Here is a 57671-nt window from a genome sequence, read left to right as displayed (position 1 = left end):
AACCCAATGCCCCGAGAAACAGGAACACAGAACCCAACAGTACGATAATAGCTCCGGCTAATTCCATAATTTATAATCCCTTTTCAAGATATCTTGCTATAATTATTACTCCCAGAAAACTCAATAACCCATAAACAATGGCGATATCGAGGTAAATTGAACGTTGTGCGAACCACGCCAGCATAGCAATGAGCGACAATAACGAAATGGTCATCACATCGAATGCAATGATGCGGTCGGTTGTGCGGGGGCCGGCAAAAAACCGGATGGCAGCCATGATGATGGCAGCAATCATAAACCCGAGTGCAATGGTAAGAATTGTATTAACCATAGATTTTCTCTAAATATTTTTCAAACTTGCGTACAATCTGCTCTGTGGCTTGCTGTTGGTCCGCTGTTTTGACCTCAATCCAGTGAATAAACAGATGATCATCCTGAATATCCACGGTAAGTGTGCCCGGTGTAAGGGTGATGGAGTTGGCCAGTATCATGCGGGCCATGGGCGAACGCAACGATGTTTTAACCTCCACAATGCCCGGTTTAATGGGCAGCGATGGTGCAATTACCCGCCATGCAACGTCCAGATTCGACTTTATTAGTTCACCCAGAAACACAAACAGATAAATGAATGTGTAAATGAATGCAGCCGGGGTGAGTTTCACGTCGCCGAAGACATTGCAGCTTCGACAAAAAAGCAAACTCAACATTACAGCCAATCCTGCTCCGATCAATAAATTCAGGGCGTCAAAACTATTGTTGAGTAAAACCCAGAATATAAACAGAATAACGGCCGATATTACAATATTTTTGGCGTTCATATTAACCAGTTATTAATTTATCAACAAATGTAGATACCTTGAAATTAAAGGCAAAGTTTTTGCAGAAACGGCAGATATATTTTAGAAATAAAACACGTCTACTTTTTTATTGCGCTGGATATATCGTAAATTTGAGCCCGCCTCTAAGAAGGGATATAAGATTCAAATAATGAGTAAAATAGATCAGAGCGAAAAATATATTAATGAAAAGCAACTTTGCTTTAGCTGCAAAAACAAAGCAGTGAGTTTTGAAAAACTAATGTATAAAGAACTGCAGGAAATTAGTGAACACAAGGTTCATTTGCAGTTCAGAAAAGGTGAAACCATTGCCAAACAGGGTGCTTTTATTACTCATGTGCTTTATCTAAAAAAAGGACAGGTGAAGGTTTACAACGAAGTAGATTACCGGAGCAACCTGATTTTCAGTATACATCAATCTGGAAAATTACTGGGGTTAGCCTCACTTTACGGCAACGACCATTTCCAGTATTCCATTGCCGCCCTTGAAGATTCGTTGATATGCGCCATTGACCGGAAGGTAGTGGAAAAACTCATTGCCCGCAACGGTTCATTTGCTGCCAAAGTGCTGGAATCTGTCAATATGGATTTACAATTATGCCGCGACAAAATGGTTTCGCTAACCATGAAACAACTCAACGGCCGCCTGGCCGATACGCTGCTTTACCTTTCTTATGATGTGTACGACAAAGATGAATTTGAACTCACCCTTTCACGCAAAGATTTGGCAGAGATGAGCGGCATGTCGACCATGAGCGTGGTACGCACCCTGCAGGAATTCCAAAAAGAAGGTTACATTGAGAACGAGAACCACACCGTTAAAATAAAAAATAAAAAAGCATTGCACGACTTGAGTCAGACAGGGTAGGAAGCGCGTGAGTTGTGATTCCTTCTAGAAAAAAATACAAATTATTAAGAATAGCACATTTCGAATCTGTAAAGGAAGGCGTGAAACAGAAAGCGGGTAGTTGGAAAACACCATGCGATAAAACCTAAAATCCGTAAGTTTGCTAAGCAAAAGACTGAAAGTCACCAGGAGAATACAATTTAACTGATCGGGAAAGGTGGCTTTGTAAATTTGGTAATGAACAATTCACCCGGTGACTTGCCAATGCCTCGCGCCGTGACTATACGAAGGTTGAAGAAAACGGAATAGTCGGAGATCGGTTTCCGCCAATGGGCTACCGCCCGATTAAAAGACTACCCTTAGGAGGGGAAGTTATCAACCTGATTAAATGAGAAATTAGCAATTTCTGTTTGATGCTGAGCATGTTCAATGGTCATACTCACAATACTGCCGTTTTTGTCCATTTCTACCAGAACATTTTCATTGATGTCTTTTGTCTCAACTATCTGGTTGTTGTTAAAATTAACCAGTAATGTATCTGTATCTTTGAAATAAGTTATCTTCATATTTTTCATCAATAAAACTCCAACGACGTATACGTAAATCTAACTACACTTGTTCATAAATAGGATTTTTTATTGTGTTTTCTATCCATTCAAGCTTAATATCTTCTCTGTCTGATCTTTTCCTTGTATGCAAAAAATAATTTGTAAATTTCATCATGAAATACTTTTGAGAATGATACGCTCAATTAATAAACAAAATAAATATTTTTTGCTATTAAAACCTAATCTAACAGCGTTGTCAAAAATAAAGGCTAAATAGGAACAATATTACTGACACTTTAAATTCCGGCAAGTCACGGTGCGAGTTCACGGTTCAATTCCCGAAAGAGAGAAATAATTCCGAAAACTAAACCAATGCCTCGCGCCGTGACTAAACGAAGGTTGACAAAAACGGAATAATCGGAGGTCGAGTCCAAATCGGCCATCGATTGGTAGCAAAGAACTGTGAGGGCTTCGCCTGAAGCGAAACCCTCACTTGCAATAAGACTGAAAGGACTGAGTATTTCGTACCCTGAATGTAAAACCCAGGTAAAAATAAAAAAGCACGAAATCAATCCTGAAATCGTGCTTTATTAGTTTTTAATTCCGTTCTATTTCTTCCAAACCCATGCATTGGGTGTAATCTGACGTGCCTTGTTCAAATCATTATACGCTTCGTTAAGCGATTTGTATGATTTATAAGTAATGGCATCCAGCCTTCCAATGGGCAGGCTGCGGGCCTGTTGGCTATGATTTTGTTTGATACGCTCCAGGTAATTAACCGCGTTGCGATCAACCTCAAAGGCACCTACCACGATATGATAAGGATAATTTTTCATGGCTTCTGCTTCGGCCATCATCTTATTGATTTCTGCAATGCGCTGCTTTGGATGTTTTTCATTGGGTTTTATATTCAGCGCTTGCTGGTATTGCCCCTTAGCCTTCCCATACTGCTCGCTAGCGTATAGTTCATCAGCCTTTTCAATCAATGCATTAAATTTTTTCTCATCTTCAATAGCTTTTTTGCGCGCTATTTCTTCCAGCACCTTATTAACTTTGTCAAGCTGCTTTTGCGGATACTCCTTATCCGGCAAAATCTTAAGTGCTTTGGTGTAATAAGCTTTGGCAGATTTGTATTCCTTTTTCTCCATGGCTGCATCGGCTTGTTCTATAGCTTTATCATACTCAGGATTCCCACATGAGTAAAAAGCAATAGTAGAAACCATCATTATCAATACTGTAAAAAGTAGTGTCCGTTTCATTGTAATTTAGTTTTAATATTTAATCAGCAGTTTATTCTAATAAGCAAATATCTGAAAAATTCTCTGGTTATGAGCAATACTGCGTGTTTTTTCCATGTTTTTTCATCATTTTTGAGTCAACCTCCCCTAACAACACATAAAACAAAACCCTGCAGTATATGTATTTGTAACAAAGACAACTAAATTATGTTTTAGCTTCGCTTGCAATAAACTCAAAGAAAACCAACATATAATGAAGTTATCCCATAAATAACTAAGCGCTTTACTAAACGATAAACAACCTCGCAAAATAGAAATGGTCTGTGCACTGGTGAAACAATGATTATCCGAAATATTCTTGTGGAACTTTGCAAAAATATTGTAATTTGGAACCAAAAGTTCAAAAAAGTCAATTTCATGAAATTGTTCCGCAACTTAATCTTCACATTATTACTTGTTAATTTCTTTTATCAGCCGGTCTTTAGTCAGGACACTGTAAGGTATTTAAATCGGGAATACCGCGATACAAATAAAGTAGCAGCCCAATATGTAGTATCTCTGTTTTTTACAGATTCTATTCCTGATTCGAAATGGGTTTACCCCAACAGTAAAAGATGGGAAAAAGGCCCGTTTAGTTTCAAAGATACCGCCAAATATGGTTATTGGCAATACTATTCCGATTCTTCAACAATAACAAAAGAGGGCAGGTACGTAAAAGATTCCCTGGAAGGGCCCTGGAAATATTACCACCCCACGGGAGAAATTTGCGGAAAAGTTATGTTTGATGACAATGATGTGGTGGAAGCCCAATATTTCGACCTGGAAGGAAACCCTGTAAGCGACGATGAAGCAAATCATTTTGCCATGTTTCCCGGAGGCCAGAATGCTTTGTTTAATTTTATTTCTCAAAACATTCATTATCCCAACAGAGCCAGAAACCGTGGTTGGCAAGGAAAGGTATATGTTCAATTTATTGTAAATGATACGGGCAAAATAAGCAATGTTAAGATTTTTAAATCTTCAGGACACAAAATAATTGACAAGGAAGCCTTGCGCGTAATTCTTGCCATGCCCTTCTGGAAGCCCGCAAAAATGCACAACCAAAAAGTCAATATGAGATACCAGGTGCCTATCAACTTCAAATTGACTGGCAGAAGGCCGAAAAAGAATAACGCTAACCGATGGGAACCCCCACGATGATAAACCACATATCATGAAAAATACAACAATTACACTCCTGCTTCTGACAATTGTAACAAATTGTTTCGCCCAAAACGATCCCGCTCAATATGTTAATCCGTTTACGGGCACTCAGGACATGGGGCACACCTTTCCCGGAGCCGCAGTACCTTTTGGCATGGTTCAACTCAGCCCTGATACCGATACGGTAATGTTTTTTCACGAGGGCGAATACAATAAGGATGTATACCGCTATTGCGCCGGCTATCAATACAACGATTCTACCATTGTTGGTTTTAGCCACACGCATTTCAATGGCACCGGGCACTCCGATTTGGGAGATTTTCTCATTATGCCGTTTAAAGGTCAACCCAAACTAAATCCGGGTACTTCCACAAAACCCGACAAAGGCTATCGCAGCCGTTACAGCAAAGCAACCGAGTTGGCTTCTCCCGGCTATTACACCGTTGAATTAGATGATTATAAAGTTAAAGCTGAGCTAACTGCTACCACGCATGTGGGCATCCACCAATACACATTCGAATCGAAGAGCAAACGTAAAATATTACTGGATTTATTTCATGGCATTTACAATTACGATGGCAAAGTCATCTGGTCATCCATTCGGGTAGAGAATGATACACTCATCACCGGTTACCGGCAAACACAAGGTTGGGCGCGCGAACGAAAAGTGTTTTTTGCCATCACATTCTCCGAAAAAATTATGGATTACCGTTTAGTAAACCAGAAACCGGAAAAATACAATGGTTTTTGGCGAAAATTCGACAACATTGAACGTTTCCCCGAGTGTTCGGGCAAGAAAATCAAAGCCTGGTTTCAATTTAAAGAGTCCTTGAAACCGGTTTACCTCAGTCCAAAAGATTTACGAACCGGAACAGAACCGCCACCGAAAATTGGTCAACCACTAAAAGTCAAACTTGCCATTTCTGCCGTAAGCATTGCAGGCGCCATCAAAAACCTGCAACAGGAAGCACCGCACTGGAACTTTGAACAATATAAATCAGAAGCAAGAAAAAAATGGAACAAAGCATTTAAAAAAATTGAGATTGATGCCGGACGCGAAGTAAAGGAAAACTTATACACTGCCATGTATCACGCTTTCATGAGTCCGATAGTTTATGAAGATGTAGATGGCCGGTACCGTGGTCTGGACCAGCAAATTCATGAATCAACAGATTTCACAAACTATACCATATTTTCGCTTTGGGACACGTTCCGGGCGCTGCACCCGCTGCTTACCATTTTGCAACCCGAACGCACATCCGATATGGTCAACTCCATGCTGGCGCATCAGCAGGAAAGCGCTCACGGCATGTTGCCCATTTGGTCGCACTACAACAATGAAAACTGGTGCATGACCGGCTACCATGCAGCATCGGTAATTTCCGACGCCATTGTGAAAGGAATTCAGGGCATCAACATTGACACTGCACTGCATGCCATGAAACGCACTGCGTGGTATCCAAAATACGATCAAAACCAGATCTACCGTATCCGAGGCTATGTGCCGTTCGACGATGGCCCTTACTCCGTGACCAAATCACTGGAATACAGTTACGATGACTGGGCTGTTTTTCAGGTGGCTAAAATGGCCAATCAGGAGAAACTGGTACGGGCACTTCGCGTCAGAGCAGAAAACTATAAAAATGTATTCGACCGGAAAACCGGACTCATGCGTCCCAAAATGCACGATAAAACATGGCTCAATGATTTTGATCCGCTAGCTACTCATGGCATGGGTTTTATCGAAGGCAATGCCTATACCTACACCCTCTTCGTGCCACATGACATAATGGGCCTTGCCTTCCTGAAAGGCAGCGACGAAGCGCTGGCACAACACCTCGACACTTTATTTAGCATGCCATTGCCCGAAGAAAAGTATGCAAACACCGAAGATATTGAGTCGGTTGGCATCATCGGAAATTACATCCATGGCAATGAACCCGGCCACCATGTGCCGTACATGTACAACTACGTGGGTCAACCCTGGAAAACAGAGCGCATGGTTCGGCGCATCAACAAAGAGATGTACAAAGCCACTCCCGATGGCTTATGTGGCAATGATGACTGCGGACAAATGTCGGCCTGGTACATATTTTCTGCCCTGGGATTTTATCCGGTCACACCCGGCACAAATCAATACGTATTGGGATCACCAAACATTAAAAACGCTAAAATCAATTTAGACAATGGAAAAACCTTCGAAATTGAGGTAAAAAACCAATCGCCCGAAAACAGGTATGTGCAAAAAGTATATTTAAACGGTAAGCACTGGCCAAAGCTGTACATCACACACAACATGATAACTGATGGAGGCAAGCTAACCTTTGAAATGGGGGCCAGTCCGAATAAAGAGCGCGGGCAACAATATGGAGACAGACCATATTCCCTGTCGGGAGAACATTAAAATACACGTAATGCTTTTTACCATAAGAACCTTTTCAATCTTCCTGCTTTTTTTACTTGCAACCACAAATGCCACATGGGGACAAACCGTTTTTGAAGGGAAAATATTTGATAAAGCAACCCATCAACCTATTCCCTATTCTACTGTTGAAATTCCCGGAATAAAAACGGGCACCGTTGCAGACTCAGCTGGTAAATTCTCCATAAGAATTAATACCGAGGTAGATAGCTTTTCCGTCATCATATCCTCGCTTGGATACGAAACAATTCATCAAACATTTAAGCTCGGGAACAATTACAAGAAGATTTACCTTCAAAAAAAAATTTTTAATCTTGAAGAAGTCACCGTAGTTCCAAAAAACTATATCGAAAAAGAATTGGGAATCATAACAAAAAAAGCCCCTTACGAATTATTTGGAGTAATCGGCATTCAACATGGCATTCAAATCAAAAATACAACAGAAAAAAGTGGTTATGTAAAAAATGTGAGCTTTTACATAAAGAAAAACGGATTCCCCAACTGCCCTTTTAGGATCAGAATTTACCAAATGAATACTGCAACCAATTTGCCTGGAAAAGATTTGGCTAATAAAAACATTATAGTTTCCTATTCAGGGAAAGGGAATAAATGGTTTTCCGTTGACCTGGCTAAATATCAGATTCCATTTCCAAAAAAAGGAGTTTTTGTTGCCATGCAATGGATAAACCAGGGTGAAGCATTTTATTACCCGGTCAACTTTGGCAAACACAAACGAAAAGAAAAGTACGCTACCAGGTATGGCCTTATTCTGGGATTCAGCAAACCCGATTACGAACCATTATCGTGGTACAAATATTTGGGCAATCCATGGACGCATTTCAAAGGGCGCAGCCAGCCCATGATAAAAGCTGAAGTACAGGTAACATCAGATATTTGAACAATTAATAAAAGTAACCGAGAATTTTAAAATATTAAAAAAACGGAGTGTTTCTTAAAACTTCGGATATTTTTATCCCAAAATTCATAAAAATACCAAACAAGGTTATATTTTTGTTGGCAGATGGGCAGAAACAGAATCATAGAACGTTTCATGATATGGCGCAGTACCAATGTGAGTGACCGCCAGTATGTCAATTTTTTGAGTTTAATAATTGGTATTATGGTAGGCTTTGCAGCCGTAATCATCAAAAACTCTGTACACCTCATTCAGGAACTGCTTACTTCCGAATTTACGGTAGATTTACACAATTTCATGTATTTTGCCTATCCCGCCATTGGCATATTATTGGCAATAATATTTGTACGCTACATAATAAGACGAAATGTGGGACATGGTATTCCAACCATTTTGTACGCTATTTCGAGAGACAACGGTTACATAGCACGCCATAATACATTTTCTTCCATAGTCACCAGTGCTTTAACCGTAGGTTTTGGTGGTAGCGTTGGATTGGAGGGTCCTACCGTAGCTACAGGAGCGGCCTGGGGTTCAGCGATTGGACGTGCCTCCCGGCTCAACCGCCGGCAAACCCTTCTGTTACTCGCCTGTGCAGGAGCCGGAGCCATGTCGGCCATTTTCAAAGCTCCCATTGCAGCCACGATATTTGTGCTTGAAGTGCTTATGATTGACCTTACCATGGCATCAATTGTTCCGCTGCTTTTTGCCTCCAGCGCTGCAGCACTTACCTCATACTTTTTTCTGGGTCAGGATGTGCTATATCCATTCGAGGTGGTTCACAAATTTGTCATGAGTCAAACACCATATTATGTGGGTATAGGAATCGTTGCCGGCTTTTCATCAGTATATTTTGCCCGCATGTACAAATACCTTCAGGGCCAATTTGACCGGGTAGAAAGCTCTTTTAAACGGTGGATAGCCGGAGCCTCAATGCTCGGAGTGCTTATTTTCCTGTTCCCTTCGCTATACGGTGAAGGATATGAGGCCATTAACCAGGCCCTTCAGGGAAATCACGAGTATTTGTTTAACAACAGCGTATTTTATGACCTACGCACAGAAACATGGGCCATTATTGGGCTTTTTCTGCTGGTCATGTTTTTCAAAGCTATTGCCACATCGGCTACTTTTGGTGCCGGAGGTATTGGAGGTATTTTTGCCCCAACGCTTTTCATGGGAGCCAACACCGGATTATTATATGCTAAAATTATCAACCTTACCGGAATTGAAAATATCCCTGAGTCGAACTTTGCACTGGTAGGTATGGCGGGCCTTATTGCAGGTGTTTTACATGCTCCGCTCACAGCCATTTTCCTCATTGCTGAAACTACCGGCGGATATGGTCTCATCATGCCACTTATGATTGTGGCAGCTACTTCCTACGCGGTGGTGCGCATCTTTGAGCGTTACTCTGTTTACACCTATCTTTTGGCACGCCGTGGTGACCTTTTCACCCACAACAAGGACCAGGTGGTGTTGTCAATGATGAGTGTACGCAACCTCATTGAAACTGATTTCCGTACTATCGACCCCGATGCAACGCTCGGTGATTTGGTTAAAGAAATTGCCCTGAGTAAAAGAAACATCATTCCTGTGATTGAAGAGGATGGGCAGCTTCAGGGTATAGTTTTTATTAATGATATCAGGCACATCATGTTTCGGCGCGAACTTTACAAGAAAATTTATGTAAGAGAACTTATGTTTATGCCTGCGCCAATTGTGGACCCGAATGAATCTATGGACGAAGTAGCCAAAAAATTCAACCAATCATCTCATTACAACCTGCCCGTGGTGCGCAATGGAAAATACTACGGGTTTGTATCACGTGCCAATGTTTTCTCCAGCTATCGCAAAATGTTGAGGGATTTTTCGGAAGAATAAAGCCTGATACTTGCCAAATTTTGATAAATACGACAACTAAACCCTCCAAATTCATATAATTTTGACAAGGTCACTTGCTAAATTCACACAAATTTGTTAAGTTTACATAAAAACATCCCGATGAAATGGATTGAAAGACATATTGAAAAAGAGTTTAGCCGAAATCTTAAGCCCGGTAAAGTGCTGACTATTTTGGGAGCACGACGGGTTGGCAAAACATCTGTTATTAAAAAATACCTTGAAAAGTCAGAATCAAGAATTTATTTGGGAACAGGTGACGATTTGGATTTACAAGACATACTGTCATCACAGCGCTTAAGTACAATAAATGCAGCTTTCAGGGGTTACGACATTGTATTTATTGACGAAGCACAGCGCATTCCCAACATTGGAATGGGTTTAAAGCTTATGGTAGATTCCAACCCGGATATGAAAATCATTGCCAGCGGGTCATCATCGTTTGAATTATCAAACCAATTAGGAGAGCCTTTAACCGGCCGCCAAATTCCTTATAAAATGTTCCCTCTGTCCATGCTTGAACTATCGAACAATTACGGTGGAATGCACATATTTCAAAATATCAACAACTACCTAATTCATGGCGCTTATCCGGAAGTGCTTACCGCCAGCAATGATGAGCAAAAACAGTTTTATCTAATTAACCTTCGCAACAGCTATCTTTTCAAAGATATCCTTGAACTGGAAAAAATCCGTAATGCTTCAAAACTTTCGGATTTATTAAAACTTTTGGCTTTTCAAATTGGGAATGAAGTTTCGCTGAACGAATTATCCAATAGTTTGGGGTTAGCCAAACAGACCATAGAACGTTACCTCGACTTACTTGAAAAGGCTTTCATTATTATAAAAATAAACGGTTACTCATCAAACCTGAGAAAAGAAGTTACAAAAACATCCCGGTACTATTTCTGGGACAATGGTGTACGCAATTCGCTCATTAACAATTTCAACAATCCGGACACACGCATGGACATGGGCATGTTGTGGGAAAATTTTTGCGTGATAGAAAGAATTAAAAAACAGCACTACCATCAAATTTTCGCAAACAATTATTTCTGGCGCACTTACGACAAACAAGAGGTTGATTTTGTGGAAGAGCGCGATGGTAAATTGTTTGGCTATGAATTCAAATGGAATCCAAAAAAAAGAACAAAGAATCCGAAAGCTTTTCTTTCAACTTATAAAAACGCAGAGCTGGAAACCATTCATCCGGAGAACTGTCTGCCATTTTTGACTTAAGACTATAAACCCCAATTAAAATCTTTCGCATAAGGGGTAATATTAATTTCAATACTAAAAGAAACAAAAAAATCCGCATATATTGTCACAAAACGTAATCTTGCTTGTCTGAGAAAGTACAAAACACAAAAAATGGATTTTGAAAGCATATACACATCAAATTACACGCTCATTTACAAATACTTATTGCGTTTAACCCGATGCCACGAGTCCAGCAGAGACCTTACACAGGAGGTTTTTGAAAAAATGTATATGCAAATTAACACAGAAAAAAACAAACTCAAAAATCCCAAATCGTGGCTGTATAAAGTTGCTTACAACCTGTTTGTCAATCACCACAAAAAAAAGCAACTCGAAGATATTTATCAACAGGAAAAAAAGCATTTGAACAACAAGAATACTCCAGTTTTATCTACTGAAGAACAAGAAAAACTGGAAGAACTTGAAAAAGGCCTGGCAAAACTCAGCAAAGAAGAATATCATTTACTGATGCTTTACCAGGAAGGATTAAAATACCGCGAAATGGCTGAGGTACTAAACATGAACCCGGCATCAGTAGGTAAAACATTGTCAAGAACCATTGAGAAACTACAAATACTAATTAAGGAGGAGTGCCATGAACTGTTTGAAAAATGAAACCATACAAGCTTTTCTGGATCATGAATTAACTCCGGAACAAACAAAACAGGTTGAAAATCATCTGAAATTCTGCATCCAATGCAGAGAAAAGCTACATTCTTACAAAAACGAGTTGCAAGCTATTGGGCAAATGCTGGAAAATGAACGACCTACAACCGGTCAAATCACAATTCCCAAATTCAGCAAGCCAACATTGAAAACAAAAAAGTTATGGCCAAAAGTGAAAATATATGCATCGGCAGCAGCGATTGTAACGCTGATAACCATATCTGTTTTATTCCGGCAACAACGGATTGAGCAACAAAAACTGTACGACCTGAGAATGCAGGAATGGGAAATGATGCAACAAGCCAGCATGAATGAACAATGGCAACAACGCATGGTAACCATTACCATCACAGATAAAAACGGAAAAATAATAGAGCAGTTCAATACCGAGAATTAGATAATACTTTGAAGGCGCCATTCAAAGCAACAAATAAATAATTAAAAACTTAAGCAAAATGAAAAAGCATATTCTAATATTATTTGCAGGCATCATAAGCCTTTCAATTTCAGGGCAAAATACCACACATTACAATGATGGCATTACAAAGTTTGAAGCAGTTGACGCTTATGGTGCACAAACAGATTGGCACCAGGTGTTCTCCGATTATCACCAAAAAATACATAAACGTCCTGTAGGTAAATACAGAAAGATAGTCACTGATAATGAAGGCAATACATACATGACCCAAAAAACAAAACACACTATCTACAAATTCTCTGCAGATGGGAAAAAAACAGCAAATATTGGATCACACGGATCAGGAGAAGGACAGTTCCCAATGCTACCTGAGGTGCAAGGTGTTTTGGATGGGAAATACATTTACACCACTGATGTTCAGGGAAGGATTAGACTGTTCAACCTGGATGGTGCATTTTACAAAAATGCGCAAATAGATTATATGCCATTAAATTCAGTACCATTAAAAAACAATAAAATAGCAATTTTAGGACATGTGCCCATGGGAGGAGGGGATGTCCGCAATATTATTAGCATTAAAAACATCATTACCGGGAAAGAGCAAGTGATCTGGAAAAAAGACAGAACCCGTGAACAAGACGAAGAGAAAACTATTGTTGTAAACCTGGAAGGCAAAGGCATGATTTCATTTAATCAAATCTTTTCAAACCCAGGCTTTTTCAACCCACAAATTGCTTCCACAAAGGATGGAAACCTGATTATTGCATTTCCAAAATCAGGCAAAATTGAAGTCTATAGCCCCGATGGCAATAAAATTAATTCATTTAAAATAGATATTGAGCCGCTAAAGATAACCGAAGCGGACCGAAGAGATTATTATGATGCAGCAATGCAGAAAGCAAAAGTAGTGGAAAAAAGCATTAAAGAAAGTACACATTATAATAAAAAAGAAAAGCAACAACTGATAGATGGATACTACAGGGGTGTAGAGATGTTAAAAGATCCCAATTACTACCCCTCTAACCTACCCTATTTTGCAGAATTACTTATTGATGACTCAAATAACCTTTGGGCAGTAAAATACTCCACCAAAGAGGCTGCAGAATCATTTCAACTCTACTCTTTCTCTGAAGATGGCGAATACCTGGGTACATCAAAGGTTGAATCTGAAGATTTTAAAATTGTATTGAATCCCGATCAGATTCAATTTCATAACGGAAAAGTAATAGCAGTCGTGCTGGATAAAAACGATAAAAACATACCATTGCGTCTTAAAAAATTCAGCCTGAAATAGGCCAGAAAAGAATTAGGTGTTTGGAATATTTAAAAAGAAAATCAAGCTGCCTGCAAGATAAAGGCAAAGCTTGATTTTCAATTTATATACAGGCCTCCTAAAGTCTTCAAACAGTTTTTTCTCCCTGCCAGCACATCTTTAGTTCTCATAACAAACAATATTTCCATTTCCCAACTACAAAAATGGTTCGATTGTACATATAAATACGAAACTAGTAATTATTACTTCCTGGAACCATTAAAAAAATCTGTTTGCCTTAAATTTTAAAACAAAACCAAGGGTTATTTGTATAAACTTTACGCAACATAAAATACTACTAAATAGATAATTAAAGATTTTTTTATATTTTTTTCAAACTTTTTAAAACAATTCCTACATTAGAACTGTTCTAATTAACGAAAGATGAAAAACAATAATAAAAATATAAGGAAAATTATAAGTGACCACGATCTCAGGGTCACCCCTCAGCGAATAGCTGTTTTGGATGCATTAAAACATCTGAAAAGCCACCCAACAGCAGATGAAATCATTCAATACATTCGAACCGAGTATCCCAACCTGGCCGTGGGAACTGTTTACAATGCGCTTGAAACTTTTACTGAAAAAGGCATAATTAAAAAAGTTAAAACCGATAAAGATGTAATGCGCTACGATGCATACACAGATAAACACTACCATCTTTATTGTGAAGAAAGTGGCCGCATAGAAGATTATTACGATAATGAATTAAAAGAACTTATTGAAAACTATTTCGAGAAGAAAAAAATAAGTCATTTTAACATAGAAGATATTCAAATTCAAATCAACGGTAGATTTAAAGACTACCATAGAAAACATTAATTTTTTAACACCTAAAAAACAGAATTATGAATTATTTAGAAATAATAGGACAGAAAGAAGAAAACGCGAAAAAAATTGCATTAAAACTCAACGATTTACTTGCAGACTATCACATATTTTACATGAACCTGCGTGGACTGCACTGGAATATTAAAGGTCCGCAATTCTTTGCCCTGCACAATAAGTTCGAAGAACTTTATGACGACGCAGCAGAGAAAATTGATGAAATTGCAGAGCGCATATTGTCCATAGGCCAAACACCAGTGCACTCATTGAGCGAATACACCAAAAAAGCCGGTCTAAAAGAAGCGTTGAACGTAAGTGAAGCAAAACCAGCCATCGAGGTAGTGCTTTCAGGATTCAAATACCTGTTAGCAAAAGAAAGAGAGTTGTTGGCATTATCTGATGAACTCAATGATGAAGCTACCAATGCTATGATGAGCGATTACATTTCCGAGCAGGAAAAACTTGTATGGATGTTTCATTCAACCACACGCTAATAAAAATCGATTTCATTGATTGGTGCTTTAGGTACCAACCACTATAAATATTAAATAATTATTTACAAACCATAAAAATTAATCACACATGGAACCTAAAGAAAATTCTTTTCCATTAATTGGGGACAAACTTCCCGAAATGACCGTACAAACTACTCACGGTGAAAAAAAATTACCGAAAGATTACAAAGGCAAGTGGCTTGTTTTATTCAGCCATCCGGCAGACTTCACACCGGTATGTACTACTGAATTTATGGCTTTTGCCAAACGCAAAGAAAAATTTGACGCGTTGAATGCAGAATTGCTGGGACTTTCGATCGACCAGATATTCTCACACATTAAGTGGGATGAATGGATCAAAGAAAACATGGACGTTCAGATTCCTTTTCCAATAATAGCGGACATGAACGGGTCTGTTGCCGGAAAATTAGGTATGGTACACCCTGGCAAAGGAAGCCAGACTGTGCGCGCAGTATTCCTAATAGATCCGGAAAGTACAATACGTATAATTCTTTACTACCCGCAGGAGATTGGTCGTAATATGGAAGAAATCCTTCGTGCACTTGAAGCGCTGCAGGTTTCGGATAAACAAAAAGTTGCTATGCCTGCAAACTGGCCAAATAATGACTTTATGAAAGACCGGGTAATTATTCCTCCGGCCAATAATATTCAGGATGCCAAAAAGCGTAAAGACCAATATGATTGCTATGACTGGTGGTTCTGCCACAAAGAATACAAAAAATAATTATCACAGAACACATATAAAAGCGGGCGTTTGTCCGCTTTTGTTTTTATTGCCTCTTTTTAAATTATCGTCGCAACTACATCAATTACATAAATGCTTGTTGTTAGAATGCGCCAATTATATAAAATCTTATAAATATAAAAAATTGCAAAATGAGCTATATAACAGTCAAATAGCCACTTTAACATTTCGTTAATAAAAGCTACAAAATCTTTTTCCGTTATAAAATCAAATATTACTATATTGCAGCTTTAATTGCTAATGGAAAAAAAGCAGGAAAATATTATCATTTCGTACAACGGCAAACTCAACTACGAAATTATAAATGAGTTATTGGAAGATTTGAACAAAAAAATGACCCGTTCAGATCTATCCACTTTATGTCGTAAACGTGTTTATTCAACAGCAGTAGAATCGCTGGAAAATATCCTGCGGCATGCCAAACAATCTTCAGATGAACATTTACCCCGTTTTACTGTAAAAGAATTACAGAACAGCATCATGATAGAGACCTGCAATCTCGTTTCAAAGGCACAACGAAATGAACTGGAAGAAAAAATTGAATATATCAACGCCAACAATAACAGGTTGAAACAACTTTTTGCAGAAAAGTTACGCAACAGCCACATTAGCAGTGAAGGAGGTGCAGGACTCGGTGTTTACATAATCGGCAAGAATGCAAGTCGAAAAATTGCTTATTCATTCAACAGGGTAAGCGAAAAAGAATCATATTTTTGTATAAAAATAAAGATATTGCAGCATGGATAAAATCAAAATACAAGAAACAAAAGCAACACCCGCAATTACACTGGACGCTGAAAACCTGAAATTTGAAATTGCAGGTTGCTCAAGGCCCGAAAATGTAAGGGAATTTTACATGCCGGTAATCAATTGGTTTGAAAAAGCCCTCGAAGATACAGACGTTATTCATAAAAATATCAAAGACGGAGAAACGATCAATTTCGACTTCAAACTTTCCTATTTCAATTCTGCTTCAGCCAAATTTATCCTCGATATATTGCTATACATCAACCAACTACACAACAACGGTATTGATATTAAAATCAACTGGTACTACGAAGAAGGAGACGAAGACATGAGAGATGTCGGAGAAGAACTCGCCGAAATGGTTGATTTTGAATTCAAGTACATTATGATGAATGAGTAGGATCCTGCTCATCATTTTCATGCTTCTTTATATGCTCAATATCTACCAAATCCGGAAAATATTTATCTATCGTATCGCCATTCTTTTTTAGCTGAAGATCCTTCCATTTTTTTATCCGCTCTCTGTTAATCTCCTGCTTTGCGTCTATTAATGCCTCATAAGCATCTGTTTGGACCTTGTCATTCTGTGCTACCTGCAATTTCGATTGCCGCTCAAGATCTGATTTAAACAAATGTTTTTTATAAGCATATTTCCAAACCTGTTTGCGGGCCTTATGACTCAGGGCCGTTTGCTCGGCCTCAAGTAATTCATCATATGGTCCTCTTGAACTAATTAGCTTAACTAAAACAGGAGATATTTCAATTACCACAAAAAGCAAAAGAATAAAAACTGAAGCCCAATGAACCGTTGGCTCCTGGTCCTGCAATTGACTCAATGCCCGCAAACGAGATAAAAAACCATTGGCTCGTGTAATAACTATTTGATTTGCTGCAGCCAGCTCATCCTTTTTTCGGTTCAAACGGGCAATACGTTCATTATTGGAATTAATTTGTGGCACCAGCCGTGCCCTTAAACCTTCAAGTTCATTCACAGCATAAGTATACTCCTGCTGTTTTTCTTTGTATACAGGCCCCTTCCCCATAATACCAACAGGGCTTCTGCCTTCAGCTTCAGCAATCATTAAATTATAGAGCTCATTGCGCCTTTCAGCCTTTTCAGTAATTAATTGCTGTAAAGAATCATTCTCTTGTTTAAGCTCTCGAATTTCACCAAACTGACTCGATACACTTTGCATTTGATCCTGGCGCTTGTCCAGCTGTGCTTTTTGCACCTGTAAATCAATTTCCTTTTCAAACAATTTCATCTCTATAGGCCGGGCCACTACCACTGCAATAAAAAGAGCCAGAATTATACGCGGTAAAGCCATTCCAAATTCTTTGCTCCATTTGCGCTCTTTTTTTAGACTTGCCACCAGATACCAATCCAGGAAAAATATCAATGTTCCCCAGAAAAGACCAAATATAACAGCAAGCCACATTGAATTAAAAACCAGGTTAAATGCATATCCACCTGAAATAGATGCCATAATTCCCGTTAAAAAAACCACTGTCCCAATTCCTAAAAACATATTAATCTCTGTGGGACATTTTTTCAATAGGTATATTCTGGCACCTGAGCACCACAGAAAAAAACGCGCAATTGCATTTCCCCGCCAGCTTTTCGAATCTTTGTCGGTCTTCATATTTAATTGTTTACTCAAAATTACGAATCTTTTCAGAAATGATTGTCCGAATCTGTAAAGATAATAATGCTATCCATTGAAATCAGATTAAGTTGCATCAACAAGGCCGTAAAAAACTGTGTGTGGCAATAATGCCAAATCATAGCTTGTAATAGTCAAATAAATTATAACCCTTATTGGGTTCAACGACGGCCCAATATTTGTATCTTTGCACGCAAAATCAGCAATTTCAAACACCACAACAATTATGGGAAGACTCCTGGCCATCGATTACGGACTTAAAAGAACCGGCATAGCTGTTACAGACCCTGACAGAATCATTGCAAGTGGCTTAACCACAGTGCCAACACACACACTACTAAATTTTTTATCAGATTACATGGGTAAAGAACAAGTAGACGAAATAATTGTTGGATTACCCATGCAAATGAATAACCAGCCATCGGAAACTGAACCACATATTAAAGGTTTTTTGCGAAAACTGAGTAAAAAGTATCCCGACATACCGTTACAAAGAGTAGATGAGCGGTTTACCTCAAAAATGGCCCATCAGACAATGCTTGATGGAGGGTTAAAGAAAATGCAACGACAAAATAAAGCATTGGTAGATGAAATCAGTGCTACAATTATATTACAAACCTATTTAAATAAGCCTTTTTAAAATGATATATCCTGTTACCGTTATTGGTCACCCGACACTCAGAAAAAAAGCAGAAGCGATTGATCAAAACTACCCCGAGCTCGAAAAAATTATTGACAACATGTTTGAAACCATGTACCAGTCTGATGGCGTTGGGCTTGCAGCCCCACAAATAAATAAATCAATCAGACTCATTGTAATTGACGCCAATCCCATGGCAGAAGATGATCCGGAGTTAGAAGGTTTCAAAAAAGTATTTATTAACCCGGAAATGGTTGAAGAATGGGGCGAAGAAAAACTTTTCAACGAAGGTTGCCTGAGTATTCCGAATATAAGAGAAGATGTGAGCCGCCAAGGCGAGATAAAACTCAAATATTATGACCGGGATTTCAATCTGAAAGAAGAAACTTTTGCCGGAACAAAAGCCCGAATTATACAGCATGAGTATGATCACCTGGAAGGCATACTCTTTACTGATCTTATCTCACCTTTGCGAAAAAAAATCCTTAAAAGTAAATTATTAGGTATCTCAAAAGGAAAATTTAAAGTTACCTACAGAACAATTTTAGGTAAAAAGTAGCAAATGAAAATCTCAAAATTTTTATTTTTGTTGATGAATATCAGCCTATTCATGGTTTTTAGTTGTCAGGTGAATAAAAAACAACAGCTCATTCAAAAAATTGAACAAATAGAGCAAACCCTGAACGAAACAACTAAAAAAAGACCTCTGAACAAAAAGGAGGTAAAGGGCCTGCTTACATTATATAAAAACTTATACCGAGAAAACCCAAAAGACACGGTTGTTGCAGGTTATATAATGAATGCCGCTCAATACACAATGCATAGCCAGATGTATCAAAAAGCTGCTCACTATTACAATATTGTAGCAACAGACTTCACGAACACATCTCATTACCCAATGGCCTTATTCATGCAAGCCTTTGTTTATGATCAAGCTAATGATACAGCCAACGCCAAAATTTATTACAAAAAATTTATAAAAGAATTCCCCAATCATAAACTGACCGATGATGCACAACTTTCCTTGCAAAATCTTGGTAAAAATCTAAAAGAAATTGTAGATAGCTTTGACAAAAAAGCCCGAACAAATTAACCAAAACAGGAAAAACAAACTACCTGGAAACTTCAATGTTGTGCAGCTTAAAGGCGAGCGTGCCATCAGAGATGCCAAAAAGCTTGATGACAAAGCATTTGAAGGACATCAGAAAATCAGCATTCATGAGCTCAGTACCATTGCTGAACAAGTGGGCCTGTACGGTATTTTTCAGGATGAAAATATTGTTGCTGAAGCACAGCTCATGTTCGAGGATACTGACTTTTACAACCTTGAGTTCCAAAATTCGGCATATTGCTATGGCATAGCTGTAGATGCTGACTTTAGAGGCAAGGGGCTTGCCACCTCACTCATCAACATGATGGAAGAACAAGTCAGGCTGAATAGCAAAAATATATTATACCTCGCATCAAGACCAGAAAACTATGCAAGCCTGCAATTATGGTATAAACATGGATATAAAGTTTTTGATTATAAAGAGCGCTATTTTGGGCCTGATACCCGTGAGGACAGCAGGTTATTGCTATACAAATCACTTACGGAAAAATTAAACTTACAAAAAACACACATTGCCACGCTACAGTTAAAAAACACAATTTGGGATAATGATTTGAGATCGAGCCTCGTCGATCTTTTGTCGAAACATGGCGAAGTTACCGTTGAAATTATAACAGACAACAGGTTCATAAACTACCAGATTTATATAGACTAACCCTACACGTCATTTAGAAACGGTGTGCCGGCCATCATTAAGAAAACGAATAACTGGTAATTGCTTGCTCTTGTTAAAGATATCGAAGCCTCTTTTTAGATCAGCCCATAGTCCCAGTTTATCATTATCGCCCCGGTATTTATTTACAAGTGCTTCGTAATTATCCTTGTTTAAGCGCTTGGGGAAAATTGTAACCGGGATGTCTGCCTGACCTGAATTTTTAGCTTCTAAACACAACAGGTAAAGCTCTTTAATATAATAATCCGTAATTGGTATGCAGCCAATGGTAACGCAGGCACCATGAATGAATATATCCCCTCCGGGATTACGGTCACATCCAAATACACGATCAGAGTAGTTTGGATAATTTATACCTAATGATAGGTAAAAATTACTGTAAGGATTAAACCGGTCTATATGATAAAAACCCTCTGGTATCTGCCGGTCTCCCTGGCACCTCTTGGGCCCTATCTTTCCCGAGGTTCTGCAAATCTCATATTCCCTGATCAATGAATAAACAGTATCTGTTGCATTTTTGGCCCATAACTCAACTTTTTTCTCGGTTTTGAATGCTCTGATATATAGTCGAAGTTTTCCGGAATCCAGTCCTTTTTGCGAAAGCAAATTATTAATTCCCGGGCCCTTTTCAGCGTAAGCCTCCCTTACTCTTGGATAACGCTTCTGCTGTTGCTTAAAAGACTGGCCGGCAAGCTGAAACACAAGCAAAGACAGTATGACAACTAAAATATGTTTCGCCATAAATTTTGTTGCTTTTTCGGGAGAAAATCGGCTATTTTTCCTTAATCTCACTCAATTCCAGTACCAGTTTGGTAGTATCAATATTGGTGTATTCAAGTTTCACGAAACCATATTCTTCATGAAAATAAGATACCAGTTTTGTTTGACCGATACGGCTCGATGCCACAGCAGAAATCTCAATGCACTCTAAAGTTCCTAATGCTGTTTCAATTTCTTTGATATTGGTTATCTCATATTGATAGTTATTTTCAATCTGGCCTTCCCATTTTTTCCAACGCTCATCTCCCCAGGCATCGCCAATTTTCAATGACCATTCCCATTTATTTTCCACCTCATAAGGTGCCTGTACAAATGGAAAAGGATTTAACTCCAACATTCTAAACATTTTTGAACGGGGTGGATGTAACCAAATGTTTTTCTCATTTTCAATTACTCCTGTAGCCTCATTATACTGACTTTTGCCGTTGCGCTGCATGTAATGATACTCAATTATTGTTTGGTCATAATCAGGGAAATGCTCAATGAAAGGCTGAAGCCCTGGCCTGACTTTTAATATGACTTTTTCTACCGACATATCTGTTAGTCTGTCAGAATGCACAAGCTGCCAGGCATTAAATCGCTGCCTCGCTGGGAGTTGGGTAGCATCTTTTGTGGACTGAAAGAAATATTTATCGCCGTTTTTGGCCTGTAGATAATACTTGTAAACAAATTCGCTGCCCGGCGTAAAAACAATATTATTTGAAGTGTATCTATTTTCATCTTGAACCAATGTATCAAACTTTTCTACAAAAATGCCATTGTCATTCTCAAGGGCGTAATCGTATTCAATGGGTTTTTGTTTACAGCCAGGCAATAAAAACAGGGGCAATACGCACAATAATAAATTCTTCATTTGACAAAACATTAATTTAAATATCAGATAACTATCAATCAAAAATAGTAAAATGCATCTGTTTGCCAATAATATTCTTAAATGTTAATGCATCAGTCAATATATCCTTTTAAACTAAAATCCTTTTTGCCCGCCGGGTGTAATTACCTTTGTATCGTCGGGTTCAAACACGCATGATTTGCACGCGAGCTCTTCTGGTCGGGCCATCACTACAAGAATATCGTCTTTTAGCAGTTCGATGTTTTCCGATGGATTTGTAACCACCTCATCTCCGCGCTGAATGGCCAGAATAGGCTCATCAAAAACCTTCTCTTTTCGCAATTGCTCTATGGACTTATTACAAACAACAGAATCGGAATCTACCCGCACAGCACTAATTGTAAAGTTTGGTGAGAACGGCTTTGATGTTTCATATTCTCTATGGCGGAATAAGCCATATCCATTCTCGCGCATGTGAGCAGCCATTTGCCGCACATCCTCTTCGGGTACCAGGTTATGCTTGAGTACCCGCCTGAATATTTCCACTGCTGTTTCGAACTCCCCGGGTATTACATCACTTGCTCCTGCCTTGTATAAATGTTCGAGTTCCTCCACATGTTTGGTTCGAACAATGATATAGGCATTTTCTGTTAGTCTGCGAATATTTTGCAAAGCGGTATAAATAGATGAAGCGCTGCGAATTGTGATAACTACGGTGCCGGCCCGGTCCACACCAGCCTGTTTAAGTACAGCTATGTTTTCTGCATTACCAAAAATAATTGGCTCTCCATTCTTTTTCTCCTGTTGCACCAAATCAGCATCATTGTCGATTATCACATGGTCGATTTTTGCATATTCCGCAGCATGTGAAATATTGTGACCATTTTGCCCCATACCAATAACTACAAGATGATTTTCAAGTTTTTTAAAACTAATTACGCTACGTTCATCGCTATGTGTAATTAACCGTTTATGGTATAACCTTGAAGGAAGCCATTTTAACAACCACTGAGGTCCGGATTTTATTAGAAACGGAGATATCACCATGGTCATCAGTGCGACACTTAAAAACATCTGGTGGTAGTAAACCGATAGTAAATCGTACTGCCTGCCTGTTTGAGCCAGCAGGATACTAAATTCTCCTATCTGACTCAACGCCAACCCCATTATTAAGGCTACACCTGCCCTGTAACCTGAAGCATAAGCAGAAAATGTAACAATTGCCGTTTTAAGTACAAGTACAATCCCGGTTAAACCTATTATAACCCAGACATGATTTGCAATAAATTCCAGGTTCAGAAACATACCTATCAGCACAAAAAAGAAACTGGTAAAAATATCTCTGAAAGGGACAATATTACCAAAAGCTTCGTGATTGTAGTCTGTTTCTGATATAATTAAGCCAGCCAAAAAAGCTCCAAGGGCTAATGATAGCCCCAACATGGCTGTAAGCACAGCAACCCCAAATCCTAAGATTAGGATGGTGAGTATAAAAAAATCCTGCTTGTGTGTTCTTGCTACAATATGCAGCAATGGTGGTACAATATATCGTGAGCCTAATATTGTGAAAAGTATCAGCCCTGCTACCTTAACCAGCATCCATAAAAGCTCCGTGCCCGGCTGCTCCATACCACCTGTCAGAAAAGGTACAAGCAAAATCATTGGTACTACTATCAAATCCTGAAAAATCAGCAATCCCAGGCTACCCCTGCCGTATGGTTGAGCCATCAGGCTTTGTTCCTGCAAAACTTTCAGCACAATTGCTGTACTACTCAAAGCTGCCAGAAAACCAAAAAAAACGGATAACTGCCAGGCATATCCAGCCCAAAAAGTCAGCAAAAAGGTAATTGATGTGGTAAGAAATACCTGCAAACCACCACCTAAGAAAACGGTTTTACGTATTTGCATTAAATCTTTTATGGAAAACTCTATACCTATAGTAAAAAGCAAAAGCATGATACCTATCTCTGAAAGCAATTCCAGGTCATCGGGGTTGGTCTCAAGACCAAAAACATGCGGGCCCGCCAACACACCCGCCACAATAAAACCTAAAATAGAAGGGACATTGAACCGTTGAAATATAATATTCACCAACAGTGCCAATGAAAAAATAATTAATAAATCTATGAGTACCGGGAAATGCATAATTCTTTACATTAAATACAAATTTTATTAAATTGGTTCATTTGATGTGCATCATAATCTGGGCAACTATACAATTTACTCAAATGAAGTATGTAATTTCACGCCTTGTAAAAGCATAAAAATAAGCATAATTTTAGATTATCTTGAAAAACTCAATACACATAAAAGCTTTTGAGAAGCTAAGCAGGAAAATGAAGCAAACACTGGATGCCTCAGATATCAATATGCCACTTAACAGGGCTATTCAGAAATCATATGAACACAACCCGTGGTTCACACCTGAATTTACAAAAACAGCTTTGGGGAACATACTTCCCTGGCTTACGCACAAAAAACTTTCAAACTGGATTAATAAATACAACGCTCCTGATGAAAATCGAAAGGTTGGTATTATTATGGCCGGCAATATACCACTCGTTGGATTTCACGATTTCCTTTGCACACTTATGTCAGGGCATACTGCAATTATTAAACTTTCAGGGAAAGACAAATATTTGTTTCCTGTATTGGCAAACGAATTAATACAAATAGAACCCCATTACCAACAAAAAATAAAGTTTGTAGAAGAAATACCAAAAGACATTGATGCGCTCATTGCAACCGGAAGCGACAACACAGCAAGGTATTTTGATTATTATTACAAAAAAATCCCACGAATTATAAGAAAAAACAGAACCAGTGTAGCCGTACTTTCCGGTAAAGAATCCATAACGGAACTGACCTCCCTTGCAGATGATATCTGCACATTTTTCGGATTGGGATGTCGCAATATTTCTAAAATATACATACCAAACAACACTATTTTAGAGCGTCTGATTAAAGCACTCAGAAAATTCAACTGGATGCTCAATCATGAGCAATATGCCAGCAATATCAGGTACCAGAAAGCCCGGCTTAATGCACTCGATATACCCTGCATCGACGCGGGACCCGTGCTCTTAAGTAATGAAAAACACCTCAATAGTCAGGTCGGAATTGTGCACTTCGAGTATTATGATTCCATGAAAAATATGGAAAAAATATTACAACTAAATGCTGAAAAAATTCAATGTATAGTTGGAAATGAATCAATTAATTCCGTAAATTTAGGTAGTGCTCAAGAACCAGATATAGATGATTATGCAGACAATGTAGATACAATGAAATTCCTTACAGAACTGCCATGAGCGTAAATTTAAACCAGGCAAACGATGAAAAGGATTCTGCGATTTTCAATATTATCCAATGAAAAAAAGAGCTTTGTAAGAGAGCTTGAAATGTATCATTCGCATACATTGCTCGATTTACATAAAGCTATTCAAACGGCTTGTGACTATGACCAGGCACACCTGGCTTCATTTTTCCTGGTGAACGATAAATGGGAGAAACAGAAAGAATTCACCCTCATGCCAATGGATGTTAATTCAGGGCTTTATATCACAGAATATATGGGTGATGTACAGCTTAAAGATGTTTTCAGGCAACCCGGAGAAAAAATGCTTTACCTTTTCGACTACTTTTCAGAACGGGGATTTATGATTCTATTACGTGAAAAAATCAAAGCCAAACCTGCAGACCTTATTCCGAGATTATTGCATGCTGAAGGCACTCCGCCCCGGCAAATAAAAATGGGTGAAGCCTACATCGACAACCTACTCGATTCATTTTCAGAGAATTAAAAATCCGCATCTCTATTTTAATCTGAACACAACCTTTTCATAGAATCATTACCTTTGCAGCATGCAAAAAACATTGGTAGTAATTGCAGGCCCAACGGCTATTGGAAAAACCAACCTTACAATTAAGCTCGCAAAGAGCTACAACAGTGAAATAATTTCTGCTGATAGCCGTCAAATATTTAAAGAAATGACCATAGGTACAGCCGTTCCTGAACCTGAAGAGCTTGCGGCTGTTCCACATCACTTCATTCAGAATATCAGTATTCATGACCATTACAATGCCTCCACCTATGAGCACGAAGCATTGGCAAAACTGCAAGCTTTATTCGAACACCACGATATCATTTTTATGACCGGAGGAAGCGGTATGTATATCGAAGCTGTATGTACCGGCATTGACGATATGCCTGATATCGATTCTAAAATACGCAAGGAAGCCAAGAAGCTGCTTGAAAACGAAGGTATAGAAGCCTTGCAGAAAATCCTTAAAACAGTCGACCCCGATTATTTTACTGAAACTGACATTAGTAACCCCGCAAGGCTTATACGGGGCGTAGAAATATATTGGCAAACCGGTAAACCTTTTTCCTCTTTCAGAAAAAAACAAATCCGCCAAAGAGATTTCAATATCGTTAGAATTTCTCTGGATACAGACCGCCAGGAGTTGCATAACCGAATTAATCAGCGGGTCGATGAAATGATAAAAAAAGGACTTATCAATGAAGTAAAAAGCCTGTCCCAGTGGCAAGAGCTTGTGCCACTAAAAACGGTTGGTTACCAGGAAATATTCAAATACCTTAATGGAGAAATCTCACTTACTGAGGCCAAAGCATTAGTCAAACGTAACACACGAAGATATGCCCGCAAACAATTGTCGTGGTTCAGACGCAATAAGTCCACAGCATGGTTTGCACCAACCGAATTTGATACCATAAAAAAACATATAAACCATGCCCTCAAGTAAAAAAAAGCTATCTGAATTCAATATCAGAGTTTATGGCCTGATAATTAATGCTGAAAATAAGCTGCTACTTACCGATGAATACCGGTTAGGCCAATATATGACAAAATTTCCGGGTGGAGGACTTGAAAAAGGCGAAGGCACAATTGATTGCCTGCGCAGGGAGTTTATGGAAGAAACCGGACTGGAAATCAATAATATCTCGCACTATTACACCACCGACTTTTATCAAAAAGGATGGTTTTACGAAAACATGCAACTCATTTCAATTTACTATAAAGCTCAAATAATACAACCAGAAAGGCTGGTAGTAACTGATAAAAAAAACGATTTTAATCCAGCAAATAAAAACCCCCAAAGTTTCAGGTGGGTGCCCATTGCGGAATTGAATGAAGATGATTTAACTTTCCCGGTTGATAAGGTTGTTTTAAAAATGCTCCAACAGGAGCTCAACATTAGTGTCAAGTCAAGCTTAATCTGACGGGCCAAGTATTGTTCTTTTCATTTTTATCTGCGTTAAAAAATGTTTACAGAACGCTGCTATGCGCACATTTTTTGCCTTGCTAAAAATGAAAACTTCTTCAACTTACCCGTCATTTCAAGCATGAGATGACACTAGCCATTAATCATCAATAATGCGGTTATGGTTTTCATCCAGCCTTTTTTTCCAAATCTCACGGGCAAGTTTCTGATAATCAACATGGGTGTCTTTCTCATCCACTATCTCTATCCCGGTTAAGGTTTCAATAATGTCTTCCATAGTAACAATACCTTCTGTGCCGCCATATTCATCAATAACCAGCGCAATAAGGTCGTTTTTCTTCATCATAAGCTGAAAAAGTCTGGGAACCGGAATGCGCTCATACACCTTGGTAATTTCACGTTTCAATGTGTTGATTTTTACGTTGTGCTGGTCCTTCGCAACCTTTTCCAATATATCACTCTTAAGCACATAGCCGGTTATATTTTCTTTGTTTCCCTCATAAACCGGGATTCGCGAAAAATAAAGCTCATCGATTTGTTTAAAAAAATCTGCTGCTGTGTACGTGTCCGGCACACTTATCATTACTGGACGGGGTGTCATAATATCTTCTACTGAAACATCTCTGAGTTTCATGAGGTTATAAATAAAAGACGACTCATCTTTGCCTATAACGCCTTCTTTGTAACCAATAGAAGCCATTGTGGACAAGTCCTGCCTGCTAAAAGAATATGCCTGGCCTTTTCTGGCAATGATGCGGGTAATACGTTCAGACATTATTACAAACGGATAAGCTATGTACATAAAAACCTTGATGACAGGAACGGATACGAGGGCCAGATTTCGCCAATAAGTAGCGCCAATGGTTTTGGGGATTATTTCACTCAGCACTAAAATCAGCAATGTAAGAACGGCCGAAACAAGACCGAAATAAACCTCACCAAAAACTTTTGTCGCTTGAGCCCCTACTCCGGCTGCACCAATGGTATGAGCTATGGTGTTTATTGATAATATTGCTGATAATGGCCGGTCGATTGAATTTTTCAGATTTTTCAGGCTTTCTGCACCTTTCTTTTTCTCGGTCATTAAAATCTCAATATAGGATTCAGGAGTCGATAACAATACTGCTTCCAATATTGAGCAAAGGAAGGAAATACCTATTGCAATAAATAAATAAACAATTAATAAACCCATGCTACAAATATACCTTTCAATCGATTAAAACATAAAAAAAGAGCAGAAATTAACAGGTTATCTGATTTTTCGCCGCCCAAAACCCTTTTTTTCAATATGGTTGCCCACTTCAAATTGATCATCAGGCTCCAGCGGTGGGCCTGCCGGATCTATTAATTCACGCCCGTTTGCCCCTGGATGGCTAATTTTACTGTCAATTGGATATGCATTCATTAAATCTGCCGGAAATGGCCTGAGCATTTGTGTAATATAGCTTAGCGGTGTATCGGGGTTTAGCCAGCGTAATTCATCAGACTGATTTAAAATTACCGGACTTCTGTGGTGTGGTAATTTTTGCAGTAACTTATTTGCAGTTGTGGTAATAATGCTAAATGACAAAATTGTTTTATTTTCTTGCTTATCTTCCCACTGATCCCAAATCCCCGCAAATGCAAATGGTCTTACTTTATTTTTCAAATAAACTACATAGGGTTGCTTCAAACCTTCGTTGGTAGTACCTTCGATAAAAGCATCTGCTGGCACCAGGCATCGTTGTGTGCGAATGGGTTTCCTGAAAGCTGGTTTATTAATAATATCCTTACTTCCATTAAATTGCGGATCATTGGTTTTATTTCGGTCGCCTTCTGACCTTGCATTAAATAAATACATGGGTTTTTTGGCCCAAAATGGTGTAAGACCAAACCTGAAAAATTGTATCTGTTCGGGAGCATTGCTTGCTATTACGGGCGTCCAATCGCCGGGTGCGATATTGTAAGCAGACTCAAAAACGATGTCGTCAGTGATATTAACATTGAACCGTTCACCTAACTTTTCAATTCTTTGAGCTAAAATAAATCTGCCACACATGAGTTTGCCCCTGTATTTTACGGTTAAAAACCTTTTTCTATCACTCCCAGGTCAAGTAAGGTGTTGATTAATGATTGCCGATAGTTCTTTGATAATGGAACCTTTTCATTATTAATTAACGTAACCCTGCTTGGTTCCAGTGCATCAACCTGACTTATTGCAACAACATAATTTCGGTGGATTTGAATGAACAACCGAACAGGCAAATCATAGAGTAATACCCTGAGCGGAGTATTACTTATAACTTTTTCACGGAAAGTGTGCAATATTACATAATTTTTCCTGGCTTCGATATACATTATAGCCTCGTATGGAATACGCAGGCGTTCGTAATCGCTGCTTATTGTAATATATCCCGGTTCAGTTGCTTTTATCATGCAAATAAGGTATTGATCAAGTACAAATTACGAATATTTTTATAAACATTAAAAAAAAACAAACATTAAAACTCAAATACAGGTATTTTCACCTGCCTTTCGATTTATTTATAACAAATTATAAAGCATTTGTTGCATGTTCGCAATTGAACATTTCTTATGCACAATATATTCTTGCCACATAATTTCTTAAATTTGAGAAAATGTTAATCGCTCAAAATTAAAAGACCATGAAGTACATAAAAATTTTCACCCTTACTTTAGCCGTCCTTGTTTCGGGCTGCACACAAGGATCGGACTTTCAAAATTATTTTCTTGATAAAACCATGCGCTTCGATTACTTCCATACCGGAAATTCCAATGAAGAGCATTTTGCTTTTGATCAAATTGTGTCTGATGGCATCTGGGCAGGTAGTACAACTCAGCTAACAGATGAGCTTAAGCTGGGAAAATATTTTTTCAAAGTTATAGACAAACCCAGTGGCAAAACCATTTACTCAAAAGGCTTTGCAAGCATATATGGCGAATGGGAAACCACACCTGAAGCAAAAAAAGGCTGGGGTGCCTATCATGAATCAGTACGTTTTCCATGGCCCAAAAACGCTGCAAAATTGGTCATGATGAAACGCAATAAAAATTACAAATTTGAAAAAGTTTGGGAACACGATATAAAATCTGAACATTGGAGAACCAACCAGGCCGAGCCCGGTCAGTATTTAAAAACCAAGGATGTACACATTAGTGGTGATCCCAAACAGAAAGTTGATATTGTGTTGCTTAGTGAGGGTTACACAGCCAGTGAAATGGATAAATTTAACAAAGATGCGCAGGCATTTGCCAATGCCCTGCTGGGGACAGAACCATTTGCTTCGAGAAAGAACGATATTAATATTCGGCTTGTAGAAGTTCCTTCGCCACAATCTGGCTTAGCTCACCCACATCAGGATATTTACCGTCGCTCGGCCCTGAGTGTTTCATACGGAGCCTTCGATTCGGAACGATACGCCCTGGGGTTCGATAATAAAACCATTCGCGATGCAGCAGCAAATGCACCTTACGAGTATACTGCAATTATCATGAATGACAGCATTTACGGCGGTGGCGGAATCTACAACCTGTACATTACCGCAGCAGCTGATAATGCATTCAAAGACTATCTTTATGTCCACGAATTTGGGCACCACTTTGCCGACCTGGCCGATGAATATTATGCATCATCCACAGCCTACGAAATGGGTTCATCTATTCAGGAGCCCTGGGAACTGAATGTAACTACATACACCGAAAAAGATAAAATTAAGTGGGGTGATATGATTGATGAAGATATTCCGCTTCCTACACCATGGGGAAAAGAGGAATTTGATGCGCACAGCATTAAAACACAAAAAGAAAGAGAAAAACTACGGGCAGCAAAAACTCCCGAATCTGAAATGAACGAATTTTTTATAGCCCAAAGGGAATGGGAAGAAGAATACCTGAATAACATTAAATATGCCGGCAAAACCGGTTTGTATGAAGGAGCCCAGTACCACAGTCATGGTATTTACCGCTCAGCTCCTAACTGTATAATGTTTACCAGAACAGGGCATTTCTGTCCTGCTTGTCAGCGAGCCATTAATCTTGTAATCGATCAGAATACAAAATAAAGAATCAATAGCAGAAGCCGGAATCATTCCGGCTTCTACTTTTTCTCAAGCTCACGAAAAATCACTTCTTTCATCTTATCAAATTCCTCACGCTTAAACAAGCGGGTAAGGAAGATAATCTTACCTTTTCGGTCAATAATCACGTTCCGGGTAACACCGGCCTTCTTTAGTGCATATAGTCCAAAAATGTCAGCACCGGGATCCAGCGCCATCGGATAAGTTATTCCTGTACTTTTTATAAGCTCCTTCGCTTTTTCTGCAGGTTCATCCCGGTCAATACCGATAACTTTAAGTCCTTTATCTTTTCCGCGTTGCCAGATTTCCTTTTCAATAAATGGCATCTCACGACGACACACTCCACACCATGAAGCCGTAAATTGCAGCATAACCACATGGCCCCGTAAATCTGATAATTTATATGTTTTTCCTTCAACCTCATTAATGGTAAAATCCGGAGCCTTATCGCCCACTTTTACTTTATAGCCGTGCTCGTAAACCTGCTGTGCGCAAACACTACCTGTTAAAGTAAAAATAGCTAAGCAAATTGAAGTAATTAGTTTCATAATATTGTAGTTTTGGATACAAATATATCAATTAAGAGACCGAATGATATAATTCAGCTCGAAAAACAAACTAACCCGGCAAGTAATAAATAAGGCTGCCTTTTCAGACAGCCTCATTTTATATTACTCGCGTGTATTAACTTTCCACCCAGTTTTTAACATCTTCAGGCTTAGGGTTTTGCAGACCCATCTTGTGCTTTTTATTCATTCCACAAAGCTGCTGGTGTAATTTGTTGGGATTGGCTTCTTTAAGTTCAGCAACTGTAGTGAAACCGACTTTTTGCACCACTTCCACCCATTCTTCGGGTATGCCGATTTCAATAAACATTTCTGCCGGATCAACCTGGACTCTTTTCTCTGGGCGCATTTGTGGGAAAAACAATACGTCCTGAATGGAATTGGAGTTCGTCATAATCATAGACAAACGGTCAATGCCAATACCCAGGCCGGCTGTAGGTGGCATACCATATTCAATTGATTTCAGGAAATCTTCATCCAGCATCATGGCTTCATCATCGCCACGCTTAGCCAACATTAACTGTTCTTCGAAGCGTTTACGCTGATCAACCGGATCGTTAAGCTCAGAGTAAGCGTTGCATATTTCTTTACCATTCACTATGCCTTCAAAGCGCTCTACAAGACCTTCTTCAGAACGGTGCTTTTTGGCCAGGGGCGACATTTCTATCGGGTAATCAGTAATAAATGTAGGTTGTATTAGTTTGGCTTCACAGGTTTCGCCGAAAATCTCATCTATCAGTTTGCCTTTACCCATTGAATCGTCTATCTCCACATCAAGCTTTTTAGCTGTATCATTCAGTTGCTTTTCGTCCATTTTACTGATGTCGATACCCGTAAAATGCTCAATGGCTTCAAACATGGTAAATCGTTTCCATGGACGCTTAAAGTCTATTTCATGCGCTCCGACCTGTACTTTTGTAGAGCCGTGCAATTCAATGGCTATCTTTTCAACCATTTCCTCCACAAGTTCCATCATCCACTTGTAATCTTTATAAGCCACATACAACTCCATTTGAGTGAATTCGGGGTTGTGAAAACGACTCATACCCTCATTTCTGAAGTCTTTAGCAAATTCAAAAACGCCATCGTAACCACCTACGATTAATTTTTTCAAATATAATTCGTTGGCAATTCGGAGGTATAGTGTTTGGTCAAGTTTGTTGTGATGTGTTTTAAAAGGCTTTGCTGCAGCACCACCGTAAATGGGCTGCAATATTGGGGTTTCTACCTCAAGATAATCTTTGTCATTCAGAAAATTGCGCATGGTTTGCATTAACCTGGCACGTTTCTTAAAAGTGTCTCTTACCGGGGCATTTACAATTAAATCCAGGTAACGCTGACGATAGCGTTGTTCAGGATCAGCAAATGCATCATAAGTTTTCCCATCTTTTTCTTTTACCACTGGCAATGGACGTAAGGATTTGCTTAAAACAGTGAGATCGTTCACATTAACAGAAATTTCACCCATCCTTGTTTTAAATACTTTACCTTTCACGCCAATAATATCGCCGATATCGAGCAACTTCTTAAACACATTATTATAAAGAGTCTTGTCTTCATCCGGACATAACTCATCACGGTTAAAATAAAGTTGTATGCGGCCTTTCTCATCCTGCAGTTCTGCAAAAGAAGCTTTACCCATAATTCTGCGGCTCATTAACCGACCGGCAAGGGTAACCTCCTGCATATTTTCTTCTCCCTCCTTGTAACCATCCTTAACGTCCTGTGAATAGTGGGTTACATCATATTTAGCCGCCGGATAGGGATCTATTCCCATATTCTGAAGCTCTTCCAAAGCTTTTCGACGTATTACTTCCTGTTCGCTCAATTCTAAAAATCCCATATCAAAAAAATTTTCGGCAAAGATAGCTAAGTTTTCAATGGGTCGAAAATTTCAAAACCAAAATTCACAGGCAATTACTAAAATTCTTCTCCATTTAGCTTTTTTGCATTTTAATACCAGCGATTTTATGCCTATCTTTACGTTCTGTTTTGGGGTGCCGTACTGTTTCTCTTTTTATGCCAGGCCGGAACACCTTCGTGTCAGAAAAGTGCAGCATTATGGAAGAAAAAAAATGGGTTATTAAGGAAAAAGGCGATCCCGAAGTCATATCAAAACTAGCAAACGAACTTAATATAGATGAAATTTTAGCGCAATTATTAGTACAGCGCAATATTACTAATTATGACCAAGCCAAATCGTTTTTCCGTCCCGAACTAAAAGACCTCCACGACCCATTCCTGATGGTCGATATGGAAAAAGCCGTAGAACGGATTAATAAGGCGCTGAAAAACAATGAAAGAATATTAATTTATGGTGATTACGATGTTGATGGAACTACTTCGGTGGCCATAATGTATTCATTTCTTCACCAGTTTCATAAAAACATCGATTACTACATACCCGACAGATACAGTGAGGGTTACGGTATATCTGAAAAGAGCATCAATTACGCTGAAAAAGATAACGTATCCTTAATCATTGCACTCGATTGTGGTATTAAGGCCATTGACAAAATTGAATTAGCCAATCAAAAAAACATCGATTACGTTATTTGCGACCATCATACACCAGATGATACGCTACCCAATGCTCATGCAATTCTGGATCCTAAAAGAAAAGACAGCCCATACCCGTTCAAGGAACTATCCGGATGCGGTGTAGGCTTTAAACTCATACAGGCCTTTTTGTCGGCCAACAACATGGATATGAGCAAAGCGTATGAGTATCTGGATATTCTGGTAGTGAGTATCGCCTCAGATATTGTTCCGCTCATTGGCGAAAACCGTATAATGGCACATTATGGCCTAAAAAAAATCAACGAAAACCCATCAATGGCACTAATGGCTATTATGGAAGTATCAGAGCTCGACAAACACATTGTTATTTCAGACATTGTATTTAAAATTGGACCAAGGCTTAATGCAGCAGGCCGCATGGACAGCGGGCAAATGGCTGTAGACTTGCTGGTGTCGAAAGATTTGGAAGAAGCCAGAGCCATTAGTCAAAAAATAAACAATGAAAACAAGAGCCGTAAAGATGTAGACCGCCAGATAACCAAAGAAGCCCTTGATCTTGTGATGCAGGAAGGATTGGATTCCAAAAAATCCATCGTTTTGTTTAATCCCAATTGGTTAAAGGGCGTAATTGGAATTGTAGCCTCCCGATTGGTGGAGCACTATTACAAACCCACTATCATTTTTACACGGTCCAACGGACTTATAACAGGCTCAGCAAGGTCTGTTTTTGGCTTCAATATTTACGAAGCCATTACAGAATGTGGTGATTTGCTGGAAAACTATGGCGGTCACATGTATGCAGCAGGTCTGTCAATTAAAGAAGAAAATTTCAATATATTTAAATCGAGGTTCGAAGAAGTTGTGAACAAACGCATTAAGCCCGACCAAACAGTGCAAAAATTACATGCCGATGCGGTGATTTCACTGGACCAGATTACGCCTAAATTTTTCCGTATTCTCAAGCAATTTGAGCCCTTTGGCCCTGAAAACATGGCTCCGGTTTTTATTACTGAAAACCTGTGCGATTCGGGCTTCAGCCGTTGTGTGGGAAAAGACGGCAAACACCTTAAACTTATGTTGGCAGATAAAAAGGGCGGAGAAACGCTGTTCCCCAGCATTGCATTTAACCAGGCTGAGCACTGGCACAAAGTTGCTGATAAAACAAACTTCCATATATGTTACAACATCGACGAAAATACGTATCGGAATAAAACAACGCTTCAACTTCGCATCAAAGACATTCATTTTAATAAATATCATGGCCCAAAAGCGGTCAGCAATATTTCAAACACCAACACAAACAAATCCTCATGACTACCGAACAATTGAAATCACAGATAGACTACCTGTGGAACAACAGAGCTGAGATTAAAAAAACAGAAAATAAAAACACAATTGCCCGCGTAATAAAAATGTTGGATGAGGGCGAGATCAGAGTGGCAGAACCCACAGAAAATGGATGGATCATCAATGAATGGGTAAAAAAAGCTGTTGTACTCTATTTCCCAACAAGAGAAATGGAAACAATTAATGTAGCCCCATTTGAATTTCATGATAAGATTCCACTTAAAACCGGATACAAAGAAAAACAAGTGCGCGTAGTACCACATGCCATTGCCCGCCACGGGAGCTATGTGGCTCCGGGTGTAATAATGATGCCTTCCTACGTAAACATTGGTGCTTATGTAGACAGTGGTACTATGGTGGATACCTGGGCTACGGTGGGCTCTTGTGCTCAAATTGGACGCGATGTTCACCTAAGCGGTGGTGTAGGTATTGGGGGCGTTTTAGAACCCTTACAAGCCAGTCCGGTAATTGTTGAAGATGGCGCTTTCATTGGAAGCAGGTGCATTGTAGTAGAAGGTATACACATCAAAAAAGAAGCCGTTTTGGGAGCCAATGTGGTTTTGACCAAATCAACAAAAATTATTGATGTTACAGGTTCTGAACCCAAAGAATATACAGGTATGATTCCGGAACGCTCAGTGGTAATACCTGGAAGTTATCCCAAAAAGTTCAATGCAGGAACTTACAATGTACCCTGTGCACTGATTATCGGACAACGAAAACCCAGTACCGATAAAAAGACATCTTTAAATGATGCGCTTAGAGATTATGAAGTAGCCGTGTAACTTTTAACGCTTTCACTATGAACGAAGACATAAAAAAAGCTAAAGAAGCATTGATAAATGGCGGGATCATTTGTTATCCGACAGATACAATCTGGGGGCTTGGTTGTGATGCCACAAACCCCAAAGCTGTAGAAAACCTATTCAAAATTAAAAAGCGAGATACCAGCAAAAGCATGCTCATTCTGCTTAATGATATTGGCCGTGTAGCTTCTTACATTGAAGAAATGCCTGATGTGGCCTACGACCTCTATGAAGCAGCCACATCTCCACTCACATTAATTTTGCCAAAAGCCAAAAATCTGGCACCCAACCTCATTGCCGATGATGGTACAATTGGTATACGTATAGTTAATCACCCATGGTGTAATAAGTTGCTTCAACAATTTAAAAAGCCCATTGTATCTACTTCGGCTAACTTTACTGGTGAAGCACCTGCCAAAATTTTCGATGAAATCAATGAACAAATCCTCGATCAATGTAATTATGTGGCGGAATATGACCGGGAAAACACCATGGCACAAAAAGCCTCTTCTATTATTAAACTTGGTGCAGGTGGTGAAATTGAGATTATTCGCGAATAATACGCTTTGCTACTTCGGGCGAGGGCAGCTGGCAGGTCTTTGGATCAGGGAACCACTTTTTGCGATTACGTGCAATCCATCGATAAACCCCATTGGTAATACTTTTTGGGAAAAATTTAAAAACCAATAAAAATCGCCAAACTGTTTTCAGGTGCCTTAATATGTTAAATGCTGCTTCTGATTCGGTATAGACCTGACCATCCTCCAGTAGTACAACGCTCTCTGCATTAAGCAAATCACCATCTAAATAGCGATCAGCAGTTTTAGATTGCAGTGGGCAAAATAAAAAATGCTTATAACGATCACGTTTGATGATAAATTTCACACTGCGACTACATAAACCACAGTTACCATCAAAAAAAACAATAGGTTTATTTATCAATTTCTGTTTCAATAAGTTTTACAAGTCTTTTAAACTCTTCTTTATTGAAACCGATATGGGTATAAATAAGTTTTCCAGTGGGACCAATTAAATAATTGCGGGGGATATATTTTTCAGCATACAGACTATAAATACTGCGTTTGGGATCGGCGGCTATATGGAAAGAAAATTTCTTTTGCTCGTTAAAAAGCTCCAGCTCATTAATGTTGTGCTCGCGTCCAATGGCTATTACAACCAAATCGTCTCCTGCAAGATGCTGTTGAATATACTTTTCCATAAGTGGCATTTCTTCCATGCAAGGCTTGCACCAGGTAGCGAAAAAATTCACCAAAACATATTTACCTTCAAGATCATCAAGGCAGATTGTTTTATCATTAATGGTTTTCACAGTGAAACCGGGAGCTTCATCTCCCTTGGTAACTACATCATAGGACTCCTGCCCGTAAGCATGAAAAGATAGTAACGTTAAAAATAATACGTATGAATAAAATTTCACTGTGTTGATTTTGATTTACCTTTTGCTGAAAAACATAAGGCAAACTACATGCCAAGCTCCTGTGTGAAAACATACAAAACTCAAAAGCAACCATTTAAGCAAAACAGTACTTTTTCAAAAAACTAACAATATGCTGCATAACGGAGTCAAAAAGCTGTTGGTGATGACACAGAAATTGCTTTAACGAATGCGGGTGGCAAATCGTGATACATCCTACAATTGACAAAACGCCCGTAGAACTTTGTATACGAAAAGTGAGGGCCTCGCTCGAAGCAAGACCCTAACTAAAAAAAGTTTAAAATTTTCTGAGGCTATCTTATTATATCTCTTTAAAAAAACTCCTGCGGAAATAGAAATGTGGTGACATCAGGCTTTTGAAACATCATCCGTAACAAAAAAATAGTTTTTTTCCTGGTACTATATAGTGTTTCTTAAAAAACGCATATTTTTTCTGTGTGCGTAATAATAAAACTTCAAGAACAAAGCCTGTCCCGAGAATCGGGAGCTTGTTCATTTTGAAAATCAAGGAGTCCCGAGAATCGGGATGACTGTTTTAAAAATGGACATAACGCCGTTATTGGACTTTTCTTATACGCACTATATAGAAGCAATTATCTTTTTAACCACTGCGGATGCTCCATCATAAATTTGACCAATATTGGCATCCAGCATGTAACATGGGGAAGAAAAAAGTTTGTTTTTTTCATCAACAACCACCTCACCATGTGTTGTCTCGCTATGCTTTCCTCCCATGCTGTTAATGGCTTTTATGGTTTCGGGATCAGATCCTATGGTAACTTCTACATCTTTCAGTACCCTTGTAACTATAACAGGTGCAATACAGAGTGCTCCAATAGGTTTTTTCTGACCATGGGCTTCCTTTATAACACGCTCAACTTCAGCATCAACGGTACACTCAGGTCCATCTTTGGCAAATGAGCATAAATTTTTAGCCGCGCCAAATCCTCCCGGGAAAATAATGGCATCGTAATCTTTCATCTCAAGCTTGTCAAGGGGTTGAATATCACCACGGGCAATACGCGCTGCTTCAACAAGCACGTTGCGGTTCTCATTCATCTCTTTTCCACTAAAATGATTGATAACATGCATGTGATCAATATCAGGGGCAAAGCATTGGTATGTAGCTCCCTCCTGGTGAATCGCCAGCATAGTCATAGTGGTTTCATGAACTTCGGCGCCATCGTAAACGCCACTTCCGGAAAGTACAATTGCTATATTCATCTGATAATCTTTTATTGTTTTATACGAAATTAGAGAATTTCGACTTCAAAACAAAAAGATTAACTTTAAAGCAGAATTAGACTACATGAAAAAACAAAAGATACACTTTATAGCCATTGGTGGCAGTGCAATGCACAACCTGGCCATCGCTTTGCACAAAAAGGGCCATCAGGTTACCGGAAGCGATGACGAAATATTTGATCCCTCTCGAAGCAGGCTCGCTCAATATAAATTACTCCCGGAAGCTGAAGGATGGCATCCCGAAACAATAACAAAAGAACTGGATGCCGTAATCTTGGGAATGCACGCAAAAAAAGACAATCCCGAACTCGCCAAAGCAATAAATATTGGCTTGCCAGTATATTCATACCCTGAATATTTGTATGAGCAAACCAAAAACAAAAAGCGTGTAGCAATTGCAGGAAGCCATGGAAAAACAACTACTACAGCCATGGTAATGCATGTGCTAAGATATGCGAACATAAGTTTCGACTACATGGTGGGCGCAGCGCTTGAGGGCTTTGAAACTATGGTAAACCTGGAAGAAGAAAACAACATTGCAATATTTGAAGCTGACGAATATCTTTCATCACCAATTGATATGCGCTCGAAATTTTTGTGGTACAAACCACACATTTCTGTTATTACCGGTATAGCATGGGACCATATTAACGTTTTTCCGGATTTCGGCTCATATATCGATACTTTTAAAAAATTCCTCGAAACCATCCCGTCCGGGGGCAAAGTATTCTACTTTAAAAATGATTCTGAATTATGCCAAATTATTAATACCAATTCACAAATAAAAACCATTCCCTACAGCGGATTTAAAGGCACATATAGCAGCACCGGCACAACTATAAAAATGGGAGTTCAACAAGCAAAAGTGCCTGTTTTTGGTGAACATAATTTACAAAACCTGCATGCTGCTTACTATATATTAAAGGAACTCGGCATTGACGACACAACTTTCCTGGCTGCCATTCAGAGCTTCAAAGGAGCGGCAAGAAGATTACAAACACTAATTGACGGGCAAAATCCGGTATATTTCGATTTCGCACACGCTCCCTCGAAAGTAAAAGCAACCATAAAAGCCATTAAAGAAAAACATCCCAATAAACCACTGCTTGCGTGTTTGGAACTTCACACATTTAGCAGCCTTAACCAAAAATTTATTCCACATTATCGTGAAACAATGAAACCGGCCGAGGAAGCTATTGTGTATTTTAACCCACATACCCTCGCACACAAAGGGATGCCTTCGCTCGACAAAACCTTCATATCCGATTCCTTCAACCACAAAAACCTTTCTGTTTCAAGAACATCAGAGGATATACTTAACCAAATTGAGCACGCACACAATAAAGGATATATCGTACTTATAATGACTTCGGGAAACTTTGACGGGGTTGATTTCAAAACATGGACAACCACATTACAATAAAAAGATCTTTGTTACGTTTTCTAATAAAGCGCGCGCTACTTTTTATTCATTTAAAAGTGGGAACTATGAGAAATAATAGTAAAAACAACCTCGAGAATAAGAAGACGCTTTTCTTTGAAATGGGTCTTGTCACTGTGCTTGGTCTGCTTCTGGTAGCATTTAACTGGAATACAACACAGAGAGCAGTCGAAGATCTGGGATCTATAACAGCGGTATCACTTGAAGACGATATGGTGCAGCGAACCATACAAGAAGAAATAAAGCCACCACCTCCCCCACCCGCAAAAGTAACCATAGCAGAATTAAAAATTATAGACAACACCGGGGAAGATGATGACTTTGACATTGAAACAGAGTTTTTTGCCGAAAAGGCTATAAAACAGACCGAAATTAAGCCAGAACCAGAAACTGAGGAAAAAGAAGACCATCCTTTTGTATGGGTTCCATCTCAAAAAGCCCAATTTCCCGGCGGTGAGGCAGCACGATTGCAATACCTGCGAAGTGAACTTAAATATCCCCCAATAGCCAGGGAAAATGATATCTGCGGACGTGTGCATATACAGTTTAAAGTAGGGGCTTACGGTGAAATAATGGAAATAAAGGTGCTTCGAAGCCCTGACCCGCTGTTAACTAAAGAGGCTTTAAGGGTAGTGAAAAACATGCCACGTTGGGAGCCTGCAAAGCAAGGTGGACAAAGAGTTGTGACAATAGTTAGCATTCCGATACTTTTCAGTTTAAAGTAAAATAGACATTTTTCGCAGTATGTTTGGTATAAAATGTGTGCCTATAAAAGTAACATGGTATTTACATAATCGTATAATCTAATACATTACAGCAACTTATAAGAGAAATGTTTTAGATAAGGAAAACAAGAAAACGTTTTCTTTGCCAATAGAAAAGTATTAATTATTTTAGCAGCAAAATCACAGAAACTATGGAAGTAAAAAAGAATCCAAAAGTAAACCTTGAAAAAGGACGCGGCATGCTCATGCTAGCAGGGCTTGTATCTGTATTGGGCTTGTTGCTTGTTGCTTTCAACTGGAACAGTTCAACTGGTTCAGCTGAAGATCTCGGACAAGTAATGGACGTCAGTATGGAGGAAGAAATGATTCAGACGCAACGTCAGGAAAAAGTTGAACCACCGCCACCACCACCCAAGAAAAAGGTAATTGAGGAGCTTACAGTTGTAGATAACGAAGAAGATCTTGATGACGAGCTTGATATCGACACAGAAGCTGACGAAGAGACCATGATCGAACAAACCGACATTGTGATTGAAGAAGAGGTTGAGGAAGAAGAGCCGGAAATTTTCATGGTTGTGGAACAAATGCCAGAATTCCCGGGAGGACAGCAGGAGTTATTTAGATATATCAGCCAGAATATAGAATATCCCGCTATAGCCAAAGAAAACGGAATACAAGGTAAAGTATTTATTCAGTTTGTTGTTGGGAAAGACGGTTCTATTAATAATGTAACTGTGCTTCGTGGTGTAGACCCTTCACTGGACAAAGAAGCTGTAAGGGTTGTAAAGAGCATGCCCAAATGGAAGCCCGGTAAGCAGCGCGGTAAACCAGTTTATGTGAGGTACCAGGTACCAATTAATTTCAAACTTCAATAGTTTTTCAATATAAAACATAAAAAAACTCCGGCACAACCGGAGTTTTTTTATGTATAAATGGTGGCATTTGCCATCCTTTATTGTTTATAGATACAACGCTTTTATTCAATTTCCAGGTTGGTCATCTCTTCAGTCATTTCATAATCATAATCCGGATACTCATAAATGGGCATTCTGTATTCAGTCTCGCCAATTGAATATCCGTATACGGATAAATATTCATTTATATTCTCTCCCATCTCTTCAAGCTCCTCGAGATATTGACCAATAGGTTTTGATTCTACTATGTGGAATTTTCCCATTTTTTCAATAATTGGACTGTGTGAGCGAGTGTGGTCATGGTCAAATTCCAATACCCTTTTACCAAACCTCGTGATACCAATTACACGGTAAGTTAAGCTCTTACCAACTCCCGGAAGGTTTAAAACATTTCGGTCTGTTGCCAAAAACGGAATATTGAGTTTATTTCTAAGCTCTTCAATTTGACTGATCATATTTTCTGCATTCACCGGAAATGAACGAATGGTATCGTACTCCTCCTCCGGAATCTTTCCAAGCAATTTTTCTTCTTGTTGCTCTTGCATAGCCCGCTCATTTGTAGCAAAATTGTGGCTGTTTTCCATAAAACCTTTCACAGAAAAGGTATAGTAAGTAAGCACACCTATATCATTTAAGACCTTACGTAGTTTGGCCGTATGTCCGCGGCGCGAAGCTGCCGTGGTAAACACCTGTTGGTTGGTTACTGTCCAGCCTGCTGAGATAAGTCTTTCTATACCCTGCTTCACAATGGGTGTTACCTCCATGGCTGATTCAAAATGGGTTTGAATTACAAACTGTTTAAACCCTGTTTTAGCAGCCTTTTGCTTAAATTCGGACAGGATTTCAATTAATTCCGGAGTAATTCGCTGTGGCAAATAAATAGGTAACCTGGTTCCCAGGCGTATTCTTAGCATTTCAGCATACTTCTCTCCTTGTGGCCGCTCTTTATTGGCTTCTCTTTTTCTCAATGCCATTTCATAAACCTCATCAAGGATATGTTTCAGTGAACGGTCGCTGCTCATAAGCGCATCGCCACCTGTGATCAAAATGTCGCGAAGCTGCGAATCGTTTTCGAAATACGCCATCAGGCGTTTGAGTTTATCAGACCATTTCTCGTTGGGCTGGAGTTTATCAAGATTAAAATTAAGGTGCCCGCTCTGGAAGTCATACATTCTTTGACATGAAGAGCAGAGGCCGGCACATGCACGTCCTACAGTATCGGGTATTAAAATAGCTACTTCCGGATAACGGCGGTGCACATTATGTTGTGATGGTAAAATCCAACCTGCAGCATTAGGCTTACCCGGTTCTACAATATCTTCTTTTTCCCAGGCCTGAATTTCACCAAATTCATTCACTAATTGCCGCGAATAAAAGATATAGTCGCGTATGGGCAAGTCTGCACCCACATGCTCAGTATGATCAACACTTACCAGTGACAGGTAATACGGATTAACAAAAAAGGGTATGCCGGCCGCTTTAGCATCCTGCATTATAATAAGTGTTTCTTTATTAAGCGAGTGGTCGAGCAGTTCATCTATAAGCTCGGGTGAACGTGCTGCAAATTTTAAATGGAATATACGGTCATTCCACCACTCATCACGCGCACGCTGCAGGTTTTCTTCAAACGATTTTGAGTTGTCGTATTTGTATTTTGGGTCGTTTATTTCCCCTGATTCCATTTTTTTGAGAAATACCGATAAAATACGATCCCTGTTTTTATCATGTTCTTTTTTAATATCGTCGTCAAGCCCGGACGGGTGTCGATCCATCCAGTTTCTGACTTTTTTCAAAGTGGGTTTTTCTTCTTTTAGAGTTCCATTCAATTGGCGGAAAAGATACAGCATATCGAGATAAAAATAATACATAGCTCCGCCTCTTCCACTTTGATAGGCCTCCCACATTATACTGAACGGATCAAGGATTGATTCATCGGCCAGCAAAAGACTGGGATCCTGTATACTTCTACCTGTATGCTGAATATAATCATAAAGTCTTATGGCAGCCTTATCCTGCCAATTCAATTTTTCAAATGCAATACGTTTATCAATGTCCTTAAACAAAAAATTGCTTGCCGGATTACTGCCATTAATTAACTCTTCAGCCCAGCTTGCCATAGCTTCGCGGGCTTGCTCCGCACTTTCTGATTTTTTTAAAATTTCCTTTAATCGGGGATTCTCCTCCAATAACGTATGAAACACGCGTTGGGCCTTTGGTCTAATTGCAATTTTGTTAAGGTCTCTATCCATTACATTTCAGGTTTTATGATTGATTTTACTTAATAAACAAATACAACAAACGGAAGTTCGATCAGACTTTCTCCGACAGAAAGTACATGAACATTTTTTGCCAATTTCGCGCGAAATTACAAATAATTCAACCCAAATCCAAATAAGGTGTGTGCCTGATGAAATTATCGCAGGAGTTCCCGTCGTGAGGCATCAATACGGAGAAAAACAAACAACAGAGCTGTAAAAGCCCATAATGACGAACCGCCATAACTAAAGAAAGGTAATGGTATACCTATCACCGGTGCCAGACCAATGGTCATTCCAACATTGATGGCAATATGAAAAAACAAAATGGAAACGACCGCATATCCATAAATACGGCTAAATGAGGAGCGCTGGCGTTCTGCCAGCATAATTAAACGGATTAAAAGAATTAAAAACAAAGTGAGCACCATAGATGTGCCTAAAAATCCCCACTCTTCACCAACCGTACAAAAAATAAAATCAGTACTTTGCTCTGGAACAAAGTCATACTTGGTTTGAGTACCCCTCAGAAAGCCTTTTCCCGAGAGTCCTCCTGAACCAATAGCAATTTTACTTTGATTCACATTATAACCAGCTCCAAGCGGGTCTGATTCTATACCTAACAGATGATTGATACGACTACGCTGGTGTTCCTCAAGTACATTTTCGAAAAAATAATCTACGGAATATGTAAAGGCCATAGTGCCAAGCGCTACTCCGATAATAAAAAACAAATAATAGTAGCGGAACACCAGGGCTCTAATGGCTAAAACAATGGAAAAGGCTAATGCTGAAGCAATAATGAGCCAGGTAATACTATAATCAAAGAACAGGGTATTTGTCAGGTAAATCAGCCCGAAAATCATTAAGTAGGCAAACAATCCTCTAAAAACCTGTTTTCTGTCGTGAAATTGAATAAAAGCAACCAGGGAAACAACGAACAATATAAAGATAAGAATATAAACCAAAGGTGTTGTCAGAGATAAAATAAACAATATGGCAGCAAAAATTCCCAGTAGCATAACAGCCGATGATAAACCTTCACGGAAAAGTACAATGATAAAAGCAGCATACACTAGTGCTGAACCGGTATCGTTTTGTAATAATATAAGTGCAGCAGGAATCAAAATTATAGCTGCTATAGTTAAAATATTTCGGAGCTTATGGACTTTAAAGTTAAACCCACTCATAAACCTTGCAAGGGCGAGTGCTGTGGCAAGTTTTGCAAACTCTCCCGGCTGAAAACGAAAGCTTCCGATGGCAAACCACGATCGTGAGGCATTTACTTCTGTACCAAAAAGCAAAACAGCAATAAGTAATAAAATAATAAATAGGTAAAAAGGATAGGCAAAAAATGCATAAAACTTACTGTCAAGGAGCATAACAGCTATAATAATAACTATAGATGCCACAATCCAAAGCAATTGTTTACCGTACCGTTGCGTAAGACTAAAAATACTACTATGTTCCTCGTTATAAACAGCTGCATAAATATTGAGCCATCCCATTATCACCAATATCAGGTAAAGAATAACGGTAATCCAGTCAATATCTTTGTATATATTAATCCTTCTTTGCTCCATCTAACAGATTTGCTTTAAGAATATATTGTTCATACCACTTTCGGCTCACACTACCTTTCAAGTATTTTTCTATCATAAAACTTGCAATAGGTGCTGCATATGTAGCTCCATAGCTACCATTTTCCACATATACTGAAATTGCTATTTTAGGATTATCCTTTGGTGCAAAAGCAATAAAGATACTGTGATCCTCGCCATGGGGATTTTCTGCGGTTCCTGTTTTGCCGCATATATCTAAGCTATCGACTCTGGCATTTCTTGCCGTACTTCCTTTGTCACCGTGTACAACCTTATACATACCTTCTACAACGGGTTCAAAATGTTTTTCATCTACCTCTGCGTACCTTTTTACTTCATATTTTGGTTCGATGTCCGCCTTTCCCTGTATTTCTTTTACCAAATGGGGTGTTACATAATACCCCCTGTTGGCAATTACAGCCGAAAAATTGGCCATTTGCAGCGGTGTAATCAATATTTCGCCCTGTCCAATAGCCATAGACACGATGTTTAAGGAATTCCATGAGTTTTTATAAATATTTTCAAAGTATGATGCTTTAGGTATTAAACCTTTGAGTTCGAATGGAAAATCTATATCGAGTTTTTTACCGTAACCAAAGGAGAGGACCTTGTTTCGCCAATTTTTATAATTGGTTTTAATACCGGCATCAGAAGCATGATCCATAATATTGCGGAAGACATGGCAATAATAGGCATTGCAACTAAATTGGATAGACTCAACAAAATCCAATGGAGATGGATGGCCATGACAAGCTAAAGAAAAGTTTCCAACATGATAACCATAATTACATGAATATTCGGTATTTAAATTAACAACACCTTCCTGAAGCCCAATTAAGGCATTCATTGGTTTAAATGTTGAACCTGGTGGGTATTGTGCCTGAAGTGCCCTGTTAAAAAGCGGTTTAAGGGTATCATGTTGTAATTTTCTATAATTCTTTGTCCTGGGACGACCACTCAAAAGCGCCGGATCATAGGTCGGGGCGCTTACCATACTCAAAATTTCACCGGTTGAGGGTTCAATGGCTACAATGCTGCCCTTTTTATTGTGCATGAGCTTCTCACCATAAGCCTGGAGCTCCTTATCGAGCGTTAATGTCAGATTTTTGCCGGGCACGGCTTCCTTGTCTAGTTCGCCCTCATTATATGATCCTTTTAGGCGGTTATGAACATCGACCATAAAAACATTCACGCCCTTTTCCCCTTTGAGTTCTTCTTCGTATGATTTCTCTATGCCACTTATACCAATATAATCGCCGCTTTTATAGTAAGGATTATTCTTAACAACCTGTTCATTTACTTCTCCCACATAGCCTACAACATGGGCTGCCACCGAACTGGGGTACTCGCGTAGAGTACGTGTTTGCGTGAAAAAGCCCTGATATTTATACATTTGTTCCTGGAGCTTTGCATAAGTTTTGGCTGATACTTGTTTTAGAAGAACAGAGGGTTTATAAACGCTATAGGCTTTAGCTTTATTAAGCCGTTCAACAACAAAATCTTTCGAAACATCCAATATTTTACAAAGTTCAGCAGTATCAAATTCAGTAAGTTGCCTCGGTATAACCATTAAATCGTAAGCTGCTTCGTTATACACCATCAATTCATTGTTGCGGTCGTATACCAGGCCACGCACGGGATATTGAGTAACAAACCTTAGTACGTTAGAACTTGCTGAGGTTTTGTACTGATTATCTACAACCTGTAAAGAAAACAATTTGACAATATAAATTACAATTATCAATATAATGACACTGATAATTACAAAGCTTCGTGTATTATTGAAGGTATCAGACATATATTATTTTCTAAATACCAGATATTGACTAATTATAATGAGCAACACCGAAAAAACTGTGCTTAGAAGCACCCTCAGTAAAATATGTCCGGCTGCAGTAAAATGAAAAGCCTCAATAAAAAAAAGGGCCAGATGATGAGCAAAGGTCAGGAATAATGCATACTTGAAAAACCAGCGAAACCCGTAATAATAAACCCTTGGGAACGAGCCAGGTTCATAACCATCGCGTGGTTCCATATAACGCAATACAAAAAGTCGCAAGAAACCCATGAAAGCTGTTGCTGCAGCGTGCATTCCCGGTGTATTAGCAAATAAATCCATAGTGAGCCCTAGAAAAAAACCCATAACGGTAACAACCCAACCTGGTGTTTCGAATGGCATTAAAAGAATAAACAACACATAAAAATACGGGTTGATATATCCGCTTAACTGTATATTGTTGAGCACCAGGATTTGGATTAACACCAGTATTAAGAAACGAATAATATTTCGGGAAAAGACTCTAATCATTGGGTTGTGTTTTTTGCTCGAGTTCTACTATTTCTTCCCTTACCTTATTTTTAATCACATATACTTGCGTAAGGCTTTGTATTTCTATAAATAACATAACCTTGATATGATAAAAATTACTATTTCTGTCTTTTTGTGCTTCAATAACCTCTCCAACAGGTATGCTTGCCGGAAAAATGGCACTGTACCCACTGGTTTCCACTTTATCTCCTACATTCACGCTAATGTGGTTTGGGATGTCGTCGAGCCAGCAAATGCGTGGATCGATCCCGTCCCATTGCAGCGAACCGAAATATTTTGTATTGGCGAGCCGCACTGAAAGACTAAAATTGGGATTAAGCAACGATATTACAGTAGCATAATTTTTTGAAGTATGCCGCACTACGCCTACAACACCATTCGGGCCAACTACTCCCATTGATTCCTGTACTCCATGCCGTCGCCCTTTATCTAAGGTTAAATAATTGTTTTGTTTGTTGACCGAATTATTGATCACCTTGGCCACCATGTAATGCCATTTCTTAAAATACACAGAATCGTATATTTCTTTATAAGAAACTTTATTGGATTTATAAGATTTCTTTAAAGTATTTAAGATATGTGCATTTTGCCTGGCCAATTCCTGGTTGGCATCTCTCAAATAAAAAAAGTCATCGACATCTTGAGTAAAGCTATAAACAGCGCTTAGGGCTGTGCCTGATTTATTTATAAAGGTAGATCTATGGTACTCATTATATTGAATCAGCAATGAAAAAGCAATAAACTCAATAATTAGAAAAATAAAAAAATGGTGATTCCGTACAATAAAACGAATTAGGTTATTCATACAACCGATTATATTTGGCTATCCATTTTTTAATACCATAAACCCTGCGCCTGTTTATACTACAGCTTACTAAATATTAGCGCATAAGAAACTGGAACATATCCACATTTTTCAGTGCAATTCCTGTACCTCTGGCTACTGCATGAAGTGGGTCATCTGAAATATGGAACGGAATTTTGGTTTTTTCTAGCAACCGACGTTCCAGGCCACGCAATAGTGCGCCACCACCTGTTAACCAAATCCCTTTTTGGTAAATGTCTGCATACAATTCAGGTGGTGTATGCTCAAGTGTTGCTAAGATGGCAGCCTCCACTTTGGTAATAGAACGGTCAAGACAATGTGCTATTTCCTGATACGAAACAGGAATTTCCATGGGCAGAGCCGTCATTTGGTGAGGTCCCCGCACGATAAAGTCTGGTGGTGGATCCTCAAGATCTGGAAGGGCCGATCCTACCTTAAGCTTGATATTTTCTGCTGTTTTTTCGCCAATTTTAATGTTGTGCTGATGTCGCATATATTCTTTAATATCAGCAGTAAAGTCATCACCGGCAATACGAATTGATTTATTACTTACAATTCCACCGAGGGAAATTACGGCAATTTCGGTCGTACCACCGCCAATATCAACAACCATATTACCTTCAGGCGCTTCTACATCGATACCGATACCGAGCATTGCGGCCATTGGCTCATAAATCATGAAAACCTCTCGTCCACCGGCATGTTCTGAAGAATCGCGTACGGCGCGCATCTCTACCTCAGTACTTCCTGATGGAATACAAATCACAATACGTAGCGATGGCGACATCAACCTTGCTTTGGAGTTAATCATTTTGATCATACCCCGAATCATTTGCTCTGCTGCATGAAAATCGGCAATTACACCATCCCGAAGCGGACGAGTTGTGCTGATATTTTCATGCGTTTTACCGTGCATTTGCCGGGCTTTTTCGCCAATAGCAATAAGTTTTCCGGTAGTTTTGTCCAATGCAACAATAGATGGTTCGTCTACTACAATTTTATCATTATGAATGATAATGGTGTTTGCAGTACCCAAATCAATGGCTATCTCCTGCGTTAAAAATGAAAACAAACCCATGTTTTATATAGTTTAATGCTTAAAATGTCTTTTTCCTGTAAATACCATAGCCATTCCGGCTTTATTACAATATTCAATCGATTCTTTATCGCGAATGCTTCCGCCTGGTTGAATTACGGCTTTAACGCCCGCTTTATTTGCTATTTCTACTGAATCGGAGAATGGGAAGAATGCGTCTGATGCCATTACTGCTCCATTCAAATCCAACTCAAAGTTTCTTGCTTTTTCTATTGCCTGCTTCAGTGCATCTACCCGGCTTGTTTGACCTACTCCACTGGCAGTAAGTTGCTTATTTTTAGCCAATACAATGGCATTTGATTTGCTGTGCTTTACAATTTTATTGGCAAAAACCAGGTCTTGTGCCTCTGTAGATGTGGGCCCTTTTTCGGTAACAGTCGCAAAATCGTTAATCCCTTCTATCGAAAGGTCTTTCTCTTGTCCAAGCACACCGTTTAGCAGCGAACGGAACTGTTTTTTGGGCAATTCCTTCGATTTTCTGCGTAATATAATTCGTTTTTTGTTTTGTTTTAAAATTTCAAATGCCTCGGCCTGATAACCAGGTGCAATTATAACTTCAAAAAATAGTTTGTTTATTTTTTGTGCAGTTTCCTGGTCTACTTCGCTGTTTGTAATTAGTATACCACCAAATGCCGATACCGGATCCCCGGATAAGGCGTCTGTCCATGCGTCAATGAGTTTTTCTCTTGAGGCTATTCCGCAAGCATTGTTGTGTTTAAGAATGGCAAAGGTGGTTTCATCAAATTCGTCAATCAAATTTACAGCTGCATCAATATCAAGCAGATTGTTGTATGATATTTCTTTTCCGTTAAGCTGATCGAATAAAGCATCTAAATCGCCGTAAAAGAATCCTTTTTGATGGGGATTTTCTCCATACCGCAATTTTTTGCTTTGAATTATACTCTGCTTAAATACATTTTCATTACCGTTTGAGAGGTAATTATATATGGCTGTATCATAATGCGATGAAATATTAAAAGCCTGAGCCGCAAATATTTTCCGTTGTGCTTCAGTTATTTCACCACCTTGTTCCTCAAGCAGCTCAGTGATTAACCCGTATTGGTTACGTGAACTCACCACAAGGGTATCATTATAATTTTTTGCCGCGGCTCTTATGAGTGATATTCCGCCAATGTCTATTTTCTCAATTATTTCCTGATGTGTAGCATCACCGGTAAGGGTTTCTTCAAAAGGATAAAGATCTACAATAACTAAATCTATTTCAGGTATAGCGTACTTCTGCATATCAGTTTTATCAGCATCCTCGCTGCGGCGGGCTAAAATACCACCAAAAACTTTGGGGTGCAAGGTTTTAACACGTCCCCCAAGAATCGATGGATAGTCTGTAAGGTTTTCAACAGATTGGACTTCACAACCAAGATTGTTTATATACTTTTTTGTGCCACCGGTTGAGATTAATTTTACGCCTAACTGATCCAGTTTCCTTACAAGTGGCTCGAGTCCCTCTTTGTTAAATACAGAAATTAATGCTGAAGTGATCTTTTTTGTCCCCATGCCAAAAGCTTTATCGGTTAAAAATAAGCAAATTTACAATTTTGCATACAAAAATACATTAAAAACCATTGAATGAAAGCATAAAATCAATGAGTTTGCAAACTTTTAGAGATTTGTTTTATTGGCAAGCCCGGTGGGAATAATTGTATTTACACATCCTCACTTTTCTTCATTATGGGCTTCACTCCCATAACCAACACATCATCAATCTGTTCGTAATCATTCTTCCATACCATAAAGGTCTTTTCTATCAGCTCTCTTTGTTCATTAAGCGGTTTGTGCGCATTATCTATTAACACATTACGGAAAGTCTTACTTTGAAATTTTTGTCCTTTTTTCCCGCCAAACTGGTCTACATATCCATCGGTGAACATATAAATGATATCTTCAGCTTCTATCTTGAATGTTTGATCGGTAAAAGAACTCATTTTTCGATAGTACCCAATAGGCATTTTATTGCCTTTCAACTCGATGAGTTCATATTTTTGTTCCTTTTCCGGCTTATATTGAGCGATGTAAATTGAAATATGGGCCCCTGCAAACTCCAGTATATTGGTTTTTTTATCGAAAATACACAAAGACATCTCCATGCCATCTTTTGATTCGCCTGGCAAGCCTTGTTGATGCAATGATGAAATAATCATGTTTCGCATTTCATTGAGCATCTGACTGGCATGTCTTACTTCCGGATTACGAATGGTCTCATTCAGGTACGAGTTACCCAACATGCTCATCATGGCTCCCGGAACACCATGTCCGGTGCAATCTGCCACCGTAAATATTATTTTATCTTCAAATTCTCCAGCCCAGTAAAAGTCGCCACTCACAACGCTCAATGGGTGGTATAAAATAAAAAAATCAGCGAATAATTTTTTTAACAGTGCTTTTCTGGGCAGCAGTGCCTGTTGAATTTTTTGGGCATAAAGTAGACTATCGGTAATTTTATTATTGGTTTGTTCAAGCTTACGTTTTTGGAGTTGAAGTTCGTTGTTTTTTTCGTGTATCACAACTGCCTGTTTCTCAAGCACCTTGTTGTTTTTGCGTTTTATCAGGTTGGCCCTGAATAGGGCTATGGCTAAAATAGCCAACAAAGTAAAAGCGATCGCCAATATCAATATAAATATGGTTTTTCGTTCGTTGGCTTTTTCTCTTTGTGCTTTTTCCTGTTCAAGAAGTGCAATTTCTTTACGCTGCTTTTCGGTTTCGTAAAGCGTCTGGAGTTTGCTTATATTCTGGCTGTTTTTTTCATTTAAAATTGAGTCCTTGTAGGAAGTATAAATCTTATAATGCTTTAAGGCTTTTGTGGGCCGGCCAGATTCTTCGTATAGGGTTGAGAGGTATTTGTGTGCATCACGATTGGTGCTTTTGGCTCCTATCTCACGTGCAAGCTTGAGAGCATTTTCAAGATAGCTGGATGCGGCTTTTACACTGCTAAGTTTCATATAAACCTGTCCGATATTTAGGCTACTCAATGCAACATAAAAATCATCCCCGAGGCTTTGATCAATTTCCATTGCTTTTTTAAAATAATCAATGGCACGCTCATATTTTTGTGTCTTTAAGTAAATGGATCCTATGCAATCGTAGCTGATGGATATGCCCCTCTTGCTATCAATTTCTTCGTTATATTCAAGCGATTTGAAATAATACCTAAGGGCTTTTTGTAGTTCCCCCTTTGTTTCTAGCAGCTCGCCAATATTATTATAATTAATGGCGAGGCTTCGAAGATTGTTCCTTTGTTTGGCCTGCTCCAAAGCCTGGTTGAAGTATTCCATTGCCTGATCGTATTGCTTCATTAAGGCAAAAACATTTCCGAGGCTATTACGGGCATACATGGTACTTCGCAAATCATTGTAGGCATCTCCGTATTTCAGGGCCTGAAGATGATAGTTCACTGCACTACTATAATCATCGAGCCTCCGGTAAACAACGCCAATGTTATTATTTATGCGGGGGAGGTATTTCTCATACTGTATTTCTTCGGCTAATCGCAAAGCATCAAAGTGTGCTTTTAGGGCTTCTGAGTACTGAGCGTTTTTCCGTAAATAGTATCCTTTTTCATCAAGGGCCCAAACCATACCGGGAATAAAACCTATGTTCTCGGCTGACTTCAGTGTATGATTAATATATTTTAAAAATAGAGTATCCTGATTTTGAGCTTCATAATACTCGGCTAATTCAAATAGAACTTTCACCCTGGAGGTATCTGCAGTTTGACTTTGTAACTTTTGAAGCAAACTGTCCGGGTCGGCAATTGAAGTTTTAAAAAGCAGCAAAAAAACTATATAAAAGCTTACTTTCAGAAAATATATTGACCTTTTTCTCACAATAAGGTATTAATGTTTAAGTATCTAAAATACAATAATAATGTAATAAAATGAAATTATAATCTTTGAATGCACACATTTGCAAAAAAACAAAAAAAAGCGGATACCAGACAATTTGATATCCGCTTTTTCAGTAGAAACCAAACTATTTATTTAATGTTAATTTATGCGGTTTAACCATGTTCTCCGGTGCCAGAATTTTGTCTAATTCATCTTTAGAAAGTAGTTTTTGTTCAAGTACCAAATCATATACACTCCGGTTTTCTTCAAGTGCTTTTTTAGCAAGTTTTGTGCAAATTTCATATCCTAGGACCGGATTCAGGGCTGTAACCAAGCCAATACTATTATGAACCAAATTAAGACAATGCTCTTTATTGGCGGTAATACCATCAATACAACGGTATTTTAGAACTTCCATGCCGTTTTTAAGCATTTCTATATTTTCAAAAAGACTTTGAACAATAACAGGTTCCATTACATTGAGTTCCAACTGACCGGCCTCAGAAGCAAGGTTCACGGTTAAATCGTTGCCAATAACCTTGAATGCAATTTGATTGACGACCTCCGGGATAACCGGATTTACCTTTCCGGGCATAATGGAAGATCCTGGTTGCATAGGTGGTAAATTTATTTCGTTGAATCCGGTGCGTGGGCCGGATGACAACAGCCTCAGGTCATTGCTGATTTTACTTAATTTTACAGCCAGCCGTTTTACGGCTGATGAATACATAATAAATGCTCCTGTATCCTGGGTTGCTTCAACTAAGTTTTTAGCCAGTTTAATATCAAGGCCTGTAATGTCGCGCAAGTGATTTACGCATTTCTCACTGTAGTCCGGGTCTGCATTTATTCCTGTACCAATAGCTGTAGCCCCCATATTAACTTCAAGGAACAAATCAGCATTATGTTCCAATCGCTCAATTTCTTCTCCAAGCATTGTTGCATAAGCTTCAAACTCCTGCCCAAGTGTCATTGGTACGGCATCCTGAAGTTGGGTGCGCCCCATTTTAATAACATCGGCAAAGGCTTCACCTTTTTTATGAAATGAGTCAACCAAATCTTTTAAAACTTCTACAAATTTAATATTGGAGTATAGCAGTGCTATTTTTATGGATGTGGGATAGGCATCGTTTGTAGATTGGGAAAGGTTGACATGATTATTTGGGTGACAATATTCGTAAGCTCCCTTTTTGTGTCCCATTATTTCGAGGGCACGATTGGCTATAACTTCGTTGGCATTCATATTGGTAGATGTACCTGCTCCTCCCTGAATCATATCCACCACAAAATGTCTGTGATACTTGCCTTTCATAATTTCATCGCAGGCCTGCACCATGGCTTCGGTTACCTCATCATCGAGCAATCCCAGGTCGTGGTTGGCTTTTGCAGCAGCCATTTTCACTATGGCCAAACTACTTATCAAAGTTGGAAAAAACTGTAGTGATACACCTGAGATATTAAAATTCTCAAGCGCTCTTAAAGTTTGAATGCCATAGTAAACCTGGTCAGGCACATCCCTGTCGCCCAACAGGTCGTGCTCGTGCCTGGTAGAACCAGAGGCGTACTGGGCTCCCGCATTGATTAGTTGAGCATTGGCCTGGTGCATGCGGCGTGTGATTACTTTAGCGAGATTGGCAAAAATTTTTGAGGTAATGCTATTGTGTTTTTCAGTTAGGTGCTCCAGGTCGGTTTTTTCTATACTGTAGCCTACTACATCTGTAATGGCTCTTGCATTGGTACTGTGGGGTGAATGGTCGAGTAAAGAACCTTCTCCCATAAAATCATAGGCCCCGAAGTAAGCGAGTCGTTTTTCTGCACCATAGGTGGTTTTAGAAAAAAGCTCTACCTCTCCCCCGGCAATAAAATATATGGCCTCTCTGTGACAATGTTGCTTAAAAAGATAATCGCCTGCCTGAAATGTTCTTCGTTTTACATGGCCGGCTACTATTTCTATTTCATCGTCATTAAGTCCGTTGAAAAGGCTGACTTGCCTTATAAATGCTGAAAGTTCATTTTTGGTCATAGCTTATGATTTTGATGCTGTTAGGTGCATGATATAATTTTTGTTCGTACTTCAAAAACCTATAGTTACATAGCAAAAGGTATACAAATCTCCTTTAAAACTTTGAGTTTTTACCTGTACATTGATCTGTTTTACAGCATTAAAAAAGAGGAAATACCAGTAGCATTTCCTCTTCATTGCTAAATAAATAATTTGTTTTATTGATTAACCATCATTGGCATTAATAGCATCAACAAATCTTCATTTTCATCTTCTTTCTCTACCGGAAGAAATAGTGCTGCTCTGGAAGGATCTGATAGTTCTATGAAGATGTCAGGAGAAGAAATGTTAGCAACTATTTCAATCATGAAAAGTGCTTTAAAGCCAATCTCCATTTCCTCGCCTTCGTATTCGCATTTTAGACGCTCGAAGGCCGACATTGAAAAGTCGAGATCTTGTGCTGAGACTTTGAGTTCGTTGGGCGAAACGCTCAATTTTACCAGGTTGGAAGCCGGGTTGGCGTAACCGGAAACCATTTTTAGTTTATTGTGCAAATCTAACCTGTCTACTGTCATTTTGTAAGGGTTGTCCTTAGGAATAACAGCTTCGTAGTTTGGATATTTTCCTTCGACCAAACGACAAACCTGAATAAAATTGGAAAATTCAAAAATTGCGTTTTGTTGGTCGAAAGTAACTTTTACATCTGTTTCATCATTAGGAAGCAGATTTTTAAGCATTTGAGCCGGTTTTTGCGGCAAAATGAATGAGGCTTCCTGTTCGGATTTCACGTCGAGGCGGCGATACCGCACCATTTTGTGCGCATCAGAAGCAACGGCTGTAAGGTAATCTGGTGAGAAGCCAAACAGGATTCCGTTCATCACAGGTCTCAGATCATCTTCGGCAGTAGCAAAAATAGTTTTATTAATGGCAGAATGCAGCGCTTCTGACTTTAAAGTAATCTCTGTTTTTTGTGCGTCGTCAATTTCCTGGTGCTTAGGATAATCTTCTCCCTTTTGTTCTACCTTGGTAAACTTTCCGCTTTCACTTAAAATATCAACTGAAAGAGATTCTGTATTGATATTGAAAGTTAGCGGCTGTTCCGAAGTATCTTTCAACTTTAACAGACGGCGCGCATCTACAGCAATAACACCTTCACCTTCTGCATTGTCGACTTCCATGGAAGTAACAAGTGTAGTCTCCAGGTCGGAGGCTGTTATTGTCAGCACATTACCCTTTAATTCAAACAAAAAGTTATCTAAAATGGGCAGCGTGTTTTT

Annotated in this window: 56 protein-coding genes and 1 pseudogene (2 of these 57 cut by a window edge); 29 read left to right on the top strand and 28 right to left on the bottom strand. The window is 39.0% G+C overall.

The genetic code is table 11. The features are described 5' to 3' along the window. The 3 genes in view from mnhG to ACTB0Y_RS11680 are tightly spaced (at most 3 nt apart) and all read right to left on the bottom strand, a layout consistent with a single transcriptional unit that may run on beyond the window. Positions 1 to 67, bottom strand: partial view of a monovalent cation/H(+) antiporter subunit G gene (gene mnhG / locus ACTB0Y_RS11690; RefSeq protein ID WP_463207002.1) — the 5' end (the start) only. It extends 284 nt beyond the left edge of the window; only the first 67 of its 351 coding nucleotides appear in the window; its start codon is at positions 65 to 67; the stop codon falls past the left edge of the window. A gap of 3 nt (positions 68 to 70) precedes the next feature. Then, the gene (locus ACTB0Y_RS11685; protein WP_463207001.1) at positions 71 to 331 is read right to left on the bottom strand and encodes a monovalent cation/H+ antiporter complex subunit F; all 261 of its coding nucleotides are present in this window, start codon (positions 329 to 331) and stop codon (positions 71 to 73) included. After that, complete coding sequence (locus tag ACTB0Y_RS11680; protein WP_463207000.1) at positions 324 to 818, bottom strand: Na+/H+ antiporter subunit E; 495 nt, start codon at positions 816 to 818, stop codon at positions 324 to 326. The genes ACTB0Y_RS11685 and ACTB0Y_RS11680 overlap by 8 nt, the downstream gene beginning before the upstream one ends. A 169-nt stretch (positions 819 to 987) precedes the next feature. Between ACTB0Y_RS11680 and ACTB0Y_RS11675 the strand changes: the two genes are divergently transcribed. Beyond that, positions 988 to 1704 carry a Crp/Fnr family transcriptional regulator gene (locus ACTB0Y_RS11675; RefSeq protein ID WP_463206999.1) on the top strand — a complete coding sequence of 239 codons (717 nt, stop codon included), beginning with the start codon at positions 988 to 990 and terminating at the stop codon, positions 1702 to 1704. A gap of 338 nt (positions 1705 to 2042) precedes the next feature. On the opposite strand, the gene ACTB0Y_RS11670 is transcribed toward ACTB0Y_RS11675, so the two are convergent. Together ACTB0Y_RS11670 and ACTB0Y_RS11665 are read right to left on the bottom strand one after the other, a co-directional pair. Further along, a complete protein-coding gene (locus ACTB0Y_RS11670) occupies positions 2043 to 2249 on the bottom strand; it encodes a DUF2283 domain-containing protein (protein ID WP_463206998.1) in 207 nt (68 codons plus the stop codon). 590 nt (positions 2250 to 2839) lie between these two features. Then, complete coding sequence (locus ACTB0Y_RS11665) at positions 2840 to 3490, bottom strand: hypothetical protein (protein ID WP_463206997.1); 651 nt, start codon at positions 3488 to 3490, stop codon at positions 2840 to 2842. A gap of 396 nt (positions 3491 to 3886) precedes the next feature. On the opposite strand from ACTB0Y_RS11665, the gene ACTB0Y_RS11660 reads away from it, so the two are divergent. The 13 genes from ACTB0Y_RS11660 to ACTB0Y_RS11600 all read left to right on the top strand — a co-directional run bounded on the left by ACTB0Y_RS11660 (position 3887) and on the right by ACTB0Y_RS11600 (position 16800). After that, a complete protein-coding gene (locus ACTB0Y_RS11660) occupies positions 3887 to 4669 on the top strand; it encodes an energy transducer TonB (RefSeq protein WP_463206996.1) in 783 nt (260 codons plus the stop codon). A gap of 13 nt (positions 4670 to 4682) precedes the next feature. Further along, positions 4683 to 7076, top strand: a complete 2394-nt coding sequence (locus tag ACTB0Y_RS11655) for a GH92 family glycosyl hydrolase (protein ID WP_463206995.1) — start codon at positions 4683 to 4685, stop codon at positions 7074 to 7076. A gap of 10 nt (positions 7077 to 7086) precedes the next feature. After that, a complete protein-coding gene (locus ACTB0Y_RS11650) occupies positions 7087 to 7992 on the top strand; it encodes a carboxypeptidase-like regulatory domain-containing protein (protein WP_463206994.1) in 906 nt (301 codons plus the stop codon). Between the two features lie 123 nt (positions 7993 to 8115). Then, positions 8116 to 9891 (top strand): chloride channel protein, encoded by a 1776-nt coding sequence (locus ACTB0Y_RS11645; protein WP_463206993.1) that lies wholly within the window; start codon positions 8116 to 8118, stop codon positions 9889 to 9891. 120 nt (positions 9892 to 10011) lie between these two features. Continuing rightward, complete coding sequence (locus ACTB0Y_RS11640) at positions 10012 to 11148, top strand: ATP-binding protein (RefSeq protein ID WP_463206992.1); 1137 nt, start codon at positions 10012 to 10014, stop codon at positions 11146 to 11148. Between the two features lie 132 nt (positions 11149 to 11280). After that, positions 11281 to 11784: an RNA polymerase sigma factor gene (locus tag ACTB0Y_RS11635; RefSeq protein WP_463206991.1), complete on the top strand. Its 504-nt coding sequence runs from the start codon at positions 11281 to 11283 to the stop codon at positions 11782 to 11784. Next, the gene (locus ACTB0Y_RS11630; RefSeq protein WP_463206990.1) at positions 11765 to 12232 is read left to right on the top strand and encodes an anti-sigma factor family protein; all 468 of its coding nucleotides are present in this window, start codon (positions 11765 to 11767) and stop codon (positions 12230 to 12232) included. Before ACTB0Y_RS11635 ends, ACTB0Y_RS11630 begins: the two co-directional genes overlap by 20 nt. Before the next feature lie 58 nt (positions 12233 to 12290). After that, entirely contained in the window at positions 12291 to 13547 is a 1257-nt protein-coding gene (locus ACTB0Y_RS11625) for an NHL repeat-containing protein (RefSeq protein ID WP_463206989.1), read from the top strand. A 402-nt stretch (positions 13548 to 13949) separates the two neighbouring features. After that, on the top strand, positions 13950 to 14387 hold the full coding sequence (locus tag ACTB0Y_RS11620) for a Fur family transcriptional regulator (RefSeq protein ID WP_463206988.1): 438 nt from the start codon (positions 13950 to 13952) through the stop codon (positions 14385 to 14387). 26 nt (positions 14388 to 14413) lie between these two features. Next, entirely contained in the window at positions 14414 to 14887 is a 474-nt protein-coding gene (locus tag ACTB0Y_RS11615; protein WP_463206987.1) for a Dps family protein, read from the top strand. A gap of 88 nt (positions 14888 to 14975) precedes the next feature. Next, on the top strand, positions 14976 to 15632 hold the full coding sequence (locus ACTB0Y_RS11610) for a peroxiredoxin (RefSeq protein WP_463206986.1): 657 nt from the start codon (positions 14976 to 14978) through the stop codon (positions 15630 to 15632). A gap of 261 nt (positions 15633 to 15893) precedes the next feature. Beyond that, positions 15894 to 16400, top strand: coding sequence for a SiaB family protein kinase (locus tag ACTB0Y_RS11605; protein WP_463206985.1), 507 nt, complete (start codon positions 15894 to 15896; stop codon positions 16398 to 16400). After that, entirely contained in the window at positions 16393 to 16800 is a 408-nt protein-coding gene (locus tag ACTB0Y_RS11600) for a DUF1987 domain-containing protein (RefSeq protein ID WP_463206984.1), read from the top strand. The genes ACTB0Y_RS11605 and ACTB0Y_RS11600 overlap by 8 nt, the downstream gene beginning before the upstream one ends. On the opposite strand, the gene ACTB0Y_RS11595 is transcribed toward ACTB0Y_RS11600, so the two are convergent. Next, positions 16784 to 18043 carry a DUF4407 domain-containing protein gene (locus ACTB0Y_RS11595; protein WP_463206983.1) on the bottom strand — a complete coding sequence of 420 codons (1260 nt, stop codon included), beginning with the start codon at positions 18041 to 18043 and terminating at the stop codon, positions 16784 to 16786. The two genes, ACTB0Y_RS11600 and ACTB0Y_RS11595, sit on opposite strands and share 17 nt — an antisense overlap. Positions 18044 to 18290: 247 nt before the next feature. Between ACTB0Y_RS11595 and ruvX the strand changes: the two genes are divergently transcribed. The 4 genes from ruvX to ACTB0Y_RS11575 are packed head-to-tail and all read left to right on the top strand — an operon-like array spanning position 18291 to position 20470. Then, entirely contained in the window at positions 18291 to 18704 is a 414-nt protein-coding gene (gene ruvX, locus ACTB0Y_RS11590; RefSeq protein ID WP_463206982.1) for a Holliday junction resolvase RuvX, read from the top strand. A 1-nt stretch (position 18705) separates the two neighbouring features. Then, positions 18706 to 19263 carry a peptide deformylase gene (gene def / locus ACTB0Y_RS11585; protein ID WP_463206981.1) on the top strand — a complete coding sequence of 186 codons (558 nt, stop codon included), beginning with the start codon at positions 18706 to 18708 and terminating at the stop codon, positions 19261 to 19263. 33 nt (positions 19264 to 19296) lie between these two features. Then, positions 19297 to 19797 carry a tetratricopeptide repeat protein gene (locus ACTB0Y_RS11580; protein WP_463206980.1) on the top strand — a complete coding sequence of 167 codons (501 nt, stop codon included), beginning with the start codon at positions 19297 to 19299 and terminating at the stop codon, positions 19795 to 19797. Continuing rightward, entirely contained in the window at positions 19772 to 20470 is a 699-nt protein-coding gene (locus ACTB0Y_RS11575; RefSeq protein WP_463206979.1) for a GNAT family N-acetyltransferase, read from the top strand. The genes ACTB0Y_RS11580 and ACTB0Y_RS11575 overlap by 26 nt, the downstream gene beginning before the upstream one ends. A 9-nt stretch (positions 20471 to 20479) precedes the next feature. On the opposite strand, the gene ACTB0Y_RS11570 is transcribed toward ACTB0Y_RS11575, so the two are convergent. The 3 genes from ACTB0Y_RS11570 to ACTB0Y_RS11560 all read right to left on the bottom strand — a co-directional run bounded on the left by ACTB0Y_RS11570 (position 20480) and on the right by ACTB0Y_RS11560 (position 24245). After that, entirely contained in the window at positions 20480 to 21229 is a 750-nt protein-coding gene (locus ACTB0Y_RS11570) for a L,D-transpeptidase family protein (RefSeq protein WP_463206978.1), read from the bottom strand. A 31-nt stretch (positions 21230 to 21260) separates the two neighbouring features. Next, positions 21261 to 22121, bottom strand: a complete 861-nt coding sequence (locus tag ACTB0Y_RS11565; RefSeq protein WP_463206977.1) for a hypothetical protein — start codon at positions 22119 to 22121, stop codon at positions 21261 to 21263. Positions 22122 to 22235: 114 nt separating this feature from the next. Further along, the gene (locus ACTB0Y_RS11560; RefSeq protein ID WP_463206976.1) at positions 22236 to 24245 is read right to left on the bottom strand and encodes a cation:proton antiporter domain-containing protein; all 2010 of its coding nucleotides are present in this window, start codon (positions 24243 to 24245) and stop codon (positions 22236 to 22238) included. 191 nt (positions 24246 to 24436) lie between these two features. Here ACTB0Y_RS11560 and ACTB0Y_RS11555 point away from each other — a divergent pair, with 191 nt between their 5' ends. The 4 genes from ACTB0Y_RS11555 to ACTB0Y_RS11540 all read left to right on the top strand — a co-directional run bounded on the left by ACTB0Y_RS11555 (position 24437) and on the right by ACTB0Y_RS11540 (position 27345). Beyond that, positions 24437 to 25411 carry an acyl-CoA reductase gene (locus ACTB0Y_RS11555; protein WP_463206975.1) on the top strand — a complete coding sequence of 325 codons (975 nt, stop codon included), beginning with the start codon at positions 24437 to 24439 and terminating at the stop codon, positions 25409 to 25411. A gap of 24 nt (positions 25412 to 25435) precedes the next feature. Further along, positions 25436 to 25903, top strand: a complete 468-nt coding sequence (locus ACTB0Y_RS11550; protein WP_463206974.1) for an IS1096 element passenger TnpR family protein — start codon at positions 25436 to 25438, stop codon at positions 25901 to 25903. A 61-nt stretch (positions 25904 to 25964) separates the two neighbouring features. Continuing rightward, positions 25965 to 26867 (top strand): tRNA (adenosine(37)-N6)-dimethylallyltransferase MiaA, encoded by a 903-nt coding sequence (gene miaA / locus ACTB0Y_RS11545; RefSeq protein WP_463206973.1) that lies wholly within the window; start codon positions 25965 to 25967, stop codon positions 26865 to 26867. Continuing rightward, a complete protein-coding gene (locus tag ACTB0Y_RS11540) occupies positions 26854 to 27345 on the top strand; it encodes an NUDIX hydrolase (RefSeq protein ID WP_463206972.1) in 492 nt (163 codons plus the stop codon). Before miaA ends, ACTB0Y_RS11540 begins: the two co-directional genes overlap by 14 nt. Before the next feature lie 141 nt (positions 27346 to 27486). Here ACTB0Y_RS11540 and ACTB0Y_RS11535 read toward each other — a convergent pair whose 3' ends face one another. Genes ACTB0Y_RS11535 through ACTB0Y_RS11525 form a run of 3 tightly spaced genes read right to left on the bottom strand, consistent with a single transcriptional unit; the run spans position 27487 to position 29762 of the window. Further along, complete coding sequence (locus tag ACTB0Y_RS11535; RefSeq protein WP_463206971.1) at positions 27487 to 28539, bottom strand: hemolysin family protein; 1053 nt, start codon at positions 28537 to 28539, stop codon at positions 27487 to 27489. 57 nt (positions 28540 to 28596) lie between these two features. Further along, positions 28597 to 29385 (bottom strand): SOS response-associated peptidase, encoded by a 789-nt coding sequence (locus ACTB0Y_RS11530; protein WP_463206970.1) that lies wholly within the window; start codon positions 29383 to 29385, stop codon positions 28597 to 28599. A 23-nt stretch (positions 29386 to 29408) separates the two neighbouring features. Then, positions 29409 to 29762 carry a LytR/AlgR family response regulator transcription factor gene (locus ACTB0Y_RS11525; protein ID WP_463206969.1) on the bottom strand — a complete coding sequence of 118 codons (354 nt, stop codon included), beginning with the start codon at positions 29760 to 29762 and terminating at the stop codon, positions 29409 to 29411. Positions 29763 to 29992: 230 nt separating this feature from the next. Between ACTB0Y_RS11525 and ACTB0Y_RS11520 the strand changes: the two genes are divergently transcribed. Further along, positions 29993 to 31408, top strand: a complete 1416-nt coding sequence (locus tag ACTB0Y_RS11520) for a M64 family metallopeptidase (protein WP_463206968.1) — start codon at positions 29993 to 29995, stop codon at positions 31406 to 31408. A 35-nt stretch (positions 31409 to 31443) separates the two neighbouring features. Here the strand turns inward: ACTB0Y_RS11520 and ACTB0Y_RS11515 are convergent, their stop codons facing one another. Both ACTB0Y_RS11515 and lysS read right to left on the bottom strand, forming a co-directional pair. Then, positions 31444 to 31971, bottom strand: coding sequence for a TlpA family protein disulfide reductase (locus ACTB0Y_RS11515; RefSeq protein ID WP_463206967.1), 528 nt, complete (start codon positions 31969 to 31971; stop codon positions 31444 to 31446). Between the two features lie 136 nt (positions 31972 to 32107). Further along, entirely contained in the window at positions 32108 to 33832 is a 1725-nt protein-coding gene (gene lysS / locus ACTB0Y_RS11510) for a lysine--tRNA ligase (RefSeq protein ID WP_463206966.1), read from the bottom strand. 218 nt (positions 33833 to 34050) lie between these two features. Between lysS and recJ the strand changes: the two genes are divergently transcribed. Genes recJ through ACTB0Y_RS11495 form a run of 3 tightly spaced genes read left to right on the top strand, consistent with a single transcriptional unit; the run spans position 34051 to position 37222 of the window. Next, positions 34051 to 35823, top strand: coding sequence for a single-stranded-DNA-specific exonuclease RecJ (gene recJ, locus ACTB0Y_RS11505; protein ID WP_463206965.1), 1773 nt, complete (start codon positions 34051 to 34053; stop codon positions 35821 to 35823). Continuing rightward, positions 35820 to 36641, top strand: coding sequence for a 2,3,4,5-tetrahydropyridine-2,6-dicarboxylate N-succinyltransferase (locus ACTB0Y_RS11500; protein ID WP_463206964.1), 822 nt, complete (start codon positions 35820 to 35822; stop codon positions 36639 to 36641). The genes recJ and ACTB0Y_RS11500 overlap by 4 nt, the downstream gene beginning before the upstream one ends. Before the next feature lie 17 nt (positions 36642 to 36658). Continuing rightward, entirely contained in the window at positions 36659 to 37222 is a 564-nt protein-coding gene (locus ACTB0Y_RS11495) for an L-threonylcarbamoyladenylate synthase (protein ID WP_463206963.1), read from the top strand. Here ACTB0Y_RS11495 and ACTB0Y_RS11490 read toward each other — a convergent pair. The 3 genes from ACTB0Y_RS11490 to elbB form a co-directional block, all read right to left on the bottom strand. Beyond that, positions 37209 to 37604: a thiol-disulfide oxidoreductase DCC family protein gene (locus ACTB0Y_RS11490; RefSeq protein ID WP_463207070.1), complete on the bottom strand. Its 396-nt coding sequence runs from the start codon at positions 37602 to 37604 to the stop codon at positions 37209 to 37211. The two genes, ACTB0Y_RS11495 and ACTB0Y_RS11490, sit on opposite strands and share 14 nt — an antisense overlap. After that, positions 37594 to 38100 carry a TlpA family protein disulfide reductase gene (locus ACTB0Y_RS11485; protein WP_463206962.1) on the bottom strand — a complete coding sequence of 169 codons (507 nt, stop codon included), beginning with the start codon at positions 38098 to 38100 and terminating at the stop codon, positions 37594 to 37596. Before ACTB0Y_RS11485 ends, ACTB0Y_RS11490 begins: the two co-directional genes overlap by 11 nt. A gap of 597 nt (positions 38101 to 38697) precedes the next feature. Beyond that, on the bottom strand, positions 38698 to 39342 hold the full coding sequence (gene elbB / locus ACTB0Y_RS11480; RefSeq protein WP_463206961.1) for an isoprenoid biosynthesis glyoxalase ElbB: 645 nt from the start codon (positions 39340 to 39342) through the stop codon (positions 38698 to 38700). An 85-nt stretch (positions 39343 to 39427) separates the two neighbouring features. Between elbB and ACTB0Y_RS11475 the strand changes: the two genes are divergently transcribed. The 3 genes from ACTB0Y_RS11475 (at position 39428) to ACTB0Y_RS11465 (ending at position 42404) form a co-directional block, all read left to right on the top strand. Beyond that, a complete protein-coding gene (locus ACTB0Y_RS11475; RefSeq protein WP_463206960.1) occupies positions 39428 to 40786 on the top strand; it encodes a UDP-N-acetylmuramate--L-alanine ligase in 1359 nt (452 codons plus the stop codon). Between the two features lie 65 nt (positions 40787 to 40851). Next, a complete protein-coding gene (locus ACTB0Y_RS11470) occupies positions 40852 to 41529 on the top strand; it encodes an energy transducer TonB (RefSeq protein WP_463206959.1) in 678 nt (225 codons plus the stop codon). Between the two features lie 191 nt (positions 41530 to 41720). Beyond that, positions 41721 to 42404: an energy transducer TonB gene (locus ACTB0Y_RS11465; RefSeq protein ID WP_463206958.1), complete on the top strand. Its 684-nt coding sequence runs from the start codon at positions 41721 to 41723 to the stop codon at positions 42402 to 42404. A gap of 101 nt (positions 42405 to 42505) precedes the next feature. Here the strand turns inward: ACTB0Y_RS11465 and ACTB0Y_RS11460 are convergent, their stop codons facing one another. From ACTB0Y_RS11460 to dnaN, 11 genes and pseudogenes are all read right to left on the bottom strand, one after another. Further along, positions 42506 to 44692, bottom strand: a complete 2187-nt coding sequence (locus ACTB0Y_RS11460; RefSeq protein WP_463206957.1) for a KamA family radical SAM protein — start codon at positions 44690 to 44692, stop codon at positions 42506 to 42508. 164 nt (positions 44693 to 44856) lie between these two features. Beyond that, on the bottom strand, positions 44857 to 46281 hold the full coding sequence (rodA, locus tag ACTB0Y_RS11455; RefSeq protein ID WP_463206956.1) for a rod shape-determining protein RodA: 1425 nt from the start codon (positions 46279 to 46281) through the stop codon (positions 44857 to 44859). Next, positions 46262 to 48097 carry a penicillin-binding protein 2 gene (gene mrdA / locus ACTB0Y_RS11450; protein ID WP_463206955.1) on the bottom strand — a complete coding sequence of 612 codons (1836 nt, stop codon included), beginning with the start codon at positions 48095 to 48097 and terminating at the stop codon, positions 46262 to 46264. The genes rodA and mrdA overlap by 20 nt, the downstream gene beginning before the upstream one ends. A gap of 3 nt (positions 48098 to 48100) precedes the next feature. Further along, positions 48101 to 48607 (bottom strand): rod shape-determining protein MreD, encoded by a 507-nt coding sequence (mreD, locus tag ACTB0Y_RS11445; RefSeq protein WP_463206954.1) that lies wholly within the window; start codon positions 48605 to 48607, stop codon positions 48101 to 48103. After that, positions 48600 to 49433 carry a rod shape-determining protein MreC gene (gene mreC / locus ACTB0Y_RS11440; RefSeq protein ID WP_463206953.1) on the bottom strand — a complete coding sequence of 278 codons (834 nt, stop codon included), beginning with the start codon at positions 49431 to 49433 and terminating at the stop codon, positions 48600 to 48602. Before mreC ends, mreD begins: the two co-directional genes overlap by 8 nt. Positions 49434 to 49509: 76 nt before the next feature. Beyond that, positions 49510 to 50532: a rod shape-determining protein gene (locus ACTB0Y_RS11435; RefSeq protein ID WP_463206952.1), complete on the bottom strand. Its 1023-nt coding sequence runs from the start codon at positions 50530 to 50532 to the stop codon at positions 49510 to 49512. Between the two features lie 12 nt (positions 50533 to 50544). Continuing rightward, a complete protein-coding gene (gene purH, locus ACTB0Y_RS11430) occupies positions 50545 to 52065 on the bottom strand; it encodes a bifunctional phosphoribosylaminoimidazolecarboxamide formyltransferase/IMP cyclohydrolase (RefSeq protein WP_463206951.1) in 1521 nt (506 codons plus the stop codon). Between the two features lie 149 nt (positions 52066 to 52214). Next, positions 52215 to 54392, bottom strand: coding sequence for a tetratricopeptide repeat protein (locus tag ACTB0Y_RS11425; RefSeq protein WP_463206950.1), 2178 nt, complete (start codon positions 54390 to 54392; stop codon positions 52215 to 52217). Positions 54393 to 54537: 145 nt separating this feature from the next. Continuing rightward, on the bottom strand, positions 54538 to 55998 hold the full coding sequence (aspA, locus tag ACTB0Y_RS11420) for an aspartate ammonia-lyase (RefSeq protein WP_463207069.1): 1461 nt from the start codon (positions 55996 to 55998) through the stop codon (positions 54538 to 54540). 66 nt (positions 55999 to 56064) lie between these two features. Next, a pseudogene (locus ACTB0Y_RS11415) lies at positions 56065 to 56415 on the bottom strand (cyclic nucleotide-binding domain-containing protein); the annotation flags it as partial. Between the two features lie 197 nt (positions 56416 to 56612). Beyond that, a protein-coding gene (gene dnaN, locus ACTB0Y_RS11410) for a DNA polymerase III subunit beta (RefSeq protein WP_463206949.1) crosses the window boundary here: on the bottom strand, positions 56613 to 57671 show its 3' portion. It continues 69 nt past the right edge of the window; only the last 1059 of its 1128 coding nucleotides appear in the window; the start codon falls outside the window, past its right edge — the gene reads right to left on this strand; it ends in the stop codon at positions 56613 to 56615.

The organism is Salinivirga sp., from assembly GCF_055145285.1.
The sequence above is the reverse complement of the archived record's forward strand: the minus strand, read 5'-3'. Positions and strand labels throughout refer to the sequence as shown.

Excerpts from the sequence above, each read along its gene's own strand:
- ACTB0Y_RS11685 (WP_463207001.1), bottom strand. The coding sequence starts at position 331 with ATGGTTAATACAATTCTTACCATTGCACTCGGGTTTATGATTGCTGCC.
- ACTB0Y_RS11680 (WP_463207000.1), bottom strand. The coding sequence starts at position 818 with ATGAACGCCAAAAATATTGTAATATCGGCCGTTATTCTGTTTATATTC.
- ACTB0Y_RS11675 (WP_463206999.1), top strand. The coding sequence starts at position 988 with ATGAGTAAAATAGATCAGAGCGAAAAATATATTAATGAAAAGCAACTT.
- ACTB0Y_RS11670 (WP_463206998.1), bottom strand. The coding sequence starts at position 2,249 with ATGAAGATAACTTATTTCAAAGATACAGATACATTACTGGTTAATTTT.
- ACTB0Y_RS11665 (WP_463206997.1), bottom strand. The coding sequence starts at position 3,490 with ATGAAACGGACACTACTTTTTACAGTATTGATAATGATGGTTTCTACT.
- ACTB0Y_RS11660 (WP_463206996.1), top strand. The coding sequence starts at position 3,887 with ATGAAATTGTTCCGCAACTTAATCTTCACATTATTACTTGTTAATTTC.
- ACTB0Y_RS11655 (WP_463206995.1), top strand. The coding sequence starts at position 4,683 with ATGAAAAATACAACAATTACACTCCTGCTTCTGACAATTGTAACAAAT.
- ACTB0Y_RS11650 (WP_463206994.1), top strand. The coding sequence starts at position 7,087 with ATGCTTTTTACCATAAGAACCTTTTCAATCTTCCTGCTTTTTTTACTT.
- ACTB0Y_RS11645 (WP_463206993.1), top strand. The coding sequence starts at position 8,116 with ATGGGCAGAAACAGAATCATAGAACGTTTCATGATATGGCGCAGTACC.
- ACTB0Y_RS11640 (WP_463206992.1), top strand. The coding sequence starts at position 10,012 with ATGAAATGGATTGAAAGACATATTGAAAAAGAGTTTAGCCGAAATCTT.
- ACTB0Y_RS11635 (WP_463206991.1), top strand. The coding sequence starts at position 11,281 with ATGGATTTTGAAAGCATATACACATCAAATTACACGCTCATTTACAAA.
- ACTB0Y_RS11630 (WP_463206990.1), top strand. The coding sequence starts at position 11,765 with ATGAACTGTTTGAAAAATGAAACCATACAAGCTTTTCTGGATCATGAA.
- ACTB0Y_RS11625 (WP_463206989.1), top strand. The coding sequence starts at position 12,291 with ATGAAAAAGCATATTCTAATATTATTTGCAGGCATCATAAGCCTTTCA.
- ACTB0Y_RS11620 (WP_463206988.1), top strand. The coding sequence starts at position 13,950 with ATGAAAAACAATAATAAAAATATAAGGAAAATTATAAGTGACCACGAT.
- ACTB0Y_RS11615 (WP_463206987.1), top strand. The coding sequence starts at position 14,414 with ATGAATTATTTAGAAATAATAGGACAGAAAGAAGAAAACGCGAAAAAA.
- ACTB0Y_RS11610 (WP_463206986.1), top strand. The coding sequence starts at position 14,976 with ATGGAACCTAAAGAAAATTCTTTTCCATTAATTGGGGACAAACTTCCC.
- ACTB0Y_RS11605 (WP_463206985.1), top strand. The coding sequence starts at position 15,894 with ATGGAAAAAAAGCAGGAAAATATTATCATTTCGTACAACGGCAAACTC.
- ACTB0Y_RS11600 (WP_463206984.1), top strand. The coding sequence starts at position 16,393 with ATGGATAAAATCAAAATACAAGAAACAAAAGCAACACCCGCAATTACA.
- ACTB0Y_RS11595 (WP_463206983.1), bottom strand. The coding sequence starts at position 18,043 with ATGAAGACCGACAAAGATTCGAAAAGCTGGCGGGGAAATGCAATTGCG.
- ruvX (WP_463206982.1), top strand. The coding sequence starts at position 18,291 with ATGGGAAGACTCCTGGCCATCGATTACGGACTTAAAAGAACCGGCATA.
- def (WP_463206981.1), top strand. The coding sequence starts at position 18,706 with ATGATATATCCTGTTACCGTTATTGGTCACCCGACACTCAGAAAAAAA.
- ACTB0Y_RS11580 (WP_463206980.1), top strand. The coding sequence starts at position 19,297 with ATGAATATCAGCCTATTCATGGTTTTTAGTTGTCAGGTGAATAAAAAA.
- ACTB0Y_RS11570 (WP_463206978.1), bottom strand. The coding sequence starts at position 21,229 with ATGGCGAAACATATTTTAGTTGTCATACTGTCTTTGCTTGTGTTTCAG.
- ACTB0Y_RS11565 (WP_463206977.1), bottom strand. The coding sequence starts at position 22,121 with ATGAAGAATTTATTATTGTGCGTATTGCCCCTGTTTTTATTGCCTGGC.
- ACTB0Y_RS11560 (WP_463206976.1), bottom strand. The coding sequence starts at position 24,245 with ATGCATTTCCCGGTACTCATAGATTTATTAATTATTTTTTCATTGGCA.
- ACTB0Y_RS11555 (WP_463206975.1), top strand. The coding sequence starts at position 24,437 with ATGAAGCAAACACTGGATGCCTCAGATATCAATATGCCACTTAACAGG.
- ACTB0Y_RS11550 (WP_463206974.1), top strand. The coding sequence starts at position 25,436 with ATGAAAAGGATTCTGCGATTTTCAATATTATCCAATGAAAAAAAGAGC.
- miaA (WP_463206973.1), top strand. The coding sequence starts at position 25,965 with ATGCAAAAAACATTGGTAGTAATTGCAGGCCCAACGGCTATTGGAAAA.
- ACTB0Y_RS11540 (WP_463206972.1), top strand. The coding sequence starts at position 26,854 with ATGCCCTCAAGTAAAAAAAAGCTATCTGAATTCAATATCAGAGTTTAT.
- ACTB0Y_RS11535 (WP_463206971.1), bottom strand. The coding sequence starts at position 28,539 with ATGGGTTTATTAATTGTTTATTTATTTATTGCAATAGGTATTTCCTTC.
- ACTB0Y_RS11530 (WP_463206970.1), bottom strand. The coding sequence starts at position 29,385 with ATGTGTGGCAGATTTATTTTAGCTCAAAGAATTGAAAAGTTAGGTGAA.
- ACTB0Y_RS11525 (WP_463206969.1), bottom strand. The coding sequence starts at position 29,762 with ATGATAAAAGCAACTGAACCGGGATATATTACAATAAGCAGCGATTAC.
- ACTB0Y_RS11520 (WP_463206968.1), top strand. The coding sequence starts at position 29,993 with ATGAAGTACATAAAAATTTTCACCCTTACTTTAGCCGTCCTTGTTTCG.
- ACTB0Y_RS11515 (WP_463206967.1), bottom strand. The coding sequence starts at position 31,971 with ATGAAACTAATTACTTCAATTTGCTTAGCTATTTTTACTTTAACAGGT.
- lysS (WP_463206966.1), bottom strand. The coding sequence starts at position 33,832 with ATGGGATTTTTAGAATTGAGCGAACAGGAAGTAATACGTCGAAAAGCT.
- recJ (WP_463206965.1), top strand. The coding sequence starts at position 34,051 with ATGGAAGAAAAAAAATGGGTTATTAAGGAAAAAGGCGATCCCGAAGTC.
- ACTB0Y_RS11500 (WP_463206964.1), top strand. The coding sequence starts at position 35,820 with ATGACTACCGAACAATTGAAATCACAGATAGACTACCTGTGGAACAAC.
- ACTB0Y_RS11495 (WP_463206963.1), top strand. The coding sequence starts at position 36,659 with ATGAACGAAGACATAAAAAAAGCTAAAGAAGCATTGATAAATGGCGGG.
- elbB (WP_463206961.1), bottom strand. The coding sequence starts at position 39,342 with ATGAATATAGCAATTGTACTTTCCGGAAGTGGCGTTTACGATGGCGCC.
- ACTB0Y_RS11475 (WP_463206960.1), top strand. The coding sequence starts at position 39,428 with ATGAAAAAACAAAAGATACACTTTATAGCCATTGGTGGCAGTGCAATG.
- ACTB0Y_RS11470 (WP_463206959.1), top strand. The coding sequence starts at position 40,852 with ATGAGAAATAATAGTAAAAACAACCTCGAGAATAAGAAGACGCTTTTC.
- ACTB0Y_RS11465 (WP_463206958.1), top strand. The coding sequence starts at position 41,721 with ATGGAAGTAAAAAAGAATCCAAAAGTAAACCTTGAAAAAGGACGCGGC.
- ACTB0Y_RS11460 (WP_463206957.1), bottom strand. The coding sequence starts at position 44,692 with ATGGATAGAGACCTTAACAAAATTGCAATTAGACCAAAGGCCCAACGC.
- rodA (WP_463206956.1), bottom strand. The coding sequence starts at position 46,281 with ATGGAGCAAAGAAGGATTAATATATACAAAGATATTGACTGGATTACC.
- mrdA (WP_463206955.1), bottom strand. The coding sequence starts at position 48,097 with ATGTCTGATACCTTCAATAATACACGAAGCTTTGTAATTATCAGTGTC.
- mreD (WP_463206954.1), bottom strand. The coding sequence starts at position 48,607 with ATGATTAGAGTCTTTTCCCGAAATATTATTCGTTTCTTAATACTGGTG.
- mreC (WP_463206953.1), bottom strand. The coding sequence starts at position 49,433 with ATGAATAACCTAATTCGTTTTATTGTACGGAATCACCATTTTTTTATT.
- ACTB0Y_RS11435 (WP_463206952.1), bottom strand. The coding sequence starts at position 50,532 with ATGGGTTTGTTTTCATTTTTAACGCAGGAGATAGCCATTGATTTGGGT.
- purH (WP_463206951.1), bottom strand. The coding sequence starts at position 52,065 with ATGGGGACAAAAAAGATCACTTCAGCATTAATTTCTGTATTTAACAAA.
- aspA (WP_463207069.1), bottom strand. The coding sequence starts at position 55,998 with ATGCACCAGGCCAATGCTCAACTAATCAATGCGGGAGCCCAGTACGCC.